Origin of the sequence: Myxococcus sp. CA040A (assembly GCF_013336725.1) — a bacterium.
Lineage (GTDB): Bacteria > Myxococcota > Myxococcia > Myxococcales > Myxococcaceae > Myxococcus > Myxococcus llanfairpwllgwyngyllgogerychwyrndrobwllllantysiliogogogochensis.
The window spans coordinates 1-57671 of sequence record NZ_JABUMR010000006.1; the positions used below are offsets into that span (position 1 = coordinate 1).

The 57671-nt window shown below is 69.9% G+C and carries 41 protein-coding genes (1 of these 41 running past the window's edge); 14 read left to right on the plus strand and 27 right to left on the minus strand.

The genetic code is table 11. From position 1 onward, the window contains the following. Nucleotides 1–177: 177 nt before the first annotated feature. From HUA75_RS26080 to HUA75_RS26090, 3 genes are all read right to left on the minus strand, one after another. Nucleotides 178–753, minus strand: coding sequence for an imm11 family protein (locus HUA75_RS26080; protein WP_141643437.1), 576 nt, complete (start codon nucleotides 751–753; stop codon nucleotides 178–180). Between the two features lie 19 nt (nucleotides 754–772). Beyond that, entirely contained in the window at nucleotides 773–2113 is a 1341-nt protein-coding gene (locus HUA75_RS26085) for an AHH domain-containing protein (RefSeq protein WP_174487914.1), read from the minus strand. A gap of 308 nt (nucleotides 2114–2421) precedes the next feature. Next, nucleotides 2422–4455 carry a neutral/alkaline ceramidase gene (locus HUA75_RS26090; protein WP_174487915.1) on the minus strand — a complete coding sequence of 678 codons (2034 nt, stop codon included), beginning with the start codon at nucleotides 4453–4455 and terminating at the stop codon, nucleotides 2422–2424. 476 nt (nucleotides 4456–4931) lie between these two features. On the opposite strand from HUA75_RS26090, the gene HUA75_RS26095 reads away from it, so the two are divergent. The 5 genes from HUA75_RS26095 to HUA75_RS26115 all read left to right on the plus strand — a co-directional run bounded on the left by HUA75_RS26095 (nucleotide 4932) and on the right by HUA75_RS26115 (nucleotide 11079). Further along, a complete protein-coding gene (locus HUA75_RS26095; RefSeq protein WP_141643440.1) occupies nucleotides 4932–5768 on the plus strand; it encodes a Hint domain-containing protein in 837 nt (278 codons plus the stop codon). An 86-nt stretch (nucleotides 5769–5854) separates the two neighbouring features. Further along, a complete protein-coding gene (locus tag HUA75_RS26100; protein ID WP_174487916.1) occupies nucleotides 5855–7600 on the plus strand; it encodes a M1 family aminopeptidase in 1746 nt (581 codons plus the stop codon). A 46-nt stretch (nucleotides 7601–7646) separates the two neighbouring features. Then, on the plus strand, nucleotides 7647–8459 hold the full coding sequence (locus tag HUA75_RS26105) for a hypothetical protein (protein ID WP_174487917.1): 813 nt from the start codon (nucleotides 7647–7649) through the stop codon (nucleotides 8457–8459). A gap of 166 nt (nucleotides 8460–8625) precedes the next feature. Beyond that, nucleotides 8626–10197, plus strand: a complete 1572-nt coding sequence (locus HUA75_RS26110) for a M4 family metallopeptidase (protein ID WP_371746194.1) — start codon at nucleotides 8626–8628, stop codon at nucleotides 10195–10197. A gap of 45 nt (nucleotides 10198–10242) precedes the next feature. Beyond that, nucleotides 10243–11079, plus strand: a complete 837-nt coding sequence (locus HUA75_RS26115; protein WP_141643443.1) for a Hint domain-containing protein — start codon at nucleotides 10243–10245, stop codon at nucleotides 11077–11079. A gap of 64 nt (nucleotides 11080–11143) precedes the next feature. Here HUA75_RS26115 and HUA75_RS26120 read toward each other — a convergent pair whose 3' ends face one another. The 3 genes from HUA75_RS26120 to HUA75_RS26130 form a co-directional block, all read right to left on the minus strand. After that, nucleotides 11144–11893: a hypothetical protein gene (locus HUA75_RS26120; protein ID WP_174487918.1), complete on the minus strand. Its 750-nt coding sequence runs from the start codon at nucleotides 11891–11893 to the stop codon at nucleotides 11144–11146. Next, a complete protein-coding gene (locus HUA75_RS26125) occupies nucleotides 11890–12321 on the minus strand; it encodes a hypothetical protein (RefSeq protein WP_141643445.1) in 432 nt (143 codons plus the stop codon). The genes HUA75_RS26120 and HUA75_RS26125 overlap by 4 nt, the downstream gene beginning before the upstream one ends. 69 nt (nucleotides 12322–12390) lie before the next feature. Beyond that, a complete protein-coding gene (locus HUA75_RS26130) occupies nucleotides 12391–13551 on the minus strand; it encodes a VCBS repeat-containing protein (protein WP_174487919.1) in 1161 nt (386 codons plus the stop codon). 586 nt (nucleotides 13552–14137) lie between these two features. On the opposite strand from HUA75_RS26130, the gene HUA75_RS26135 reads away from it, so the two are divergent. Together HUA75_RS26135 and HUA75_RS26140 are read left to right on the plus strand one after the other, a co-directional pair. Continuing rightward, nucleotides 14138–16114 (plus strand): HEAT repeat domain-containing protein, encoded by a 1977-nt coding sequence (locus HUA75_RS26135; protein WP_174487920.1) that lies wholly within the window; start codon nucleotides 14138–14140, stop codon nucleotides 16112–16114. A 131-nt stretch (nucleotides 16115–16245) separates the two neighbouring features. Further along, nucleotides 16246–17400 carry a hypothetical protein gene (locus HUA75_RS26140; RefSeq protein ID WP_174456879.1) on the plus strand — a complete coding sequence of 385 codons (1155 nt, stop codon included), beginning with the start codon at nucleotides 16246–16248 and terminating at the stop codon, nucleotides 17398–17400. A gap of 71 nt (nucleotides 17401–17471) precedes the next feature. Here the strand turns inward: HUA75_RS26140 and HUA75_RS26145 are convergent, their stop codons facing one another. The 11 genes from HUA75_RS26145 to HUA75_RS26195 all read right to left on the minus strand — a co-directional run bounded on the left by HUA75_RS26145 (nucleotide 17472) and on the right by HUA75_RS26195 (nucleotide 30768). Beyond that, a complete protein-coding gene (locus HUA75_RS26145) occupies nucleotides 17472–19508 on the minus strand; it encodes an ATP-binding protein (protein WP_217446288.1) in 2037 nt (678 codons plus the stop codon). Nucleotides 19509–19778: 270 nt separating this feature from the next. Then, entirely contained in the window at nucleotides 19779–20438 is a 660-nt protein-coding gene (locus HUA75_RS26150) for an acyltransferase (protein WP_174456881.1), read from the minus strand. A gap of 54 nt (nucleotides 20439–20492) precedes the next feature. Further along, a complete protein-coding gene (locus HUA75_RS26155; protein ID WP_141649322.1) occupies nucleotides 20493–22241 on the minus strand; it encodes a histone deacetylase in 1749 nt (582 codons plus the stop codon). Between the two features lie 227 nt (nucleotides 22242–22468). Beyond that, entirely contained in the window at nucleotides 22469–23173 is a 705-nt protein-coding gene (locus tag HUA75_RS26160; protein ID WP_254613971.1) for a phosphatase PAP2 family protein, read from the minus strand. Between the two features lie 125 nt (nucleotides 23174–23298). Further along, entirely contained in the window at nucleotides 23299–23751 is a 453-nt protein-coding gene (locus HUA75_RS26165; protein WP_174487922.1) for a biopolymer transporter ExbD, read from the minus strand. 114 nt (nucleotides 23752–23865) lie between these two features. Further along, a complete protein-coding gene (locus HUA75_RS26170; protein WP_141649318.1) occupies nucleotides 23866–24108 on the minus strand; it encodes a hypothetical protein in 243 nt (80 codons plus the stop codon). Nucleotides 24109–24170: 62 nt separating this feature from the next. Next, a complete protein-coding gene (locus HUA75_RS26175) occupies nucleotides 24171–24896 on the minus strand; it encodes a hypothetical protein (RefSeq protein WP_217439211.1) in 726 nt (241 codons plus the stop codon). Then, entirely contained in the window at nucleotides 24896–26917 is a 2022-nt protein-coding gene (locus tag HUA75_RS26180) for a serine/threonine-protein kinase (RefSeq protein WP_174487923.1), read from the minus strand. The genes HUA75_RS26175 and HUA75_RS26180 overlap by 1 nt, the downstream gene beginning before the upstream one ends. Before the next feature lie 46 nt (nucleotides 26918–26963). Then, nucleotides 26964–27971 carry a hypothetical protein gene (locus HUA75_RS46925; protein WP_254627791.1) on the minus strand — a complete coding sequence of 336 codons (1008 nt, stop codon included), beginning with the start codon at nucleotides 27969–27971 and terminating at the stop codon, nucleotides 26964–26966. A 106-nt stretch (nucleotides 27972–28077) separates the two neighbouring features. Then, nucleotides 28078–28812: a Dickkopf N-terminal cysteine-rich domain-containing protein gene (locus tag HUA75_RS26190; protein ID WP_141648497.1), complete on the minus strand. Its 735-nt coding sequence runs from the start codon at nucleotides 28810–28812 to the stop codon at nucleotides 28078–28080. A gap of 213 nt (nucleotides 28813–29025) precedes the next feature. Beyond that, on the minus strand, nucleotides 29026–30768 hold the full coding sequence (locus HUA75_RS26195; protein WP_141648498.1) for a sigma 54-interacting transcriptional regulator: 1743 nt from the start codon (nucleotides 30766–30768) through the stop codon (nucleotides 29026–29028). A gap of 135 nt (nucleotides 30769–30903) precedes the next feature. Here HUA75_RS26195 and HUA75_RS26200 point away from each other — a divergent pair, with 135 nt between their 5' ends. After that, the gene (locus HUA75_RS26200) at nucleotides 30904–32316 is read left to right on the plus strand and encodes an NAD-dependent succinate-semialdehyde dehydrogenase (protein ID WP_174487924.1); all 1413 of its coding nucleotides are present in this window, start codon (nucleotides 30904–30906) and stop codon (nucleotides 32314–32316) included. 3 nt (nucleotides 32317–32319) lie between these two features. Here the strand turns inward: HUA75_RS26200 and HUA75_RS26205 are convergent, their stop codons facing one another. Further along, nucleotides 32320–33324: a hypothetical protein gene (locus HUA75_RS26205; RefSeq protein ID WP_306440944.1), complete on the minus strand. Its 1005-nt coding sequence runs from the start codon at nucleotides 33322–33324 to the stop codon at nucleotides 32320–32322. Between the two features lie 140 nt (nucleotides 33325–33464). Here HUA75_RS26205 and HUA75_RS26210 point away from each other — a divergent pair, with 140 nt between their 5' ends. Beyond that, nucleotides 33465–36419 carry a sigma-54 dependent transcriptional regulator gene (locus HUA75_RS26210; protein WP_141648500.1) on the plus strand — a complete coding sequence of 985 codons (2955 nt, stop codon included), beginning with the start codon at nucleotides 33465–33467 and terminating at the stop codon, nucleotides 36417–36419. 526 nt (nucleotides 36420–36945) lie between these two features. Further along, complete coding sequence (locus HUA75_RS26215; protein ID WP_174465638.1) at nucleotides 36946–37920, plus strand: heme A synthase; 975 nt, start codon at nucleotides 36946–36948, stop codon at nucleotides 37918–37920. Nucleotides 37921–37924: 4 nt separating this feature from the next. On the opposite strand, the gene HUA75_RS26220 is transcribed toward HUA75_RS26215, so the two are convergent. The 6 genes from HUA75_RS26220 to HUA75_RS26245 all read right to left on the minus strand — a co-directional run bounded on the left by HUA75_RS26220 (nucleotide 37925) and on the right by HUA75_RS26245 (nucleotide 46359). Then, nucleotides 37925–39439 (minus strand): glycine betaine ABC transporter substrate-binding protein, encoded by a 1515-nt coding sequence (locus HUA75_RS26220; protein ID WP_174487925.1) that lies wholly within the window; start codon nucleotides 39437–39439, stop codon nucleotides 37925–37927. A gap of 38 nt (nucleotides 39440–39477) precedes the next feature. Then, nucleotides 39478–40230 (minus strand): ATP-binding cassette domain-containing protein, encoded by a 753-nt coding sequence (locus HUA75_RS26225; protein WP_141643106.1) that lies wholly within the window; start codon nucleotides 40228–40230, stop codon nucleotides 39478–39480. 30 nt (nucleotides 40231–40260) lie between these two features. Continuing rightward, nucleotides 40261–41241, minus strand: a complete 981-nt coding sequence (locus tag HUA75_RS26230) for a hypothetical protein (protein WP_174487926.1) — start codon at nucleotides 41239–41241, stop codon at nucleotides 40261–40263. A gap of 168 nt (nucleotides 41242–41409) precedes the next feature. Next, complete coding sequence (locus tag HUA75_RS26235) at nucleotides 41410–42084, minus strand: DUF4142 domain-containing protein (protein ID WP_246137214.1); 675 nt, start codon at nucleotides 42082–42084, stop codon at nucleotides 41410–41412. Nucleotides 42085–42305: 221 nt separating this feature from the next. Then, a complete protein-coding gene (locus tag HUA75_RS26240) occupies nucleotides 42306–42734 on the minus strand; it encodes a DcrB-related protein (protein ID WP_141643105.1) in 429 nt (142 codons plus the stop codon). Between the two features lie 10 nt (nucleotides 42735–42744). Continuing rightward, the gene (locus HUA75_RS26245) at nucleotides 42745–46359 is read right to left on the minus strand and encodes a DUF456 domain-containing protein (RefSeq protein ID WP_174487927.1); all 3615 of its coding nucleotides are present in this window, start codon (nucleotides 46357–46359) and stop codon (nucleotides 42745–42747) included. 420 nt (nucleotides 46360–46779) lie between these two features. On the opposite strand from HUA75_RS26245, the gene HUA75_RS26250 reads away from it, so the two are divergent. Next, nucleotides 46780–47670: a zinc metalloprotease gene (locus tag HUA75_RS26250; RefSeq protein WP_141643103.1), complete on the plus strand. Its 891-nt coding sequence runs from the start codon at nucleotides 46780–46782 to the stop codon at nucleotides 47668–47670. Between the two features lie 147 nt (nucleotides 47671–47817). On the opposite strand, the gene HUA75_RS26255 is transcribed toward HUA75_RS26250, so the two are convergent. Then, the gene (locus HUA75_RS26255; protein WP_174487928.1) at nucleotides 47818–49143 is read right to left on the minus strand and encodes a hypothetical protein; all 1326 of its coding nucleotides are present in this window, start codon (nucleotides 49141–49143) and stop codon (nucleotides 47818–47820) included. Nucleotides 49144–49426: 283 nt separating this feature from the next. On the opposite strand from HUA75_RS26255, the gene HUA75_RS26260 reads away from it, so the two are divergent. Genes HUA75_RS26260 through HUA75_RS26270 form a run of 3 tightly spaced genes read left to right on the plus strand, consistent with a single transcriptional unit; the run spans nucleotide 49427 to nucleotide 51759 of the window. Beyond that, nucleotides 49427–49675, plus strand: a complete 249-nt coding sequence (locus HUA75_RS26260; protein WP_217446289.1) for a hypothetical protein — start codon at nucleotides 49427–49429, stop codon at nucleotides 49673–49675. Between the two features lie 12 nt (nucleotides 49676–49687). Beyond that, a complete protein-coding gene (locus tag HUA75_RS26265) occupies nucleotides 49688–50407 on the plus strand; it encodes a response regulator transcription factor (RefSeq protein WP_141643111.1) in 720 nt (239 codons plus the stop codon). Further along, complete coding sequence (locus HUA75_RS26270; protein ID WP_141643100.1) at nucleotides 50404–51759, plus strand: HAMP domain-containing sensor histidine kinase; 1356 nt, start codon at nucleotides 50404–50406, stop codon at nucleotides 51757–51759. The genes HUA75_RS26265 and HUA75_RS26270 overlap by 4 nt, the downstream gene beginning before the upstream one ends. Here HUA75_RS26270 and HUA75_RS26275 read toward each other — a convergent pair. Continuing rightward, nucleotides 51756–53987 carry a hypothetical protein gene (locus HUA75_RS26275; RefSeq protein ID WP_174487930.1) on the minus strand — a complete coding sequence of 744 codons (2232 nt, stop codon included), beginning with the start codon at nucleotides 53985–53987 and terminating at the stop codon, nucleotides 51756–51758. The genes HUA75_RS26270 and HUA75_RS26275 overlap by 4 nt on opposite strands. 3 nt (nucleotides 53988–53990) lie before the next feature. Then, nucleotides 53991–57671, minus strand: the 3' portion of a protein-coding gene (locus HUA75_RS26280) for an alpha-2-macroglobulin (protein WP_174487931.1). It continues 1038 nt past the right edge of the window; 3681 of the gene's 4719 nt are visible here — the last part of the coding sequence; its start codon lies off the right edge, out of view; it ends in the stop codon at nucleotides 53991–53993.

Here is a 57671-nt window from a genome sequence, read left to right on the forward strand (position 1 = left end):
GCAGCGCCTGGCGCTGCTTCCTCTTCAACCACTGCCTACCTTTGCCCTCGGGCAGGGCCTTCTCGCTCTCAGGTCTTCTGCGCACACAGAGCCGAACGAGAGGTGCCCCTGCTCCCTCTTCCCGCCTTCTCCGCGCCCGCCTGCTCCCCAGCCTGATCGCGAATCACGAACTCTGGTTTAGACCTCCTCGAATTTTGCTCCTGTGACCTTCGCGTGCTCCAGGGCTACCTTGATGTCCTCCGAGACGATGAGGGCAACTGTCCACCCCCAGGTGCGGAAGACCTTCGTGTTGCCCACCTTCGTGCGGTCAATCCGCATATCAACCACGTTCCGGTATTGGCCGAGCTTGTCCGGTCGCGCGTCCTCTGGCAGCCAGAACTCCACTTCATTTGAGGCATTGTCATCGATGCACCGGACAACCTTCGTAGCAACGAGGATTTGATATTCGTCTGGGTGGCCTTTGAGCTTCAAAGGGATGAGTTGCACATCATTGGGTGCCAGCTCCGCGAAGATGGCGGCCACCCGGATGTGGACAACGGGAGTCATGCCAACGCCTGCCATGCTGAAATCGCGCTGACGCCCAGGCTCACGAACAGAGAGCGTCAGGCGACCATCACTTCGGACGGGCCGCCCAGAACTAAACTCCCTGATGTCTTCCGGCTCCCGGCCCTGTCCGTTCAACGGTTCTCCCAGGTACCAGTTGCCGGCCTGTACGTCCTCTTTGAGCCTGAAGTATCGAGAGTGATTCGACATGGTGGACGCCCTCACTGCGTCACTTGCCCTGAGTCAAAAGCCTGTGGATTTCCGTTCCTTTGGTCACGGCCTCCTTGGCGAGCCTGCGAAGCTCAACCGTGAGGGCCTCGCGGCAATCTGCCACCTTCCGACAGCTCCCCAAAGCCTCGAGTAGTCGCTCCTGGACGCGTTCATGATACCGCTGCGGATGTGGCCCCTTGTGACCGACGACTTCCACGACGTTCTCGGGGTCCTTCAGCTCCATCCCAGCCCTCGTGAAGAGGTCCCGGAATCTCGGCGTCCAGGGCCCGCCGCGCGCCGCTGAGACTTCGTTCTTGTTCGTTGCGATGTGGTGGCGCTCGCCTTGGCTGCGCATCCCCCGACTCGCCATGGCCAGGGCGTTGGGGGCGAGCGCGATGGTGAAGCCTTCCGCCGCCACCGCGACCGACTGCACACTCCCCACCGCGGCGTACTGGAAGCCTGCCTGAGACTCCACGGCGAGCGCAGCCTGAGCGGAGCCCGGCAGTCTCACGGCCTTCGCGACCAACCCCGCCGTGCTGCCAATAGCGGCCGTGGCGAGCATCACGAAGACGCGTGCCGCATTCTCTCCGAGGATTTCGCCGTACGCCTCACCCGACGCACTGAGCTGCGCGAAAGTCGTGGCCTGGTCCACCTCGCGTACCAGGGTCAACCACCCGTCCAGCAGACGCCACATCGTGTCCACGCCCAGGTAGGCGATCGCGATGGCTGTCAGGGTAGCGGCCACGCCCTTGCTCACTGGCTCGGGGAGCGACCAGAGCAGCAGGTACATCGTCGCCGCGGCGGTGATTGTGGCCATGACCGCGCCGGGGTCCGTCATGCCCTCCAATGCCTCGGCTGTCTCCTCCCACACGGAGTCCATCGCGATGGCCAAGGCCCACGTGTACTTGCCGTCGCTGGCGAGCAGGGGGCCTTCCTCCAACAGCCGCAAGCAGTCTCCGGGTTGGTCCTTCCGCGAGCACCACTGCCCATAGGCGCGCGTCAGCTCGTCATCCGCGTAGGACTCCAGCAAGTGGGGTCCGTCCGCGTCTTCTCGACGCTGGGGGGTGAGGCGCGGGGGGCGACTCTCGTATCGGTACACCCCGCTGCGGGACGGCACGCCGAAGAGTTCTCGGGCCTCCTGCATGGGGCTGCGAAACGGGCGCATGTCCCGGGCCAGTTCCGCGATGGCCTCCTCGTATTCGCCGTCTTCGAGTTCGGCGGCGTCCAATTCCGCGCCTGGCTCCTCGCGAGGAGTCACGACGTAGGAGTCCGTTCCGGTATCCAGCCGAACGATTCGACTCGTCGCGCAGCCGGTGATGGCCGCGAGCAAGAGCAGCGGCGCCGCCCAGCGAAGCAACATGGTATGTCCCCCCAGCGAGTGGCCCGACACAGAGCGGGCGCACCCCTGCAATACCAGAGGATTCTGGCAGCCCGCCAAGGCTAACCCGCACCGCCTGGGGCCGGGCCTACCTCATGCTGCTGCGGCCGCACTCGGGTCCATGAGTTGGGGCTTGCTCACCACATCCACGGCAAGACTTACGCTCACCGCTGGAAACCAGGCCCCAGGGGCCACCCAAAGCCTGTCAATGAAGGTCCTCCGAATACCAGCCAACGGGAATGGCCTCTCGCGCGCACGCGCCTCGCGTCACGAGCACGGCCCCGAGCCACTCACCGCACGGTGAAGGCGCGCGACGCGCCGTAGTAAGGGCGCACGCGCCCATCCCAGCCCGACTTCCATTCGCCCTCATGCAGGATGCGATAGGTGCCTGGCGAGGCATCGCGAGGAATGCGCCACTCCACGAGGACGTGCGAGCACCCCAGCGTGGGCAGACAGTTCTCCCGCTCCCACCGGTAACGCGTCTCCCAGTCACTGTCATCCGCCACGTCCACCCAGGCGCCAATGGAGCCCTTGCGCTGCACGCGCAGGTACGAGTCCTCCAGGCGCAGGTCGTTCTTCGGATGCGCGCCCCAGAACGTGACGCGCACCGTGTCGCCGCGCGCGTAGGCCGGACGAGCGTCGGTGAGCACCTCACCGAACTCCACCCAGAGCAGCTTGTCGTCGAACACCACGCCGGGCTGGAGGCTGGCCTGGATGTAGCGCAGGTCCGGAGGCGTGGGGCCGGGTGACACGGGCTGCCCGTCGCGCAGCGCCACGGCGAGCCCGTCGAAGCCCTGCTGGAGCGCGGCGAGCGTCCAGGGCCCAAAGTGCGTGGACGCGCCTTCATAGGACTGGTGGGCATACTCCTCGCGCGTGGCCACATAGCCCGCGTAGTCGTTGGCGAGCCCCGCGATGACGACCTCGGTGACGCCGACGGGCCCCAGCCGCTCCAGCACCGTCTGACGCAGGCGGCGCCCGGCCATCGTCGTCACCTCGAAGGGCACGGCCACCAGCGCGAGCGAGCCCACGGTGACGAGCTGGAGGGGCAGCACGTTGGGCGTCCACGGGTGCGGCAGCATGCTGCCCATCTCCAGGACGATGGGCTTCTCACCCTGGCAGGGCGTGGTGGTGAGCGCGCAGGTGAACTGGCTCCAGAGGTCATGGAGGGTGGAGCACGACGCTCCCTCCACCCCATAGCCGGGCCCATCCTCCGCGCCCGCCAGCATCGACACACCGATGGCGGCGGGACACGTGCGGCGCGGCTGTCCATCCGTGTACGCGGGCGCTACGTCCACCGCGTCCATCTTCACGAAGGTGCGTCGGGAGTCCACGCCCCCGGTGAGCGGCGTCGTGGCGAGCGTCCACAGGTGCGCGGCGAAGTCGTGCTGGCGCCGCGCGGACAACTCCGTGTCCTCGAAGTCGTTGGCGCCGCCGCCATTCGTCCCGCCGAGCACGTTGGGCGTGACGTCCCCTTCGTTGGACTGGGCGAACGCGGCGACGAAGGTGTCACCCGCGTCGTGCGCCTTCTCGAAGAGATAGGAGGCAAGGCCCTTGTTGTCGCCGCTGATGAGGTGGTTGTCGTTGCCCATGGACGTGGCATGGACGGCGAACCAGTTGATGAGCCCCACGTCGCGTCCATCCGTCCGCGTCAGGCGCACCAGCGTCATCCGCGTGTCCACGTCGTGGGCGTAGCGGGCACGCTCGGCGGAGGGGTTGAACCGGTAGGCCTCCGGCGAGCGATTGCGACTGGCGCCCAGCAGCTCTCCCGTGGCCAGGCGCAGCGTGCCCGCTCCCAGCCGGGAGTGCGCGCGGGCAATGGAGGTGACGATGCCGGAGACGATGGCGTCGAAGCTCTGCGGCACGAAGCCGAAGGTGCTCAGGTTGTAGAAGGTGTGGTGCGAGAAGCCGCCCGGCCCCGAGTGCGTGTGCGTGGCGCTGATGAGGACGTTCTCATCGGAGTAGACGTCGCCGAAGCGGGCGCGCAGCTTCTCCACCACCTGCGTCTTCACCGCCTGGAAGACCATGCCCAGGTCCGCGCTCACGAAGGCCACACGCCGCCCGTTGCACGGCGAGACGATGACGAAGGCCCGCGAGCGCAGGCGCTGGTGGATGCCCGCCGTCTGCTGCGAGAGCTGGCCATAGCCCATCATCCCCACCTCGGCGGCGGGGCCGGTGATGTCCCCCATGCCCGCACCGATGAGGAAGCGCGTGTTGCCCGCACAGGTGTCGCCGGACGCACCGCGCAGCGGAGCGACAGCCCCCTGGGCCACCGTCCCCAGGACGAAGCTCAGCGCCAGGACGAGCCGGAACAGATGTGCGCGCATGCCTTCCTCCAAGGCGCATGGGACGCGCCGCTCCAGGGTGGAGCCCCTCATAAAGACTCTGCTGGGCCCCCGCACCCGTCCCGTCATCGCTCGTCAGCCGGCCCACACTCCCACCAGGCCCCAGGCACGCACGAATCACACCAGGAGTGCGTCCTCCCTGGGACATCACAAGGCCCCACCGGACGCACTCAAAACCGCCAATGACTGACGCGGTGAGCTGTCCTCGCGGGCCGCGAATCCGGGGTAGGTCCTCCACCCAACCCATGGAGTTCGCTGTGATTTTTGAACCAGAACGGCCCTCCAGTGCCACCTTCGTCACGCTCTGGATTACCCGTGTTCACAGCAAATCAATTGCACCCAACATTTCAGTCAGGGATTCCCACTAGATGTCGATTTACACTTTACCCAGAGTGAACCCGGGTATATCCAGTTTCCTCGCAAAACAAAGCACTCCCATCAGCCTTCCGGAGCAAGCCATGAAGCGACTGTCGTATCTGGTTGTCCTTGCGTGCGCGGTGCTTTCCACGACGGCGTCGGCGCAGTTGTCCACGCGTTGCTTCACGGATGATCAACTCACCACCTACACGCTGTCGCAGGGGCGCAACAACTGGGCCTACAACTGCGGCTACATCACCGCGGCGAAGCGCGACTTCCTGAACTCCGAAGGCGAGTACCAGGTGTTCTCCGGCGGCTGTTTCTCCTTCACCGCGACGGGGCCCACCGCCACGTGCACCTTCTACATTCCCGCCGACACCGCCGCGCCCTGCATCCCCAACCTGGTCAAGCTCGGCACCTGCGTGACGGGCTGCTACACGGCGAAGGAGAAGGTCTCCTTCGGTGGTGAGTACTGGCCCATCTCGGACGCCTACGCCGCGGGCGTGCGCACGGTGACGGCGCTCACCCAGGACGCGTCGCTCGTCGCTCCGACGACGGGAGAGCAGACCATCCGCGCCTTCGTGGCCGGAGACACCGTGGAGGACGTGTTCGCGCTCGAGACGGTGGACGGCCGCCGCGTCGAAGTCACCTCCGAGCACCCCATGGTCACCGCCTCCGGTGAGATGGTGAAGGCCAAGACGCTGCAGAAGGGCGACCTGCTGCTCGGCACCACGGGCGAGAAGGTGGAGCTGCGCGACGTCACCGTGTTCCGGTACGAGGGGAAGACCTGGAACGTGCAGCCGGTCAGCCACGAGAAGATTGAGAACGTGCTCGACGTGGAGGGCCTGTTGACGGGCTCGGTGCGCTTCCAGAACGAGTGGGCGGACGACCACTACCGCCTGTCGCTGCGTGACGAGGCCAGCGTCGACGGCCTCTGAGCAGCCTGCTTGAACCGACGCGAGAGCCCGCAGGGGGCATGGGCTCTCGCGTCCCACCGCGCTCGTCACTTCACGACAAGGACGCCATGCGAAGCATCCCAGGATGGTTTGCGAAGAAGGTGGCACGCGGTCTCGCGGTGGTGGCGCTGACCTGGAGTCCCCTGGTGCTCACGGGGACCGGGTGCGGCCCGACGGAGGACGCCTCCGAGCAGGAGGCGCCGCTCGACACCCGGGCGCACTCCTTCACGCCGATGGCGCCCTCGGGCGACTTCACCGCCCAGGTGACGCGCTACGAATACGAATTCGCGACGCAGACGGGCGCGGCGAAGTCCACGCTGTTGATGGACGTCTACCCCCCGGGCGGCGACTGCTTCGTGGTGAAGGCCCCCCAGGGCCTCACCGAGGTCCACTGGAATGGGAACCCCCCGCTGCGGTCCGAGTCCGTCGAGGACGGCATCCGCGTGTGTGGGCCGGGACTCTTCGCGGGCCAGGTGAAGCTGGAGGCGCGCTTCACCGTGCCCCTCCAGACGTATGACTTCACGCAGGTCGGCTTCTCCCGCCGCACGGACAAGGCGGGCAACACGTTCTCCTACCTGCTCAACTGGGTGGAGGGCTGCGACAGGTTCGGCCCCTGTGACGACCGCACGGACCAGCTCGCGCAGTATGTCTTCACCATCAAGCACGCGCAGAACGAGCGCGTGGTGTGCCCGGGCCAGCGCACCCGTCCGGACAACACCACGACGAAGTGCACGCTGACCGGGCTCACCAAGGCGCCCACGTACTCGTCCTTCGCCGTGGCCTCCAACCCCGCCTGGGTCCCCAGCACGTTCACGGAGGTGTCCAACAAGTTCAAGCTGGTGTTCTACGAGGTGCCCGGCGGGAAGCTGGCGGCCTCGCTCAACGCCAACGACGTGAAGGCGTACCTGCACTGGATTATCGGTGAGCTGGGGCCGCTGCCCTACGGCACGGAGCTGCGCGTCGCGGGCGCGCCCACGGAGTGGCTGGGCGTGGAGCACCCCGCCAACCTCATCCTCCGCGAGGACCTGCCGGACCTGCGGCGCGACTACGCGAACATGACGATGCACACGCTGATGCACGAGGTCGTGCACCAGTGGGCGGGCAATCGCACCACGCTGTCGCGGCCCTTCGACTTCGTGTGGAAGGAAGCCATCGCCGAATACCTCACGTACCTGTACGAGCTGCGCGCGCGCCCCTCGGGCGAGGCGGAGCAGACGCGCGCGTACTGGGACCGGCTGGCGCGCACCGCGGCGTACTACCCGCAGCCGCAGGATGACCCGCCGCCCGTCTTCCTCTCGCTCGCGTCGGACGTCTACGGCACCGGGCCCATGATTCTCTTCCTCCAACTGGAGCCGCTGCTCGGCCAGGACGCCGTCCTCCGGGGCATCAAGGGCTTCCTGTCCCAGCCCGGGGACCGGAGCGTCGACGACCTGCGCGCCGCGCTGGAGCAGGCATCAGGCAAGAACCTGGGCCCGTACTTCGACGCCTGGGTCCACGGCGCGGGTGACCCGGACTGGCCCTACTTCGAGGTGAGCACCGAGGAGGACGACGGCGACGTCACCCTCACCGCCCTCCAACGCTCGGTCTCCGGAACGCACTACCCCGTCGCGGTGGACGTGCTGCTCGAAGGCGCCACGCAATCCAAGCTCGTCACGCTCGACTACGGCCTGGAGCCCGAGTCGGACACCCTCCACGTGACGGTGCCCTTCCCCGAGCCCGTGCTGCAGGTGACGGTGGACCCGGAGAACCGGGTGGTCAACCGCAGGTTCCTCGGAGTCTCCGACGAGCCGCCTCCGCCGCGCTGGCTGTTCTAACCCCTCTCATCGAATCGCGTCGTCATCGACAAGGAGCGCAGGCCCCATGAACGGACATCCCCCCGAGAGCGCCAAGCCAAAGCCTCCCAGACGCTGGCGGATGATGGGACCCGGGCTCGCGTTGCTCGTCCTCGGAGGCACGGGGCTCTACGGACTCGTCACCCTGAAGGGCGCCGACACGCCCTCCACCCCGCCGCCTCCCGCCGACACGGCGTCCCAGGCGCACAAGCCCACGAGTTCTCCACAGCCCACCGCGGCGCTCCCGCGACACCCGGGCACGCCCGCTCCCACGCCGTCCGAGGCCGCGCCAGCCACCGACGAGGCCCGGGTGGCGAAGGAGCAGCGAGAGGCCGCGCGGGTGTCCGCGAGGGAGTACCGGGCCGGACGCTTCAACGCATTCTTCCGCAAGGAGGTCTTCGTCGAGGAGCTCACGCGGGAAGGCGGCGCGCGCATCATCGGCTTGAGGAACGAGCTGGCGGACCCCACGGCGCTCCAGCAGCTGCCGGCCGGCGCCCAGTTCCTGGAGACCAAGCCCGAGCCGGTGCTGGAGCGCATGGCGATGATTGACCTGCTCTTCGAACTGGCACCCCAGGAGCCCACCGCCCGCGAGGCGATGACGTCGCTGGCGCTGTCGCCCATCGACAGCGCGCTGCCGGACTCGGTGAAGAAGGGGCTCGTCGGAGAGAAGTACGACCTGCTGTTCCGGCTCGCGCAGGTGGACCGGCAGCTGGCCGTCGACACGTACTCGAAGCTGGAGAACCCCCGGCTCAGGAACCTGCTGCGCGAGGCGCTCGTCGCCGGACTGGCGGAGTCGGGGGCCAGCCCCGACGAAGTCCAGCGGATGACAGCACACCTCTAATCCGCGGCCGTGATGGGCCCAGGAGCACCCTGTCCGCCGAGGGCGGAGGGGGCCTCGTGTGTCCCGAAGTGCCAGCGAGGAGGGCTCGCCCACCCATCCGGAGACAGGGTGGTCGCGCCCGCGCTGGAGCCGTGAAGCAACACCCACCAGAAGACAGGAGCGCGTCGTGACTCGGACTTGGAAACAGGGATTGATTGGAGCGTGCTGTGCCGTCGTGGGCGTCGCGTGCGGCGACGTCCCGGCGGACCCGGCCGAGGCGCGGGACAGCACCCGGCAAGCTCGGCAGACTCGGCAGGACGCCCTCGCCGCGCTGGGCCGCGTGGAAGTGGTCGACGTGGGGAAGGACGGCACCCCCAGCTTCATCCGGGGACGGTTGGGCACGGCGGACACCGCGCTCGCGGCGCTCAAGGCCGGTGACGCGCTCGCGCCCGCGCTGCGCGCCATCGCCCCGGTGTTCGGGCTGCGCGCGGAGGAGCTGACGGTGCGCTCCAGCCGCGTGGATGACCTGGGCTTCACGCACATCCGCTATGACCAGACGCGCCAGGGCATCCGCGTCGTGGGGGGCGAGCTGGTGCTGCACGTCAACACGGCGGGCCTGGTGTACGCGGCCAATGGCTCGGCCCGAGGCGCTGGTGAGCCCGCGACGCTCGCGCGGTTCCCCATCGACGACGTGAAGCGCGCGGCGCTGGAGGGGCTCGACACGCTCGTCGTCGAGGGCGAGCCCCGCTTCGTCTACTTCCTGGGCGCCGAGGGCTCGCTGGCCTCCGCCTGGGAGGTGACGCGCGCGGGCACTCGCGAGGATGCGCCCGCCAGGGACCGCGTCTACGTGGACGCGGCGTCGGGCCGGGTGCTCGACGTGCAGCCGCTCATCCACTCCGCCCAGAATCGTCGAATCCACTCGGCCAACAACCAGTGGACCACGCCCGGCACCCTGCGCCGCATCGAGCTCGGCGCGGCCACGGGCGACAACCACGTCGACGTGAACTACGACCACGTCGGCACGACGTACGCCTGCTACGAGACGATTTTCGGTCGCGACTCGTTCGATGACCGGGGCGCCACCATCACCAGCACCGTGCACTACGGCGCCTCGTACGTGAATGCGTACTGGGACGGCATTCAAATCGTGTTCGGCGATGGCGACGGGGTGAACTCCGGTCAGCTCGGCCTGGATTTGGACGTGGTGTCCCACGAAATCACCCACGCCGTGACGCAGTACGAGTCGGGGCTCGTGTACCGCAACGAGTCCGGCGCGCTCAACGAGAGCCTGTCGGACATCGCCGCCGCCATCTGCGAGAGCTGGGCTCGCGGCGGCGCCATCGACGCGGACGTCTGGAAGATTGGCGAGGACATCTGGACGCCGAACATCGGCGGGGATGCGCTGCGCTACATGGACAACCCCACGCGGGACGGCTCGTCCAAGGACTACTACCCCGAGCGCTACACGGGCACCGCGGACAACGGCGGTGTGCACTGGAACTCGGGCATCCAGAACCTGGTCTTCAAGCTGCTCGTGACGGGCGGCACGCACCCGCGCGGCAAGACCCCCATCAACGTGGCGGGCGTGGGCATGAACCGCGCGGCGCAGACCTTCTACTTCGCCGCGACGAACTACTACACGTCGACCACGACGATGTCCCAGGCCAAGGCCTACACCGTCCAGGCCGCCCAGGACCGCTACGACGCCTCCGTCGTGAACGCGGTGCGTGACGCCTGGGGCGCCGCGGGCGTGCCGTAGGCGACTCCAAGCGCAGTCCATTCCCAATCACCTCAAGGAGAACCCATGAAGAATGTCTTCATCGCCGTCGCAGTCTTCTCTGTCTGTCTTTCGAGCACCGCCCTGGCGCAGCTGTCCACGCGATGCTTCCAGGATGACCAGCTCACCACGATTGACCTCGCGCGGGGCCGCAACGCCTGGGCCCGCAGGTGCGGCCTCATCACCGCCACGCGCGAGGCGTACCTGAACACGGAGAACGAGTACCAGGTCTTCACCAACGGTTGCTTCGCGTACCCGGCCGTGCCCGCGGGCTCGTCCTGTACGTTCTTCGTCCCCGCCGTCGAGTCCGCGGAGTGCATCACCGGCCTGAACAAGCTGGGCACCTGCGTCGCCGGCTGCACCACGCCCAGCCAGAAGGTCGCCTTCGGTGGGCGGATGCTGCCGGTGCCGGAGGCGTACGCGTCCGGCCTCACCACCGTGACGGCCCTGAGCCCTGACTCAGAGGCGGGCTTCCTGCGTTATGGCGAGCAGACCATCCGCAGCTTCGTCGCGGGCGACACGCAGGAGGATATCTTCACCCTGGAGACCCAGGAGGGTCGCCGCCTGGAAGTGACGGCGGAGCACCCGATGGTCCTGGAGGACGGGACGATGGTGAAGGCCCGCACGCTGCAGGCCGGCGACACGCTGCTGGGCGCCGACGGCGTGAAGCTGCACCTGAGCCGCGTCACCGTCTTCAACTTCAAGGGCCAGGTCTGGAACGTCCGGCCGGAGAGCCAGGTGAAGCTCGAGAACGTGATGAACGCGGAGGGCTTCCTCACCGGCTCCGTGCGCTTCCAGAACGAGTGGGCCCAGGACGACTACCGCCTGTCCCTGCGTGACGACGTGGACGTCAGCGGCCTGTAGGCCCGCGCGTTGAGCCCTCGGGTTGGGACTCCGGCTGTGTGAATCGCCGGAGTCCCAGCCTCCCTCAGCGGGGCGCGTCGGGGGTGAGCGGCTGAAGGGGGCACTGCTCGACGGGCAGGAAGCACGGGGCCGAGAAACCGCAGTCCTGGGCGCAGAGGAAGCGGTTCTCGATGCCGCTGCAGAGGCCATCCCCACAGAAGCCGCAGTCATTCAGACAGCTGCTCCACGTCTCCGAGCCCGTGCAGAAATTGTCCCCGCAGTAGCCACAGTCCGCGGCGCAACTGAACACGTCCTCCGTCCCATTGCAGGCGCCGTCTCCACACGCCGAGCCGCAATCCCCGGGACAGTTGGCGGTGGACTCGCCCGCGCCGCACGTCCCGTTGCCGCAGGGATTGGGGCAGCCGCAGTCGACGGGGCACGAGTACGCCGACTCGCCATTGCACCAGCCGTCTCCGCAGTAGCAATCGGAGGGACACGTCCCCTCGCTCTCGCCGAAGTCACACGTTCCGTTTCCGCACACGGTGGGCGCGCCGCAGTCCCAGGAGCAGCTCCACGAGTCCTCGAGCGGGCCGCAGTACCCGTCGCCGCAGGAGTTCTCGCACTCGTAATAGGGGCACTGGGGCTGCAGCGGATCCACCACCTCGCCCGGCCGGAGGTACTGCAGCGGGCACTGGCAGTAGGGGAGTGCCTGGGAGGACTCACCGAGCGCTTCACTCGAACCCGTGGGGTCCACGGGATTGCAGGCCACCCACGTCAGGCAGGCCACGACCACCGCGAGACGCTGGACGAAGCGGCCAGGGGCCGCCGCGCTCATGTAGGGCCCGCCGAGTGACGCGGGGCGTGCTGGAGCCACATGGGCCACGCGGGCTCTGAGTCGTCCAGGTACGCCAGCACGGAGCCCCTCGGGAGCGACACGGTGCTCGCCGCCACGCACGAGCCGAGCATGACGAGCCCCGCCACACAGGGCGCGCTGGCGGAGACGGGCACGAAGAACTGACAGCTGTTCGTGGAGCACGGGTACTGGAAACAGCCGTTGGCGAAGACCTGGTACTCGCTGTCCGCGTTGAGGATGGCCTCCTTCGCGGCGGAGATGTAGCCGCACTTGCGCGCCCACGCGTTGCGCCCCGGGACTTGCTGCGGCGTGAGGTTGTCATCCCCACCGCACCGGCCACTGAGCTGCGCCCAGGAGGGGCTCGCGAAGCCGACGAAGACCAGACCAACGACGAGCCAGAGCTGCTTCATGCCAACCTCCACGAGGGGTGCATCTCAAGGTGCCGCGAAAAACCGACGTCGCTGCCGAGCCGAGCGCGGCTAGGGCTCACCACGAGTCGTGGAGCCCAGGAGGACCTCCACGGAATCCGGCGTCGTCCACGCCAGGTCGGGGAAGCCATCCGCGTCCAGGTCCTCGGCGACCAGGGACGTGGGCGTCACACTGGACGCCACGCGCATCGGAGCCCCCAGCTGGCCGTCCGCCGCTCCGAGCAGCAGGTAGACGCCTCCGGACATCCCGGCGTGGGCGATGTCGCTGCGCCCGTCCTGGTTGAAGTCCGCGACCACCACCTCTCCTGGCTCGTTGGCGAGGATGGATTGGGTGGAGGTGAAGCCGCCCTTGCCGTCGCCCAGGTGCAGGGAGAGGTAGCCACTGTCCGACAGGCCGTGGGTGATGACGAGGTCCAGCCTGCCGTCGCCATTCACCTCCACGGGAGCGAGCCGGAAGGGCTCGTCATCCGCGGACCCGCTGAGCTTGAGCGGAGGGACGGCGGTCAGCTTCTCGTCCTTCCTGGCGAGCAGGATGTCCACGGTGAAGCTGTTGGTGTTGAGCACCAGGACGTCGGGCAGCGCGTCGTCGTTCACGTCCGCGACCACCAAATCCCGAGGCAGTCCGGTGACGGAATGCGGCACGGCCTCACCGAAGGAGCCGTCTCCCCGGCCCTTGAGGGAGGTGATGTTCCAGAAGCCCGCCGAGCCCGCGTTCTTGGTTATCGCGTCGAGGTGCCCGTCCCCATCCAGGTCCGCCACCCGCACCTGCTGCGAGTGATTGCCCAGCGAGTAGGGGATTCCCGCCAGGAACGCGCCCTCCGCCGCGCCCAGGCGCACCGTGAGGGCGTTGGAGAAGTGGCCGACGATGAGCAGGTCCTGGCGGCCGTCACCATTCACGTCGCTGACGGCCACGTCCATGGGCGTGGTCCCCGCGGCGAGGCACCGGGGCGCCGCGAAGCCTCCCCTCCCCACCCCCTGGTGGATGCAGACATGCTCCTCCTGCGAGGCCACGAGGACCAGGTCCTTCACGCCGTCGCCGTCCACGTCCGCGACGTGCAGCCCTCTCGCCTTGGAGCCTCCCGCCGACAGCGTCACGCGGGCCTCCGGGAAGCCGAGCCATTGGGCTTCCGCGAGGACTCGCGGGGAGATGGTGGAGGACGTACACGCCAGCCCCGCGCAGCAGCCCAGCAGGAGGTGGTGGAAGCGGAACATGGTGCGTCCTAGGGCTGGAGGAGGGGAACCGCGAAGGGGTCCCCAAGGGCGCGGGAACATGAAGGGTCCGACGATGGACAGGCCGCGGTGAGCCCACCGGGACACCCACAGTCCACGGGGCAGGTGTTCACCGTCTCCGCGGTGCAGATTCCGTCACCGCACCAGCAGTCGCCCGGACAGGTGGCCTCCGTCTCCGCGCCCGCCTGACAGAAGCCGTCCCCGCACCCCAGATGGCAGGAGCCCATGCAGGAGTCGGACAGCGAGGAGACCTGGGCGACAGGGCACGTGCGGACGGCCTGGCCTTGCGTGCCGAGCGCGCCAGGCGGCGGGAGGTCTTCCCTAGCGCCACAGGCCGCGAGCAACGCCAGCGAGAACCCCACCAGCCAGCGCCACGGCCCCGGATGCGAAGCACGTCGAGCCTCGCACACTCCGGGTATGAGATGACGAAAGCGGAGTCGATTCAGCATGTCAGCCCCACGATAAGGGGTTTCGCTATATTCTCGGAACGCTGGCGTTCCCAGTCATTCAATGACAAGCGTGGTTTGGGACACACACCCCTGTCAAGGAAGCGTCCTCGGGAGACTCCATGCGCCGCAAGCGGCTGCACGTTGTCGGGTTGGCTGCGTTCCTGCTCCTGTTGGGGCTGGGCGCCGTGTGGTGGAAGCAAGCGGGGGAAGCATCTTCCGCCCCGGTGGGAAACGCGGCGGCGATTGTGCGGGCTTCCACGAGCCCAGCACCCGCCGAGGCCGTCCCGGACGCGCGCGACGAGGCCGGAAGACGCGCCTGGGTGCCGGGCACGCTCCACCGTCACGCGTTGAGCCTGGGGCTGACAGTGTCCTTTGGCCAACAGAAGAACCCGGCCGCGGCCACGGCGCAGGGCATGCGCTTCGCCCTCCAGGGTGAGTGGGACGTGGGCATCGTCTCCGCCGAGGGAGACACCGTCCTCGTCCGCCTCCACCTGAGACCGGCGAGCTTCGGGCTGGAGGTGGAGGGACAAGGGGCGCTGTCGCCCGAGACGCGGCAGGCGATGGTGGCGGCGCTGTCGCTGCCCTTCTTCGCGACGCTGGACAGGACGGGCGCGGTGTCGCTGACACACTTCGAGCAGGGCGTGGACGAGCTGGCGCGCGGGCTGCTGCGCTCGGTGTTGGCGTCCTCCCAGTTCGTGGTGAACGGCGTCCCCGGGACGACGTGGCGAACCGAAGAGCAGGACACCTCCGGCCAGTACGTCGCGGAGTACCAGCGCCAGGGGACGAGCCGCTTCGACAAGCGCAAGCGGGCCTATACCTTCGTGGCCACGCCACAAGGACTCCAGCCGCCAGGCACGGAGCTGCGCATGAGCGTCAGCGGCGGCTCCACGTTCGAGCTGGGCGAGGGCGCGTGGCTCCAGAGCCTCCAGACGCGCGAGCATCTCACGGTGGAGCCGGGCGAGGGACTGCCCACGGTGACGAACGCGACGGAGCTGACGTTGCGCCTGCTGGAGCGTCGACAGGAGCCGTCGCTGCACGACGCCTTCGCCGCGCGCGCGGGCTTCTTGAACACCGCCGCGCTGGCCACCTTCCAGGGGCAGGCGACGGACCCGCTCGCCCATCATCGACAGGTGCTCGGCTCGCGTCGCTTCGAGGACATCCTCGCGGACCTGCTCGCGCTGCCCACCGACGAGAAGGCCCGCGACGACGTGCGGACGCGGGCCCTGGAGCAACTGCGCGCCCTGCTGCTGCTCCACCCCGAGGAGGCCGCGCGAATCCCCGCCCTGCTGCGCTCGAAGGACCTGTCCCCGCTGGCCGCGAGCGCCATGCTGGGCGCGCTCTCCGCGGCGAGCACGCCCGAGTCCCTGCGCGCCCTGGCGTCGGCCACCGTCGACGCCGCGCTGACGACGGACGTGCGCATGGACGCGGTCTCCGCGCTGGGCATGGCGGACAACCCCATCCGCGAAGGCGTGGACACACTGCGCCAGTTGTCACGGAGCGAGGACCCGAGGCTGCGGGGCACGGCGACGCTGGCCCTGGGCAACTCCGCGCTCCAGCTGAACGACACCGACGCGCGCGGCTCGGAGGCGCTGGTGCAGGAGTTGAAGAACGACTACCGCGCCGCGACGAACGCGGAGCAGCGGGCCCTGCTGCTGCGCTCGCTGGGCAACACGCGGGCTCCGGGCGCGCTCGAGTCCATCGCGGACGCGCTGCGCTCCGACTCCGTGAAGGTCCGCGAGGCGGCCATGGTGGCGCTGCGCGGGATTCCCGGCCCGGAGGCGGACCGCCTGCTGCTGGAGCGTCTGGTGAACGACCCTGTCTCGGAGGTGCGCCGGGGCGCGGTCTTCGCCTGCGGCTTCCGTCCCCTGGAGCCCCTGCTGCTGCCCGTGCTGGGACAGGCGCTGCGCGAGGACGTGTCCGACGGCGTGCGCTCCGATATCATCCAGCTTCTGGGCCAGCACCGGGGCAACACACCTGGCGCCCTGGCCCTGCTGCGCTGGGCAAGCCAGCATGAGCGCAATACCGACATCCGTCGCATGGCCACCACGTACGTGGAAACCCCCACCACACCTGTTCCCTCTCAGTCAGCGCCCTGAAGTTGACGCGACGGACCGTGGAAAGTCAGACATACCGACCCGGCTCGCACCGTGTTTTCACGAACCAATCACATCCAACGACTTCACCCGGAGTAAATAATCGGCCTTCCACCCATCCCCCGGAGGCCCACATGAACAGGGCACTGTCGCGCTTCGTCGCGATGATGCTGGCCGTGGTTCCAGGACTCGGCGCAGCGCAGAGCTACGTCGACCCGAACCCCTACGTCGTCCAGCCCTCGAAGTACCCCTTCGCCGTCTACGCCCCGGGCTACACGCTCAACAACAAGGTGGCGTGGGAGTCGCAGGTCGCGCCATTCGTCCCGGGTGCCAGCTACACGACGACCCAGGAGTACGCCATCCTCCAGGACGAGACGAACCGGACGGGAGGCCAGCTCCAGTACGACGCGTCGGATTTCACGCACAACATCGACGTCCAGCAGGCGGTCATCCCGGAGGCGTTCCAGCACCAGGTCCCTCCGCCGACGGAAATCATGCCGTGGACCAACCCGTCTCAGACGTTCAACAAGTCCTACGTGCGCACGGAGAAGTTCGGCAACAGCCTCTTCGGCGCGGGCTACCACCTCAACGCGCTGCTCACGGCCGAGACGGCGACCATCAACGCGGACAAGAAAGTGGTCGCGGTGGCGGACGGCAGGCTCTTCGCCGCCGTGTTCTCCTCGGAGCACGACGTGGTGCGCGGGCGCGCCCAGGTGGTGGGGCAGAACGGCGGCGACAACAGCGGCACGGCGGCGCTCTACGTGCTGGGCCAGGAGGTCTGGTCCACCAGCCTCTACGCCACGTACTCCCCGCCTCCCATCAACTGGAGCCGGACGTTCTTCTCCGCCTCCAAGACGTTCATGGTGGGGCCGGTGCCCATCACCGTGAAGGCGTCACTCTCCGGCGGCGTGAAGCTGGCGGTGCAGGGGCTCATCGGCCCCACGGTGGCGCGGCTGTCGGCGATACCGGGCGGCTGGTCCAACGTCGCCGCATCCGCGTCAGTGGATGTCATCATCGTCGCCTTCGGCGTGGAGGGCAGCCTGGCGCTCATCAACGCCACCCTGCCCGCCTCGGGCGAGGTGTTCTGGCCTGTCTGCACGCTCGACTGGAAGCTGAAGACGGACCTGGACCTGAACACGCTCTCGGGGACCCTGAAGGCCTTCGCCCGCGTCCGCATCCTCTTCTTCAAGAAGACCTGGTGGGTGACGATTGCCCAGTGGGCCGGCATCACCCACAAACGGACGCTGCTGGGAGTCGAGGGCTCACAGCCCCTGGGCATCTGTAGCTGACACGCCCGAAGAAGACGCTCCACCTCGCGGGCCAGTCACGCGCGCGAGGTGGAGTCAGTCGCCGCCCGGGCTCACAGGCCGTGACGGGCGACGGTGTCCAGCGGGGACGAGGCGTGCAGGGCCACGCGGAAGGTGGTGCCCACGCCCACGGACGACTCCACGGAGATGTGGCCGCCCAGCGCGGTGACGATGGTGTCGCAGATGGACAGGCCCAGGCCCGTGCCCAGGCCCGCGGACTTGGTGGTGAAGAACGGGTCGAAGATGCGGCGCAGGTGCTCCGGAGGGATGCCGCCCCCCGTGTCGCGCACCTCCACCAGGACGCGCTCGCCGTCTTCCGGCCGCGTGGTGATGCGAATCTCGTTCGTCTCCGACTGGCCTTCTTCAATCGCGTGCGCGGCGTTGATGACCAGGTTGAGGAACACCTGGAACAGCTTGCCCTCGTTGCCACGCACCGGAGGCACCACGCCGTAGCTCTTCACCAGCCGCGCCCGGGGACGCACCTCGCTGGCCGCCATCTGCGCCACCGAGTCCAGCACCCGGTGCACGTCCACCGGCTCCTCGCGGTTGTCCTCCACGCGGGAGAAGACACGCAGCTGGCGGACAATCTGCCGCATCCGCTCGGCGCCCTCGCGCGCGTCGTCCAGCACCTGGCGGCACTCCACCAGGTCATCGGGCGTCAGCGGACGCGCCCGCGGGCCCACCGTGGCGTGCAGGAAGTCCAGGTTGGAGAGCACGTAGGCCAGCGGGTTGTTCAGCTCGTGCGCGATGCCGGCGGCGAGCAGGCCCATGGAGGCCATGCGGTCGGCGAGGATGAGCTGCGCCTGGGAGCGCTTTCGCTCCGTGAAGTCGCGCGCCATCGTCACCCACGCGGGAGCCCCGTCGAAGACGACGGCCAGCGTCACCAGGTCCGCCACCACCGTCTCGCCGTCGCGGCGCACCAGCGGCACCTCCACCGCGCGCGCCGCCCGTTTTCCCTCCAGCGCCTGGCCCAGGTAGAGCTGCGCCGCGCTCCGGTCCTCCTCGCGCACCAGCTCCAATACGTGCCGGCCCACCAGCTCCGACGCGTCCCGGTAACCCAGGTACTGCACCAGCGCCGGGTTCACCGACAGCAGCACGCCGTCCCCCACGTGCACCATGACGGGGTCCGGGAAGGCCTCGATGAGCAGGTGGACGCCGGCCTCGGTGCGCCGCAGCGTCGTCTCCGTGCGCACGCGCAGCGCCTTGTCCGTGCGCTGCTCCAGCGCGAGCGACAGCGTGCCCGCCGCGCCCGACAGGAGGTTGACCTCGATGGGCCCCCAGGGCCGCGCCTCGCGACAGTTGTCGAAGCCGATGACGCCGAAGAGCTGCCCATGCACGTGCAGCGGCAGGAGCAGCACCGAGCGCACGCCCTGCGCCTCCAGCATCGGCCTCAACACGGGCGTGAAGCTCCAGGGCAGGCCCTGCACCGGCTCGCCGCGAATCAGCGCGGAGGCCTGCTCGGGCAGCAACGCCTCCAGGAGCGGCAGGCCGTGCATGTTCGGGTCCTCCAGGTTGGGAGGAATCCCCGGCTCGCACCACTCCGCGCGCTGCGAGGCGAGCGGCGCGCCTTCCGCGCTGCGGTGCATCTCGAAGACGTAGACGCGGCTGGCGGCGGACACGCGGCCCAGCGGCTCCACCACGGAGGCGTACAGGTCCACGGGGAGCTGGTGCGGCATCATCCGCCGCTGCACCTCCACCATCGTCTCCAGGTAGCGCTCGCGCGTGGCGACGGCCTCCTCGGCCCGACGGCGGGAGTCGATATCCAGCAGCGTGCCCACCACCTCGCCAGGCAGGCCCGGCACGCTCCGGGCGGCCAGCACCACCCACCGCGCCTCATCGCCCACGGACAGGCGCAGCTCCTGGCGCGCGTCCGGGAGTCGCTGCGTGGCCACGGCCTCCAGCAGGGTCCTCGCCGCCTCGCGGTCCGGGGGGTGTACGGCCTCCAGCAGCGGGTGTCCCTGGAACACCGCGCCGAGCGTCCCGGTCAGCTTCTCCCAGCCGGGGCCCAGGTAGGCGACGCGGCCGTGGGCGTCGAGCTGGAACACCACCTCGCTGAGCAGACCCTCCAGCACCTGGAGACGCCGCGCCATCGCGGCCCCGCTGTCTGGGGATGACGAGGGTGCTCGGGAGGAATGGCCACCCGCGCTCGCCTCGGGAACCGGTACCGGGGCCTCGACACGCCCCACGTCCCGCCGCTCGTCTGCCACTTCGGCCTCCTGCGCCCTCGGCGGGGGTCCAGCGTCCAGGCAGCGCACATGGCTGCCAGAGGCCTGTCCAACACCCTGTGCCCCTCCCGGTGGCGACGTCTTCTCCAGCATAGAGCCGGCGAATGTCGGGAAGTCAATGAAGGCGGAGAAGGTTCACTCCTGGTCGCCCGGTTCCCACCCGCCCGGAGCCCCCGAGCGGTGGCGCTGGCGACGGTCCCCGAGCACACGGGCGGGCACCCCACCGACGACGGCCCAGGCAGGCACGTCGCGAGTGACGACGGCGCCCATGGCCACCACGGCGTGGTCCCCCACCGTGACGCCGTCCGTCACGCCCGCGTTGGCACCTATCCACACATCCGCGCCCAGGGTGATGCCCTGGGAGGTGACGGGCTGGTCTCGCACGGGGCGGTCCGGGGCGAGGCCGTGGTCGAAGGCATAGAGGGTGGCGCCGGTGGCGATGCGGGTGCCCTCGCCGATGCGGATGCCGCCGGCGCCGCCGTCCAGGCTCACGCGGGCGTTGAGGCTCACCCGGGGCCCGAGGACGACGGGGCCGTGGACGAACGCGTCCGCGGCGATGCTGCACCCGGGGCCGATGACGACCGCGCGGCCGGGCTCGGCGAAGATGCGCGCCTCCGGGGCGATGAAGCAGCCCTCGGCGATTTCGACGGTCTCCAGCTCACGCAGGCGCTCCTGCACCTCGCGCTGCCACGCGTCCGCCCACTCACGGTGGCGCGGCTTGAGGGAGAAATAGAGCCACGGCATCCACGAGAGCCGGAGCTTGTGCTGCTCACGGCGGAGCGCGTCCAGGTCCACGCCCCCTGCCTACCATGAGCCCCGGGGGTTCGGGGTGGGCGAGCAGGCGGGGGCTCAACCGTGCCGGGACTCCACGGTGAAGTGGCAGCGCTCGCGCTCGGCGGCGATGACGTCGGTGTCGACGGGGACGGGCTCCAGGCGCAGGACGACGTCATCCGGCTCCCAGCGGTAGGGCTCGCCGTTGAGCGACACGCGGCCCTCGGCCACGGCGCGAGTGGCTTCGAGCAGGGGCAGGTGGGCCAAGTCTCTCATCATCGCCTCGAAGCGGCCCTGACGCGCGGGATCCACGAAGCGGAAGCGGGCCCGGGCGACCACGGCGAGGTGGTACCACATGGGCCGTGAGGCCACGCCGGCGAGGCCGAGTCGTTTGGCCATCAGCACGAACATCTCGGTGGCCTCGCGCGCGAGGCCGAGGCCGGGGACGTCCTGGCCTGGGAGCTGGGGGCGACGCTCGCTGAAGCGCGCGCGGGGATGGCGCAGGCTCAGCCAGTTGACGAAGAAGAAGGGCTCGCCCGCGATGGTGCGCCGCTCCACGACGGCGTCGACGAGCAGGTGCTCCTGTCCGCCCGCGCGGCCCAGGACCTTGATGCGGTCTCCGACGCCGGTGGAGCCCACCTCGACACGCGGGCGGCTGTAGCCCAGCCGCTCCACCTGCCACAGCAGGCCGTAGCGGAAGAGGGCGTACTCCAGTGACTGCGCGGTGTAGTAGCCGAGCACGCGGGGCTGCAACGTGCCGCCCAGGCCGAGCGAGCCCTCCAGGTCCTCCAGCGTGAGCGGCTCATCGAGCGGCTCGCCTTCCTGCGAGAGCAACCGGGAGATGCGCTGATAGCGGGCGCTCAGCGGGTCATAGCGCGCCTTGATGCGGCGGCCGCCCATGCCGGACAGCACGAGCACGGTGCCAGCGAAGACCTTCCAGGACTCGGCATGGTAGCCGCCGCCGGGGAGCCACACGCTGGGCACACCGCGCAGCGTGCGCGCCAGGAGCTGGTCTCGTCGTCGCGCGCCTTGCACGGTGAGGCCCACGCGTCCGAAGCGATCACCCGCGAGCACGTCGCAGCCGGCGATGACGAAGGCGAGGTCGGGCTTGGGCATGCGCGACAGCGTGGCCTCGAGCAGCGCGAGGTAGCCGTCGTCGGTGATGCCCTCGGGCACGCGCGTCTCGTCGACGCCTTCGGGCAGCGAGCCCCAGTCGCTGCCGGACAGCGAGCCAATCCAGACCTTCGGATGTCCGGCCAGACATTCCGCCGTGCCGTCGGGAGGGTGGGCGTCGAGGTCGAGGACGACAGTCTGCCCTTCGTAGCCATCCGCGTTGAGGGAGGCGAGCGCGATGGCGATGTCGTTGACGGCGCAGAAGCCGCCGCCGCGACTGGGGGCGGCGTGGTGGAAGCCGCCGGACATGTTCACCACGGGGCCACGGCGGCCGAAGGCGAGGCGCGCGGCGCCGAGGGTGCCGCCACAGACGAGACGCACGTTGGACAGGAGGGTGTCCACGGGCACTTCGGACGGGTCCACGGCGTAGATGCGAGCCAGGGTCTCCGGGAGGCTGAGTGACTCCAGGTAGGTCGCGTCGTGGACGCGGGACATCTCCGCGTAGCTCACGGGCCTGGGCCGGTAGACGTCCGAGGGGCGGACGACGTGCTTCTCCAGCAGATACCAGGTGGTGAAGTCCACGCCGCGAGGTTCGACGCCGACGGTGGACTCGATGCCGGTGAGGGGGAGTCGGTAGTCCTCTTCGTAGAAGATGGGGACGTGCTCGCTGCGCAGCGAGGGGAACCACCGACCCAGCCAGCTCCAGACGCTCATGCCGCGAACCTCGCGGAAGAGGGGAACGGTCGCGGTGGGGAGGGACGGAAGAGACAGCGCACGGGGCCGTGACTTTCGCCCAGAGGGCGCCTCGTGGGGGCTTTTTCGTGAGGCACAGGGTGGGGCGCGTTCATGCCCGACGCTGGGACCGACGCCCTCTCGGTCTCCTGGAGGCCGAGCAGCCCCGCTGGACGAGTCGTTGGCCTACTTCTGCACGGAGACCGCTGTCATTCCACCTCGCGCCGCGTCTCTTCACGCAAGGCCGGGCTGCGGCGGCGCAGTCCGCGCGCCACGAGCGCCGTCAGCAGCGCCCACGCGAGCCCCGCCACCCAGCCGCCCAGCACGTCCGTGGGGTAGTGCACCCCCAAGTACACCCGTGTCAGTCCCACCAACAGCGGAAGCAGCAGCGCCACCATGAGGATGTATGCCTTCACGCGCCTGCTCTCCGCGAGCTGCGCCAGCAGCGCGCCCAGCGTGAGGTACACGATGGCCGACAACATCGCGTGTCCGCTCGGGAAGCTCGTGGTCATCACCTGCTTCAGGTGCGGCACCACCGAGGGTCGCGGCCGGGAGAAGAACTGCTTCAGCGCCCCGTTCAGCAGCGTCCCACCCACCGTCGCCACGAGCACCAGCAGCAACGTCCGATAGCGCCGCACCAACACCAGGAAGCCGCACACCGCCAGCGTCACCAGGAACAACACCGGCGCGCCCCCCAGTGACGTCACGTCCTCCGCCGTGAGCCGCAACCACCACGGCCCCCTCGGCACCAGCGGGTCCTCCGGACTTCGCAGCGCACGCAACACCCGCTCGTCGAAGTCCTGCGTCTCCCCCTCCGACACCTCGTCCGACAACGCGATGAACCCGAGGCAGCACACGCCCAGCAACAGCAGCATCCCGAAGAGCCGCGTCACCGCCACGTTCTGCTGGGACATCCTCGCCCACAAGCCACGCCACATATCCGTGGCACTATGCCTGGGCTCGCGCACGGAGGCCCGCGTGACTTTCGGACTGTCGTCTCGTGGGCTCCGGCCCCATCACCGGAACCCACGGACACCCATCAGGGCTCCAACGGAAACGGCATACCGGAGTTCGCCTCATCCGCGGGCTTCACCACCGCGAGCGACACCCGCTCCGCTCCGGAGCCCTTCGCCAGTTGCATCACCTTCTTCACGTCCCCGTACGTGAGCGACTGGTCCGCCTTGAGCAACAGGCGCCGCCCAGGTTCCTGCCGCAACACGGCCTTGAGCTTCGCCTGGAAGGCACGCTCGTCCGGATAGGCATCGGACTCCACGAACAGCTTCCGGTCCGGCGTCACCGAGAGGACCAACGGGTCGGGCCCGTCCTCTTTCTCGATGTGCTCCGCCTGCGGAAGCACCACGTCCTTGCCTCGCGTCATCATGGGCGTCACCACCATGAAGATGATGAGGAGGACGAGCACCACGTCGACCAGGGGCGTGACGTTGATGTCACTCTTCACTCCACCCCGGCCACCACCGATGGACATGCCCATGCGCGACTGCTCCTTGCAGGAAGGGACAGCCTCATGGGTACACGGGCACGAAGACCCGTTGGCGGGCGGACGTCCCGCGTCGGGTCATCATTCCGTCACGACGTGGGAGAACTGCTACCTGCCCAGCCGGAGCCGGTCCTGCCCCGCGCTGCCCAGGGCCGCGCCGAACACGCAGAAGAAGTGCAGCACGAGGCCCGGAAAGATGAAGAACCAGTACCCCGCGCCGACGAAGCAGAACCACAGGATGGCCCGGAACAACTGGCCCTTGTAGAGCTGGCCCAGGCCCGGGATGAAGAACGACAACACCCCGGCAATCAGGGAGTTGAAGCGGCGCTCGCGGATGATGTCGGTGGTCATGACGGCCTCCAGTCCTCCGCTCTTAAAAGCGGGCTCCCCGAAACGAAAATCCCGCCCGTCCCTCAGGGCACCGGGCGAGCAGACGGGGCCGGCGTCAACACCATCCCATCCAGGACACCATACGCATACGCCGCCGCGAAGGCATAGGCCCCCACCAGGTACGTCACGTTGAGCGTCCGCGCCGTCCCCGCGTCACTCGCGCTGTAGCGTCCGTCCGCCCCCCGCATCGAGAGCGAGGTCCCCAACGAGACTCCCGCCACCACGAGCCCCAACCCCTGCGTCACCGCCAGCGCCGCCCCCATCCCCGAGCGCCCGTGCTTGAAGTGCCCCACACCAAAGGGCGCCAGATACCAGGCGCGAGTCAGCGTCGGCGAGGCAGGCACCTCGACCCGTTGCACGGCCTCGACGATGGGTGTCGGCGGCGGGAGCAGCCGAGGACGCCGCTCCGCGCTCAGCTCCGCGATGCGCGTCTGGTGCTGAGCACGCGCGTGCTCCACGAACGCAAGGAAGTCCGGCGGATACAGCAACGGGTCCAGCACCGAGTCACCGTGCACGGCCAACCCTCGCACCACCTCATCCTCCGCGCGGGCGAGCTCTTCTTGCGCGTGGAAGGTGGCCGCGAGCAGCAGGTGCGCCTCCGCCTCCAGCACGTCCCCATCGAGCCGCAGCGGATAGAGCAGGGACTCCAGCTCGGCACGGGCCCGCGGTAGCTCGCCGGACTGGTAGGCACCGCGCGCGCCGTCGAGCGGGGACGCCGCGAGCACCATCATCACCAGGGCCGCGCTCATCACGGCGTCACGTCCAGCGCCACTTCGAGACGACGACCCGCGACCACGTCCACCTCTCGCTGCAAGGGCAGCGCACCCGCGCGGCGCGCCGTCACCGTGTGTCGCCCATGCTCGACCGGCACCGGACCCGAGAGAGGCGCGACGCCCACCTCCCGGCCGTCCACGAAGAGTCGCGCACCCTCGGGAGCGAGGATGAACACCTCCGCCTTGCGCAATGACAACACCACGTCACGCGTCACCGTCTCCCCGGGAGCGAGCGTCACCTCCACGTCGACCTCGTCACACAGGGAGTTGACGAAGCGCAACTGGTAGGTCCCCGCTGGCAGCGAGAGCTCACGCACGCGAGGCGTGTAGCCCCGACTCTCGCCGTTCACGAACACCTCCGCCCACGGGCGCGCCGTCACCTTCAGCACCCCGGGACGCGCGGGGACGGAGGTTCCCACGCCAGGACCTGTTGTCGTCGGCACCGGCGACGGAGAGGCTTCAGCGCCAAGGGGTCCCTCGTCCGGGCTTTCCGTCGGCACGGGAGACTGGGAGGCATCAACGGCCTCCCCTCTCGTCGAACGTCTCGTCGGAGCGGGCTTCGCGGAAGCCACTTCCCCCGAACGACCCCGTGCTCGCCAGGCCTCTCGTATCTGGCGCTCTGAGTTCGGAGCAGGCACCTCATCATCCGTAGGCGCACCAGGCAGCGTGGCGGCGGAAGTGGAGGAGGCATCAACGGGCCGCTGCTCTGGAGCCACCTGCCCTGACGGAGACTCCGCTCCACGCGACGGCGTCTCACCTTCGACTCCCTGGGGCGCCCCCGTCGCGATGGGGTCATCATCGGCCCGAGGCGCGGACCTCGCGCGCTCGCCAGGCACGGTGACGCCCGCCACCTCCACACCGGAGGGCTCAACCCCGCTCCGTCGAGCGAGCGTCCATCCACCCCACCCCACCGTCGCGCAGAGCACGAGCCCCACGCCCACGGCACCAGTCCTCCACCCGGAGCGCCTCGGCCGCTCGCGCAGCAACGCCACCACCTCGGCGGAAGTCGGCTCCAGCACCAGCGCGGCGTTGAGCACCTTCGCGGCCCGCGCACCCTCGCCGCGCGCCAGCAGTCCGCGCCCTTCCCCCAACAACCGCTCGAAGCGCGCCCGGCGCCACTTCATGGCACCTGCCACCGGATTCCCGAAAAACTCCCGAGCCACATCCGCGGGCGGTCCCACCCTTCGCTGGAGCAACTCCTCCAACTCCGACGCCAGCACAGCCCCGTCACGAGGCCTGTCCCGCGCGTCCTTCGCCAGACACCGCGCCACCAGTGACGCCAGCGGCTCGGGCGTTCCCGGCACGACCTCCGTCAGCGACGGAGCCTCCTTCGTCATCACCGACGCGGCCAGGTGCGCCGCGCCCTTGCCCGCGTGCGGCGTCGTGCCCGAGCACAACTCGAACAGGATGACACCCACCGCATACACATCCGAGGCGGGCGAGTACGCGCCCGTGTCGATGCGCTCGGGCGCCATGTACGGCAGCGAGCCCGTCACCGCACCGGTACTCGTGAGTCGCTCCTGGTCCTCCAGCGCGGCGAGGCCGAAGTCCGCCAGCTTCAGCGGCCCTCCTTCCGCCACCAGCACGTTGTCCGGCTTCACGTCGCGGTGGACGATGCCGTGCGCGTGCGCCGCCGCCAGCGCCCGGGCGAGTTCCCAGCCCAGCACCATCACCGCCTCGGGCGGCACCGGCGAAAGCCTCCCCGCCAGCGCGCGCAGGTCCTCGCCCCGCACCCACTCGCAGACGAGGAACGGACCATGGGCGCCATCCTCGCCGTAGTCGTGGACCTCCAGGACGTTGGGATGGTGGAGGGAAGCCGCAAGCTCCGCTTCCCTGCGGAAGCGCTCCGCACGACCCGTGCCGCCTCCAGGATGCATCCGCTTCAATGCCACCGGGCGCGACAGCCGCAGGTCCGTGGCCAGGAAGACCGTGGCCATTCCCCCACGCCCCAACTCCCGATCGAGTCGGTAGCGGCCCGCAAGCACCTCACCCGTCATCACCCGGGCATTCTCGGGGAGCGGGCCCCCGCGAGCAACTCGGGGATTACAGCGACAGCCGACAGGCCTTCGTGTCCCCCGCCTGCTCGCAAGCCCCCACCGCGCCCCCAGGACAATCCCGGTCCAGCCGGCAGGGCTGCCGACACCGCAAGGCCGCCCCCGACGACAGGCACACGCTACACGGCGAGCAGTCCATCGAGTTCTCGCAGACCTCCCCCACCGACGCCGGCGCGCCCGAGCACGCCTGCACGCACAGCCCGTCCGGAGCGCACTGGTAGCCCGGCTCGCAGAGGCCGCCACCTGCATTCGGGTTGCACTTCTCCTCGCACCGCAGTCGCTCCCTGGGACACCCCGCGAAGGTGGGACATTCGAGCGAGTCCACGCACGCCTCCCCCAGTCGAGGCCCCACGACACACTCCTCGTTCGAGCACCGTCGCCCAGCCCGACACGTGAAGTCCGACGCACACGTCAGGGTGCACTTCGAGTCCTCGCAGGCCGCGGCCGAATCCGCGCACTCACACGCCCGCGAGCACTCACCGCCCACCGCCACCGTGCTCGAACACCCCGCGTCCGGCGTCCCACACCCCGTGCCCATGCAGCCCCCATCCGGCGTCGCGCACCCCGTGCCCGTGCAGCCTCCGTCCCCGGACGTCGTCACCGGCACACAAGCAGTCAGCGGCTCGGCCGCCTGGGGCACCGCGCCACAGCCGTACCCCGGACGAGCACAGTCCTCGCCACAGGCCCGCAGGCACTGCCCCAGCTCCGTCGCGCACACGGTGCCTCGCGGACAGTCCCGCGCCTCGGAGCACTCCCGCAGGCAATACCCGCCCGGAAAGCCCAGGCCGCAGGTCAGCCCCGCGCCACACTCCGAATCCGCGCCACAGGCCTCCCCCACCCGCTCCGAGTCCACGGGTTCACAGCCACCCCGCACACAGACCTGTCCCTGGGAACAACCCTGGGACTCGTCGCAGCGGATGCGGATGTCGAGCGGACAGCCCGGCGCGACGAGCAACACGAGCGCGGGCAGCAATAAGAGCAGGAGGAGGCGGCGCATCACCAAGGCCCGGTCGACTCTACGCGGAGGGAGGCTCGAAGCGCAGCCCCCCACACCGAAGGGCCCCGTGCCCCCCGACGCGGGAACACAGGGCCACTTCCGCTCACTACATGCAGGTGCCGAGGACGCCCGGCGCGGAGAAGCACTGGCCGCTCTTGCAGTGCGCGTTCTCCGAGCACGGGAAGCCGAAGGCACCCGGGCTGCAGAAACCGAGGACCGCGCCCGTGAAGGGCTTCACGCAGCTCCACGACGAGGGGCAGTTCGAGTTGTCACGGCAAATCCCCTGCATGCAGAAGCGGCCCTTGTTGGCCAGGTAGCCGTCGTTGCACACCGCGCCGCCCAGGCCCGTGGGGCACGCACCGTCCTCGGCGCACGGCGCGAAGCTGGCGCAGTACGGCTGCCGCGAGCCGTCGTCATCCGGGTCCAGACAGACGGAGTAGTTGTCGCAGCCGTCCTTGAAGTCGCTCGTCTCCGGGTTGCACGAAGGGGGGTTGGCCGGAGGCGCCAGACTGCACAGGCCCTCGATGCAGACCTGGTTGCTCAGGCACTGGCTGTTGGAGGTGCACGTCGGCACGTTCTTGCTCTTGCAGTAGGAGGCCAGGGTGCCCGTGTCCTCGGCGTCGCAGTACTGGTCCGCCGCGCAGTTGGCGTTCGACTGACAGCCAAGCGCACACAGGCCGTTGAAGCAGAACTGCCCGGAGGGACAGGCCTTGCTCGCGCTGCACAGCGCGCCACTCTGCTCGCTGGGGTTCTCGTCGGGCCCCCCACCGTCATCGTCCTTCGTGCTGCCACAGCCCACGACCGCCATCGCCAGGAACAGCCCCATCACGAAATGCTTCATGTTCGTCTCCCCGAGGTTCGGTTGCACCGTGGCGGCCCTCCGCCAGCGTGCGATGACGACCCCCATCGCAACGGGCGTGCCGCGGCCTCGCGAGACACCGAATCGCCCCGATTCCACGGGGTTGCATGACGGCCCTGGCCCGCCGAGGGCCCGGCGCCGGGGGAAACGTGCCAGGACTGGCACGCGGACCGGGCCTCCCGAGGAGGCGGCCTGTCAGTCCCCCTCGCCCAGGTAGCGGAACAGCGAGCGCAGGCCGATGCCCAGCGCCGCCGCCGCGTCCTTCTTGCTGCCGCCACAGCGGGCAATCGCCTCGCGCACGTAGCGCTGGACGAACGCCTCCCGCGCGTCCTCCAGGGGAACCATCGACGTGGCGTCACCGCCCAGCTCCAGGTCCTCGGGCCTCAGCAGCTCGTCCGTCGCCAGCACCGCCGCGCGACGCACCCGGGACGCCAGCTCCCGCACATTGCCGGGAAAGGGATGGCCACGCAGCGCCTCCGTGGCCTTCTGCGTGAAGCCTCGCGCCTTGCGCGACTCCTGCGTCAGCACGTGGTGGGCGATGAGCAACACGTCGTCACCGCGCTCTCGCAGCGGCGGCACATCCACTCGCACTTCCTCCAGCCGGAAGCGCAGGTCCGCGCGGAAGCCGCCGCGTCGCACCGCCTCCTCCAGCGCCACGTGCGTCGCCGACACCACGCGCACGTCCACCTTGCGCGGCTGGTGCTCACCCAACCTCGTCACCTCGCGCTCCTGCACCACGCGCAAGAGGCGCGTCTGGAGCGACAGCGGCATGTCCCCAATCTCATCCAGGAAGAGGGTGCCTCCGTCGGCCGCCTCCACCAGTCCCGCCCGCTCCGAGCCCGCGCCGGTGAAGGCGCCACGCGCATGGCCGAACAGCTCGCGCTCGATGAGGCTCTCCGGCAGCGCCGCGCAGTTGATGGCCACCAGTCGGCCGCGCCGCCCGCTGCGCCGATGGAGCGCCCGCGCCACCAGCTCCTTGCCCGTCCCCGTCTCGCCTTCGATGAGGACGTTGAGCGGGGTGGGCCCCAGTCGCTCCACCTGACGGTACAGCGCGCGCATCGCCGGGGACTCGCCGATGAGCCCTTCGAACGTCGCGGCTTCGATGCGACGGGTGAGGCCGTCCACCTGCGCGCGCAGCTCCGTCAGTTCGCGCCGGGTCGACAGCAGCAGCGCCGTCAGCGCGCAGAGCGCCATGGCCTCCTCCAGCTCCACCGACGAGAAGGCCGGCGCACCGAGTCGGCGCCCCAGGTACACCACCGACAGCGGCACCGACTCCACGCGCAGCGGCACCACCAGCGCGGAGCCCAACCGCAGGGCCTCCAGGCTCGGCGCCCTCGCCAGCGCCGCGTCCGCTTCCACGTCCGCCACCCGCACCGGCGCGCCCGACGTCAGCACCCGGTCCACCAGGCTGTCCACCACCGCCGCATCGGGGCTGGTGCCCGTGGCGCACAGCACGCGCCGGGGCCCCTCGCGAGAGTCCGCGGTGACGAGGAAGCCCACGTCCGCGCCCACCACGTCGGCGAGCCCCCGCATCGCCACCTCCAGCAGCTCCAGCGGAGGGCGCTGCACCAGCAGCCGCGAGGACAGCTCCGCCAGCACCGCCACCAGCCGGCCGTCCCGCCGAGGTGCCACCTCCGCCGCGTCGCGCGCGACGGGCTCCACCGCGTCGACGAGTTCCAGCTCCACCGTGCCCACGCGGAAGCGGTCCCCGGGCTCCAGCGGCGCCAGGTCCACGCGCTTGCCTCGGACCTTGATGTCGCAGCCCTTGCCCGCCGGGGACACGCTCCAGCCTCGCGCGTCGCGGAACAGCAGCGCGTGGCTCGGCTTCACACCGGGCGCGCTGAGCACGGCGTCGCAGGTGGCATCAGAGCCCACGGAGACGACGGGCTTGTCCAGCGGGAGACGGCGGCCGTCGGGGAGGACCAGGAGCTGGGGCATGGCGGGAGCGGACCGACTTGTGTCGCATATCAGGAATGAGGGAGGCGGGCGCGTGCGGGGCCTGACGCTCCCTCCAGCGAGGCATTGTCCGGACGCATCCGGCTGCTATCACAGGGCCCCCGGAAGGAGCTTCCCATGGCCATCGCCACCATCGACCCGACGACGGGCAAGACGCTGCGCACGTTCAACGCCCTCACCCCGGCCGAGCTGGAGTTGAAGCTCCAGCTGTCGGCGGACACGTTCCGCGACTACCGCCAGACGTCCTTCGCCGAGCGCGCCCGGTGGATGCGCCGCGCCGCGGAGCTGCTGGACGCGGAGGCGGAGCGCTTTGGCCGCATCATGACGGAGGAGATGGGCAAGCCTCTGGAGGCCGCGAAGGCCGAGGCCCGCAAGTGCGCCACCGCCTGCCGCTACTACGTGGCCAAGGCGGAGGGGCTGCTCAAGGACCGGCCCATCGAAGTGGGCGGCGACACCGCCTTCGTCCGCTACCAGCCGCTGGGCCCGGTGCTGGCCATCATGCCGTGGAACTTCCCCTTCTGGCAGGTGGTGCGCTTCGCCGCCCCCGCGCTGATGGCGGGCAACGTGGGCCTGCTCAAGCACGCGCACAACGTCCCCCAATGCGCGCTCGCGCTGGAGGAGGTCTTCCTGCAAGCGGGCTTCCCGGCCGGCTCCTTCCAGACGCTGCTCATCGAGACGGCGGACGTGAATCGCGTCATCGAGGACCCGCGCGTGCGGGCCGTGACGCTCACCGGCAGCGAGGCCGCGGGCCGCTCGGTGGGGGCGTCCGCGGGCAGGTCTCTCAAGAAGGTGGTGCTGGAGCTGGGCGGCAGCGACCCGTTCGTCGTCATGCCCAGCGCGGACCTGGACAAGGCCGTGGAGACCGCGGTGTCCGCGCGCCTCATCAACAACGGCCAGTCCTGCATCGCCGCCAAGCGCTTCATCGTCGCCGAGCCCATCGCCGCCGAGTTCGAGCGCCGCTTCGTGGAGCGCATGAAGCGCGTCACCGTGGGCGACCCCACGGACCCGAAGACGGACGTGGGTCCCCTGGCGACGGAGGGCATCCTCAAGGGCCTGCACGCGCAGGTGGAGCAGAGCGTGAAGGCCGGGGCGCGCCTGCTGCTCGGCGGCAAGCCGCTGGAGCGTCCGGGGAACTTCTACCCGCCCACCGTGCTCGCGGACCCGCCCACCAACGCGCCCGCCTTCCATGACGAGCTGTTCGGCCCGGTGGCCACGCTGCTGCGCGCGCGCGACGTGAAACACGCCATCGAGCTGGCGAACGCGACGCCCTTCGGCCTGGGCGCCAGCGTGTGGACGAAGGACGCGGCGGAGCAGCGCCAGTTCATCGACGGCGTCGAGGCGGGCATGGTGTTCGTGAACGAGATGGTCGTCTCGGACGCGCGGCTGCCCTTCGGCGGCGTGAAGAACTCCGGCCACGGGCGCGAGCTGGCCGACCTGGGCATCCACGAGTTCCTCAACGCCAAGACGGTGCGCGTGGCCAGCACGTCCGCGAGCGAGTCGTCGCCCAGGGGCCGCGCCCTCAGCGAGTAACCCTCAGCGCGTGCGCACCCGGTCATCGGGCGGGCGGTGGACCTCCTCCAGCGCCTGCGTCACGGCCTCCACTTCAGAGCCCAGTTGCTCCACGCTCTGGCGCAGGCCCAACCCGGCGATGTCCTCGCCGGCCGCGTCCGCCGAGCGCACCCGCAGCACCTGCGCGTACAGCCCCTCCAGCGTGTAGTAGAGCCGCGTGTGCTCGGCCTCCAGGCGGTCCGCCGCCGTGGCCAGCTCCGCGCGCTGCTCCCGCTGGGCGTCGAGCGCCGTCAGCGCGCCTCGCAGCCGCTCGCGCACCACCGCGTCCTTCTCCGCCTCCACGCGCGCCGCCAGGGCCTGACGCTCCTCCTCCAGCCGACGCGCCTCCTCTGGCGTCGCGAGCGCTCGCAGCTCCCGCTCCCGGCGCGCCAGCGCGTGACACCCCTGGCGCAGCGCCTCCACCGTGCGCTCCGGCGCATGCACCACCTCGCGCAGCACCGCGGGCCCCTGGCCCAACTCCGCGAGCAGTCGCGAGCACAACGCGTCCACCCGGGCCGTCCTCGGGTCCTCGGGGGCTCCTGAGACCTCGGCCTGCTTCTCCGGTGCCTGCTCCGGCAGCCGGGGCCCCTGCTCTTCCGAAGGGCGCTTCAGGTACTTCGCCGCGACGAGGAAGAAGCCCAGCGCCACGAAGACGAGCCACCACAACCGCCGGGGCTGCCCCATCGCCAGGAACAGGCACGTGGTCGCCACCGCGATGAAGGCCGCGGCCTTCCCCGGGTCCCTGGAGCGCTGGGAGGAACGCCGGGTCCGCACCGCGTTGCTCGCGGCCCGCCGGGCCTCCTTCCGCCACTGCTTCTCCCACTGCCGTCGGACCTTGCGAGGAGGCAGGCGACCCGTCTTCCGCACCCACGCCTCCACGGCCGCATCCTCGCGAGCACGCCCTTCCGACAGGGCACCCTCCAACCTGCGCAGGCGCTCGTCCTGAAGCTGCGGGGAGGGAGGCGGAGGTGACTCAGGAATGCGGGGCACACGGTACGATAACGACTTCACCTCGCGACGAGGGAGGGTGAGACTTCGGGGCTAATCCGGGGAAATGCTCAATCGTTTGCATTCTCCCTGGAAAAGGCCCATGAGATTGCGTCCGCGGGGGGCACAAGGGGTTCGGTGTCGTGGAGAGCATGGAGGAAAAGGGGGAGCGCGGGGAGTTGGGCCCTGACGCCATCCGCGCCCTGCGTGGAGGGCACAGTCGTGCTGCCTTCGCCCGCATGCTCGGTGTCACCCCCCTCACCGTGTACCGCTGGGAGCTGCCGGAGTCGGCGCCCCAGGCGCGCAAGCCCCGAGGTCGGGTGGCCCAGTCGCTGCGCCAGTTGCTGGGCGCCGGTGGCCTGTCTGGTGTGTCCCGGCTCCCCTCCCTGTCCCGTCAGCCCCTGCGTCCCGAGGAGAGCGTCCGGCTCCAGCCCTGCCTGGAGCGCCTGAAGCGGGCGGAGTGGCGCGCGGCGGAGGAGGAGCTGCTGGAGCTGGGAGCCTCGGGTGTGTTGAAGACGCCGGGCGCACGGGCCCTGGCGGCGGTGGGCCTGGCCCACCTTCAACGCTGGGGACGAGAGGACTGCCGGGGCGCCTTCGCCACGCTGCTGCCGCACCTGGGCGAGGCCGAGACAGGCCTGTTGCCGGAGTGGGTGGAGCTGCAGGTCCACGCGCTCGCGGCCAACCTCTACGCGTCACCGGACGGCAAGCTGTTCGACGCCACCAGGTCCGATGCGCACGTCGCTCGCGCCGAGGCGTTGATGGCGGAGCATCCGGACGCGGACGCTCGCTGCCTGTTGCGCATGGCGCAGATGGCGGGCGCCTTCTACCTGGGTGAAGCCGAGCGGGTGGCGCGCTACTCCGGCCGCGTGGCGGAAGCGCTCGCGGGCGTGACGGACCCGGCGCTGCGCCTGCTGGCCGAGGACATCTGCGCGCACGAGGAGGCCATCCGGGGCGAGGCCACGCAGGCCACGCGGCGCTTCCGCGAGGTGGCACAGGGCGCGGCGCGGCTGGGCTATGCCTTCCTGGAGGCGCGCAACCTCGCCTTCCTCGCGCAGCGCCGCCTGGATGAGGCGTGCGAGCCGGAAGAAGCGCTCCTGCTGGTGCGCCGCACGCGCGAGGCCGCGTACGGCGGACGCATGGCGCGGGGCTTCTCCTTCATCTTCGCCGCGCGCGCGGAGGCCGAGGCGCTCCTGCGACTGGCCCGCTTCACGGAAGCCGAAGCGGTGCTGGACGAGGCCGACGCGGTGGTGGCCGAGCTGAGCTGGACGCCGCTGCACCTCGCGGTGACACGCGCACGACTGTGGCTGACGACGAGCAAGCCCGCGGAGCTGCGCCGTCTGGCGGCGAAGCTGTCCGCGTATGACGGCTCCATCCAGCGCTCCCTCACCGGCGCCTATGCCCTCTTCGTGGAGGCCATGGCGGACCTCTCCAGCGGCCCCGCCGAGCACGCCGCCGCGGGCTTCGCCGCCGCCGGTGCGCGAAGCATGGAGCTGGGTGGCTGGCCCTACCTGCGTCGCGAGTGCCTGCTGTACGAGACGGCCGCGCGCGTCTACGCGGGCCACCGCGAGGAGGGCCGCGTGGTGCTGCGCCGCACGCGCGCCTTCCTGGAGCGGATGCCGTCCGCGTGGCACTCGGCGCTGCTGCACCGTTTCGAGGCCTTGTTGCTGGTGCTGGAGGGTCGCACCCGCGAGGCCCGCGAGCTGCTGGAGGCATCGCTGGGCACGTTCCGCCTCTCCGGCGACGTGTGCATGGCGGCCTACACGCGCAACCTCCTGGCGTGGCTGGCGAAGCACGAGGGAGACCCCGCCGCCGACGAACTGCTCGCCGCCAGCGAGGCGGAGCTGCGCCGCCTGGGCGGCATGACGCCGCCGCCCAACTTCATTCCCCCCTCGGTGCGTCCCCCCAGCGCGAGCGCTCCGGGCACCGACAGCACTCCCGCGACGCGACTGGGCGCGGAGGCGCTGGTGGTGCCCTTCGAGCGGCTGTCCGTGCGCGGAATGGGTGCGCCCCTCATCCAGCGTGAGCTGCTGGGCGTGCTGGAGGGCCTGTTCCCCGGCTGCGCGCCGCGCCTGGAGGAAGTGGACTCCCAGGGCCGCATCACCCTGCTGGCGGGGCTGGGCACCGTGCCGAGCACGGACGAAGTGGAGTTCGGTGACGGCTGCGGACGCAGGCTGAGGCTGGGCGTCGCCGGGCCCCTGCCCGCGGATGGCCGCGCGCTGCTCACCGCGCTGTCACGGCTGGGCGGCTTCGCGCTGGAGGTGGCGACCCTGCGCGGCTTCGCGGCAGTCGACGTGGAGGCGCCAGGCCCCAACGAGTCTCCGGCGGAGGAGACGGCCCGGGACGCGGAGCTGCCGGGCTTCATCGCCGCCTCGCCCTCCATGAAGCGGATGCGCGTGGAGCTGGCGCGCCTGTCCGCCAGCCGCTCCACTGTCATCGTCACCGGCGAGTCCGGCGCGGGAAAGGAAGTCGTCGCGCGAGCGCTGCACGTGCTGTCCACCCGCTCGCAGCGCCCCTACGTCGCCTTCAACTGCGCCGCCGTCCCCAAGGAGCTCTTCGAGGGACAGCTGTTCGGCTATCGGCGCGGCTCCTTCACCGGCGCGGCGTCGGACCACCCGGGCGTGCTGCGCGCGGCCCACGGCGGCACCCTCTTCCTGGACGAGATTGGCGAGCTGCCGCTGGACGTGCAGCCCAAGCTCCTGCGCGTGCTGGAGAACGGGGAGGTGTTCCCCCTGGGCGAGACACGGCCGGTGGAGGTGGACGTGCGCGTGGTGGCGGCCACGCACCGTGACTTGAGCCAGCTGGTGCGCGAGGGCCGCTTCCGCGAGGACCTCTACTACCGGTTGCAAGTGGTGCCGGTGCGGGTGCCGCCGCTGCGCGAGCGCCGCGAGGACGTGGTGGCGCTGGCCAGACACTTCGTCCGGCAGCTCACACCCGAGGGGCAGACACCGCCGAGGCTGGGACCGGATGCCCTGGCGGCGCTGATGGCCCACTCCTGGCCCGGCAACGTGCGCGAGCTGCGCAACGTCATCGAGCGCTCCATGGCCTATGGGCCGCTGCCGACGGTGCTGGGGGCAAAGCAGATGCGCATCGCGGGCTGAGGGTTGAGGAATCATCCCCAACCCGCGATGCGCCCCGCCCTGTTTCCCCACACCCCTGTGGGAACCCTACGAAGGCTCTGGAAGAGGTCACGCTCCGGGCCGAGGAGGGGGGGAACCGCGGCCCGAAGCGCAGTGCTGCTTCCAACGTAGCCTCTAAAAGAACACACCCACGGGCCAAAGAGGGGGGAAGCTTCGACCCTGGGTGCCGGGACCACTCGAGAGCGGTCACCTGTTCAAATCGTGTGTCGCCAGCCTCCGAAGAGGTCCGTCGCTCACTGACCATTCGTTAAGCACCATACGTGCCAGCCCTTAGGCCAATGGATCTGCCCAATGGAAATCATCCGATCGGGTAGGCAAAGGGAGCAGGTATATCCAATGGGGCGGGTGGGACATCCGTCCGGCCCTATCCGGATATGGCCTGACGCCCTGCGAGCGGGGGGGCGAGCAGGCCGGCTGATGGCCCGGTTGAAACTGGATGAGGGGGCTCGGGCAGCGGGTGGGGTCGAAGTGGGTTAAGGGGACCGCGATGACTCACGCCGCCTCGTCACGTCGGTTCCAGGCCTTCAGCGTCGGAGTGCTGCTCTTCACGTTGGGGGTGATTCTGTGGGGGGCCTTCGTCCGGGCGACGGGCTCCGGCGCGGGCTGTGGTGACCACTGGCCGCACTGCAACGGCGAGGTGGTGCCCCGCGAGCCCACGGTGCAGACGCTCATCGAGTACACCCACCGGGTGACGAGCGGCCTCGTCATGCTGCTCGCGGTGGCCCTGTGCGTGTGGGCCCTTCGAGCACATGCGAAGGGGCACCCGGTGCGCAAGGCGGCGAGCTGGGCGCTGTTCTTCATGCTGACGGAGGCCCTCGTGGGCGCCGGCATCGTGTTGCTCAAGTACGTGGCGGACAACGCATCCTTGGGCCGCGCGGTGTGGATGGGCGTGCACCTGGTGAACACGTTCCTGTTGGTGGGCGCGCAGACGCTGGTCATCTGGTTCGCCCGGGGGCGCGCGCCGCTGACGTTCCGGGGCCAGGGGTGGGTGGGCGTGCTGGTGGGCACGAGCGTGGCGGGCATGCTGCTGCTCGGCGTCAGCGGCGCGGTGGCGGCGCTGGGCGACACGCTGTTCCCCTCGGAGACGCTGATGGAGGGGCTGCGCCAGGACGTGTCCGACACGGCGCATGTCTTCATCCGCCGGCGAATCCTGCACCCGGTGCTCGCGGTGTCCATGGGCGCGCTGCTGGTGCTCATCGGACGGTGGATGGCGCGGCTGCGTCCGTCGGCCGAGGTGAAGCGGGCCGCGCTGGCCATCAGCATCCTCTACTCGGTGCAGCTCATGGCGGGCCTGGTCAACGTGGTGCTGCTGGCGCCGGTGTGGTTGCAGTTGGTGCACCTGCTGCTGGCGGACTTCGTGTGGATGGCCGTGGTGAGCCTTTGCGCGGCGGGGCTCGCGGCCGATGCGCCGAGGGCGGAGCCGGTGGTGGAGACGGTGTCGACGCACGCGTCGCCCGTGTAGCGGCTCAGCGCGACTCCGACTCCGCGCGCAGCCGCAGGCCCTTGGGGATGAGGACGCGGCCCACGGCCTCGAACGCGCCGCTGACGAGCAGGGCGAGCACGGCGGCGGGGATGGCGCCTTCGAGGATGAGGCGCGTGTCGTCCAGGCGGATGCCGGTGAGGATGGGCTGGCCATAGCCGCCCGCGCCCACGAGCGCGCCGAGCGTGGCGGTGCCCACGTTGATGACGGCGGCCGTCTGGATGCCCGCGAGGATGGAGGGCGAGGCCATGGGCAGGTCGATGCGCCACAGCCGCGCGAGCGGAGGCAGACCCAGCGCCTCCGCAGACTCGCGCACCTCCAGGGGAATGCCCGTGAGCCCCGAGGCCGTGTTCCGGACGATGGGCAGCAGGCTGTAGAGGAACAGCGCGGCGATGGCCGGCCGTGAGCCGATGCCCAGGAGCGGAATCATCACCACGAGCAGCGCCAGCGAGGGGATGGTCTGGATGACGCCGGCGAGCCCGAGCACGCCCTGCCCGAGCCGGGGACTGCGCGCGGCCAGCACGCCCAGCGGCACCGCGAGGGCCAGGGCCGCGAGCAGCGAGACGCCGACGAGGAACAGGTGCTCCCGGGTTCGAAGCCAGACGCGGGAGGCGAGGCCCTCGCCGCGAACGACGGTGGAGACGCCCAGTGTTCGCGAGAGGAAGTCGGAGGCCACCTGCGCCTCGGGCACGCGCTCCAGTCGCGCGCGGGCATTGAGCTTCACCATCTTCTCTTCCGACAGCGTGCCGGAGAGTCGCAGGATGGCCGCCAGGGCCTCTGGAGCGCGCGACTCGAAGTCCGCGCGGTAGAGGAGCACGGCGTCGTACGCGGGGAAGTGGTGCACGTCGTCCACGAGGACGCGCAGGCCATAGGCGGCGATTTCAGCGTCCGTGGAGTACAGGTCCGTCACCTGGACGGAGCCCGCGTCGAGGCCGCGATAGGCGAGGTCATGGTCCAGGCCGCGCACGTCGCGCTGCGGGAGGCGGTAGCTGTCTCGCAGCGCGGGCCAGCCGTCACCGCGCTCCATGAACTCGTTGCTGAAACCGAAGCGCAGCTCGGGGTGGGCGCGCAGGTCGGAGATGGTGCGGATGCCCAGGCGTTCGGCCTCGGCCTCCTTCATGCCCAGCGCATAGGTGTTGTTGAAGCCGAGCGGCGCGCTCATGCGCAGGCCCTCCTCGGCCAGCGCGACACGGAGGGCCGCGTCGTCGGGCAGCTTGCGCCCGGAGAGCAGCTCCTGTCGCAGCGTGCCGGTGTACTCGGGATACACGTCCAGCTCGCCTCGGCGCAGCGCCTCCCAGAGGACGGCGGTGCCTCCGAGTTCGCGCCGGTGCCGCACGCTCGCGCCGGTGCTCCGCGCGAGCTGCGTCACCATCTCTCCGAGGATGACGGACTCGGTGAACTTCTTGGAGCCCACGCGCACGTTGGGCTCGCCGTGGGTCGTGCTCGTGCGCTCGCAGGAGGCCAGCACCAGCGAAAACATGAGCAGCAGCACGAGCCCCATCGGTGCGCTCCACACCGTGGAGCATGTTATCCGCGTGCTCATGCCGAGGCCCCGTTCCCCGGAGCCAGCCGCTGGGCCTGGATGAACCGCGTGACGAACGGGTCCGCGGGACGGGTCTCCAGGTCCACGAGGCTCCCCTGTTGCACCACGCGCCCTTCACGCATGAGCACGATGTCGTCGCCCAGGAACCCCGCCTCCGCGAGGTCATGCGTCACCAGGACCACCGTCTTGCGCAGCCTCGCGAAGATGGCGCGCAGGTCCGCTTGCAGCTCGTGCCGCACCAGCGGGTCCAGCGCCCCCAGCGGCTCGTCGAGCAGCAACACCTCCGGGTCCAGCATGAGCGCGCGCATCAACGCCACCCGCTGACGCTGTCCCCCCGAAAGCTGCGCCGGATAACGCGCGAGCGCCTCGGCGGGAAACCGCGTCAACTCCACCAGCACGTCCCTCCGCTCGCGCGTCCGCGCGGCGGACCAGCGCAGGTGCTGGGCCATGAGCGTGACGTTCTCCTCCCCCGTCAGGTGCGGAAAGAGCCCGCCCCCTTGAAGCGCGTAGCCCACCCGATGACGCAGCGACAGCAACGCCTTCGCATCCGTGGGCAGGGGCTTGCCGGCGTAGAGCACCTGGCCCGTGTCCGCGTGCAGCAGCCCGTTGAGCAGGCGGACCAGGGTGGACTTCCCGCAGCCGCTCGGCCCCAGCAGCACCGTGGTCCGCCCCGTGGGCAGCGTGAGGTTCAGCGAGTGCAGCGCCTGCGTGGTGCCAAAGCGCTTGGAGACATCCTGCAAGGCGTACACGAGGCGGCCCCTTCGCGCGAGACGGTGGAGTCAGGGTACGGAGAAGGCACCATTGCAGACCGCGGGAAACGCGGGCTCGGCGGATGCCAGGAAGCTGCACGCGGCGAACAGCGCCCGGTCATCCCACTGCATGGCGCCCGTCCAGACGACGACCGGCCCACGGGGAGAAGGCGCCGTGAAGCGCATGCACCGCGAGGGCCGCTCCTCCAGGAGACACGCCACCTCCTCCACGGCGCTCGAGCCAGGCAGCGCCGCCCTCAGCTCCGCCACGCTCTGGTCCCTCCAGCGCGCCGTCACCTCGTCTCGCGCGGGCCGGTACACACTCCACACGAGCGACGCGTCGTCACAGCGGATGCGGCCCGCGCGACTGGTGGACAGGGAGGGCTGGCAGCCTTCGGGCACCGCGAGCGTGCGCCACGGCAGCCGGGGCGGAAGCAGCAGCGCCGCCTCATCCAGCGACTCACCCTCCGGATTGCCGTGCGCCGCGAGATACTCCAAGAGCTCCAGACACCGCGTCAGCGCCGGCTGGGCGTTGTTCTTCGCGACACACCCCAGCTCGCGCTGACGACCCAGCGACCCCGCCACCGAGACGAGGTAGCCCCCCGCGCGACACGAGGCCGGACCCTCCAGGCCCGCGTCCCCCACATCACACATGGCGAAGCGGGCCGCCGGCCACGAGCGCTCCGCGAGCGGCAGCGCCCCTTCCGCCACCACCACGCCCTCCCCCAGTCGCTCCACCAGACGCGCCCTGGCGAGCGTGAGCACTCGCGCGGCGGGCACGTCCTTGCGCTCGACGAGCCACACCGTCGCGTCACCACACTGATAGATGCGCGAGCTGGCGCTGTCGGGGACGGGCGTGCACCCCGCGAAGAGCGCGCGGGCATCCGGCAGGAAAGGGCCCGCGGGAGTGGCTCCTTCGGGCGACACGGGCGGCACATGCGGCGCGGGGGTCGTGCATGCACCCAGCACCATGAACCCCGAGACCATCATCCACTTCCAGGCATTCGCCATGCGTCGGGATAGGCACCCGCCGCCCGCTGCGTCAACCCAGGAGAGTTCCCGGCGCCCGGCGTCGCACACACGTCCGAGCACATCCGCCGCCCGGGCTGAAACACCGGCGCGGTGACACCGGTTCCCCCGAGTCACCGCGCCCATGGTTTTCGAGAGCCCGTGCGGCTGTCAGCGGCGCAGGGTCTTCTCGAGCTCCTTGGCCATCGTCTCGTTGCTCGCGATGCCCTGGCGCGTCTTGCTCAAAAGGGCGCTGAAGGCGGCGTCGGTCTTGTACTTGTCCATCCCGTCCTTGGCCAGGTCCTGCCCCTTCTTGCCGTCATCGGCGACGCGCGTGAGGAAGCCCTTGTCGAACTCCTTGCCATTCTTCTCGCGGAGCTTGTCCAGCTCCTTCTCCGCCTCGGTGATGGCCTTGTTCAGGCGCTCGTCGACGCCCTCCATCTTCTTGTCGTAGCCCTCCTGCATGCCGGGGGTGACACCGGAGCCGCCGGTGCCGGGAGACCCGGCCAGGTCGACCGTCGCCACCTCGATGGACTTGCTGTCGGCCCACGCCTTGAGGTCGGACAGGTGCTGCTTGTGGTCCGTCACCAGCTTCTGGGCGAACTGACGCACCTGCGGGTCCTGCGTCTTCTCCAGCGCCATGTTGCCCAGCGCGATTTGCTTGGCGTCGAAGAGGGCCAGCTTGCCGACGTACAGCTCCTTCTCGGCCGCCGCCTCACCAACACGCTTGTCTTCCTTGTGGGCCTTCTTGGCCTCGTCTTCCGCGAGCGCGGTGCCCGTCATCGAGCCGAACACCAGCGCCGCCGCCAGGGCCGCCACACCACCACCACGAATCCTTCGAGCCATGCCGTCCTCCTGGACAGGGAATGCCGGAAGCTGGGTCAGCCCCCCTGCCTCGGCAATCGCCGCTCGCAAGCACGCCCCTCCCCGGAGCAGCACGCCACCGTGCGCTGCCCGAAGTCGGGGCCTGGCTTCGTACCGGAGTGGACACGACGGCCTCGCCCGGGACGCGGACGCCCGACACACCTTCGTGCCGGACGCCGCGCTCCGTTGAGACGCCCTTCGACTCAGGCGCCGATGCGCACCGAGCCGAAGAACAGCTCCGCCACCGCCCGGGTGTAGGCGATGCGGTCCGCGCGCTGCGTGTACGTGAAGGTGTAGGCCTGCTTGTCCTTCACGCAATAGAACTGGAGCTGCGCGATTTTCAGCGCGCCCGCCTGGCAGGTGTACTCGCGCGTGAGGCCCTGCCGCCCGCCGAACGTCGCGGGCTTCTCACTCACGAGCGCGAAGCCCTGGGCGGACCGCTGCAGCTGCGGCAGCGCGCGTGCCGCCAGGTCCTTCGCCGTCTCCTGTCCCTGCCTGGGCTCGGCGGAGACCACGACGCTGGCCCGGAAACCTTCCTCCACCGGGCCCATGGCGACGACCTGACTGGCGTCCGCCCAACCGTCGGGCAGGGGCATCGTGAGGTCGCCGTGTCGAATGGTGTTCGTGCTCATATCGTAGGGCCTAGATCTCCACGCCGGCGATCTGGTGCTCCTTGTCACCCTCACTCATCTTGTCGAACAGCTTCCCCACGCCGTAGACGCCCACGCCGATGAGCAGACCGACGCCAGCGCCCACCGGGCCGCCGATGGCGCCCACCGCCACGCCGGCGCCAATCGCTCCCGCGATGCTGACGCCGCCCTTGGCGATCTGCCACCCATCCCCTGCCTGGATGCCGCCGACGATATCCAGTCCGCCAGAGACGACGCCGAGCCCCGTGCCGATGGCCCCGAGCTTGCCGCCCACCGCGAGCGCTTCACGGAACCCCGAGGCCGTGGTGGACGCCGCGCGCAGACCCGCCAGCCCTCCCACTTCGTTGCCCGCGCCAGCGATACCCGTCGCCAGCTCGGAGCCACCACGAATGCCGGCGACGCCCTGGACGATGCCGCCAACGCCCCCGCCGATATCCGCCACGTTCTGCGCCGCGGCCACGTAGTTGCCCTGGCTGATGTTGTTCACCAGGTCCGCGCCCGAGGACAGCGCGCCCAGCGTGTTGCCGACGATGCCCAGGCTCTCCGCGCCCACCTGGACGCCGCGCGCGAACTTCGCCAGGCGCGCCGTCTCCGAGTCATTCGTGCCCGTGTCACCGTCCGGAGTGCCAGAGGAGTCCGCGTCGCCCGTGGCGGGCGGAGTCGTCGTGTCGTCCGTGGCGGGCGGGGCCGCGGGGTCCGTCTGCCCCGAGGCGGGCGGGGCCGCCGGGTCTCCCGAGGGAGGAGTCGCCGGGTCCGTCTGCCCCGAAGCGGGCGGGTTCGCCGGGTCCGCCGGAGGGGTGGACTCCTGCATCAGGGTGTTGAGCGCGTCCTGCTCAATCAACCCGAGCACGTCCTTGTTGATGGAGAGCGCCGTCGTCACGTCGCCCGTGGACTCGGGCTTGCTGATGGGGCCTTCGCTTTCTTCCTTGGCGGTTCCGGGCTCCGGCGTCATGGCGAGGTTGTAGAGCTCCTTCGCCATCTCGCCCCGCGTGACGTCCAGCAGGGCCCGCTCCTTCGTGTCCAGCTTGCCGAGGTCCCCTTCCGGAACGGGCTTGCCGTTGACGGACAGCTCCGTCTTCTCCGGGGTGACACGCACCTGCGAGGAGCCATCCGGCCCCGTGACGTTCTTGGACGCATTGACGAGCTGGAGTACGCCCGCGTCCGACTCGCGGCGCTGGCGCTCCGACGTCACCGTCGTGGGCTGTCCCCCGGGCGGCGTGCGCGTGCTGCTGCTGCGCTCGTCCACCTGGAGCCGACCGTCCGGGCCGACCGTGTCGGTCCGTTGGTAGTCCTGCTTCGTGGTGACGCCGTCCGCGCCCTTCGTCTCGCTCTTGGCGTTGGTGAGGATGCCCTTGTCGTCATAGGCATGGCTGGACGTGGAGCTGATGTCGACGGGCTCGCCCTTCTTGTCACCCTCGGTGCCGTAGACCTTGCCCTTCACCGTCTCCTCGACGGTGTTGCCCTTGGCGGTGCGCTCGGTGACGACCGAGATGTCCGGGTGGCCCTCGATGAAGGTCTGGCTGCTGTACTTGCTGCCGTCGGTCTTCTCGAGCACCCACTGCTTGGGGTTGTCCTTGTCGCCGTCGAAGGCCTCGCCCTTCTCGCCGTCCTCCGACTTGAGCTTGCCGGACAGGCTCGACAGGTCGCCCGCGTTGCGCGGCCCCTTGTCCACGTTGAAGCCATCCTCCGCCGTGAGCGCCTTGCTCATGGTGGCCGTGGCCTGCACCTCGTTCACGCCCTCGCCCTGCGAGAACGTCTGCGTGCGCGTGTAGGAGGGCTCCAGGTCCTTGCCATCAGGCCCCTTCGTGCCCGGAGGAGGAATCGAGTAGCTCTTCGTCTCCGTCCGGTCGATGGGCTGGTCTTCGTTGAACTTGTCCTTGAAGTTGTCGTCGAGCCCGCCCTCGCCCTCCTGCTGGCTGAAGCGCGTCTCCGAACCCTCGACGCCACCACCCCCCTGCTTGTAGGTCGTGGTGAGCAGGTCGCCGTTGTCGCGGGAGACCTTGCTCTCCTCCACGGCCACGGCCGGGTCGCGGCTCTTCTTCAGGTCCTCGATGGACGGAGGGTTGCGGATGTCCTGGCCCTTGGCGGGCGTCCAGGTCGCCGTCTGGCTGGTGGTGGTGCCCTCCGGCCCGTTGCTCGTCACGACCTCGCGAGTGACCTGCTTGCTCTGGGGGTCGACGGTGCTGGTGTCCAGGGTGACGTTGTTCTTGTCGTCGCGCGTCGCGGAGATGCGCGCGGTGACTTCTCCCGCCGGGTCCTTCTGGACGAACTCGACGCGGCGGGGGTCCTTGGTGTCCACGGCCTCGAAGCCCTCGGGCGGCTTCTGGTCCTTGGAGGCCGTGAAGAGCTCGTCGACCTGGCCCCGCGTGGCCTCATCCAGTTGCTTCTGCTGCGTGGCGACGGTGTCCTTGCCCTCCTTCGCGCTCTGGACGTCCAGTTCGGCGCGGGCCTTCGTCTGGCCAGCGTTCTGCGGGGAGACCTTCTCCAGCTCCGGGGACTGGCGGGTGATGACATCCGCCAGGTCGTACTTGCCGTCCGCGCGGAGGCCGTCCACCAGGCCCTTGGCGACGTTCGTCACCGCCGGGTCCTTCGCGCCCGCCTTCAGCGCGGGGGTGAGCTTCTCCTCCACCTTGTGGCCATAGCCCGCTTCGGTCTCGGCGCGGCGGAAGCTGTCCGCCACGTCGCGGGACGCCTGAGGGCTGGTCTGCTCCGCGGCGTGGCTCAGGTCGCTCACGATCTGATTCGCCTGGTCCTGGGTCACCTCGGGACGCCCCAGGCTGGAGGTCATGAGGTTGATGGCGCCCCTGGACTCCTTCATCAGGGCCTCGCGGTAGGCGGGGTCCGGGTTCGCCTCTACCTGGCGGCGCAGCTCCTTGGCGCCATCGGCCGGGCTGCGAATGGAGGCGTCACCCACCGCCTTCGCATCCGCGCGAACCGCCTCCTCCGGAGAGACCACCGACTTCGTTCCGAACAGCCGCTCCTGGGCCTTGGGGTCCAGGCTGCCGGCGTCGAAGACGTCGCGCACCTGGTTGGCGTCCGCGTACGGGGGCGGCTCGCCCGCCGCCTTCGCCGAGGTGTTGGCGGACTTCTGCGTCTGGATGGCCTTGTTGCCCTCTTCAATCGCCTTGTTGTGCGATGTGTCGGAAAGCTGCCGGGCGGCGGTGGCGTCCTTCTGCGCCTGCAGGAACGTGTCGTTGGCCTTGGTGGCCGCGGCCTTCGTGTCCTTGGCGACCTTCGTCGCCGCGTCCAGGTCCTTGCGCGCCTGGTCGCTCAGGTTCGGGCCCTTGCCCAACGTGTCGACCTTGGCCTGGGCCTCATTGGCCTTCGTCTGGGCCGTCTCCTTCGCGGCCTTCGCGGCCTTCTCCTTGTCCGCCGCGACCTTGGCCTGGCTGGCGTCCGTCCGCGCCTTCTGCTGGGCCTCGGAGGCCTTCTTCTTTTGCGTCTCCGCGGCCTTCTTCTGGGCCTCGGCGGCGGCTTTCTTCTGGTTTTCCGCGGCCTTGCGCGCTTCCTCCGCGCGACGACGGGCCTCTTCGGCCTGACGACGTTGGGCCTCAGCGGCGGCGATCTGAGCGGCGTTGTTGCCGTTGTTACTGACGGGGGGAGACATGCGGAGACCTCTCAGAAGCGGGGCGGACCGAGGAGAGCGGCAGAGGAAATCCGGGCTGTTCCGGAATCCAGTCATGGATTCTCGCCATCTGAGAGGAAGAGTTGCTCAGGAAAGGTAGGATTTTTCCGGACCCGTCTGGTGACGCGGCACGTCACGGAGGTGGGCCCGGGAACCCACCCATCCCGACAAGGCGGCGTCTGGAGCAAGCCCAGACATACCCAAGCGACTCCGGGGATGAGCCGAGACAATGAAAGACATTTTACAATCGCGCCTCCCGAGTGGAGCATTTCTGTCTCATCCGCCCCGGAGTGCGGCGTCGGGCGCACCCCGGGGATTGTCCACGGATTGTCTCAAGGTGACGTTGACTCTCGCTGTTTCATTCAGCTATTCATTGAATCTCCATCTTCCCTGGAGATGACAATGATTGGCAGCGTCGCGAAGAGGAATGGTCGTCTGGCCGTGCTTGCGGGTGCCCTGATGAGCCTTGCCGCCTGTAAGGGCGAGGAGGCCGCGGAGGCCCCGTCGCCGGCGGACCCGGCGGTGGAGCAGTCATCGTTGCACCGCGGCTGCGCGACGGTGGAGCCCTCGGTGGAGGAGCGCGCGGCCATCGACGCCTTCCTGGCCGAGCAGAAGACGGCGATGCGCGCGGTGGGCTCGGTGACGGTGCCCACGTACTTCCACGTCATCAACAAGGGCTCGGGCATCGCCAACGGCGACATCCCGGACTCGCAGATCACCGCGCAGATGAACGTGCTGAACGCGGCCTATGCCAACACGCCGTTCCGCTTCGTGCTCCAGGGCACGGACCGCACGACGAACTCGAAGTGGTTCGCGCTCAAGGACAGCAGCGCGAACGAGCGGGCGATGAAGAAGGCCCTGCGCAAGGGTGGCAAGGAGAGCCTCAACATCTACTCCGCCAACCTGAGCGGCGGCCTGCTGGGCTGGGCGACGTTCCCCTCCAGCTACACCTCGCAGCCGCTGCAGGACGGCGTGGTCATCCTCTACAGCAGCGTGCCGGGTGGCTCCGCGGCGCCCTACAACGAGGGCGACACGGGCACGCACGAGGTCGGCCACTGGCTGGGCCTGTACCACACGTTCCAGGGCGGCTGCACCGGCGCGGGTGACTCGGTCAGCGACACGCCGGCGGAGGCTTCTCCCGCCTACGGTTGCCCCACGGGCCGCAACACCTGCTCGACGGCCGGCAACGACCCCATCACCAACTTCATGGACTACACCGACGACAACTGCATGAACACGTTCAGCGCGGGCCAGTCGGAGCGCGCGGACCAGCTGACGGCGACCTACCGCTAGGAAGTCTCTCGACAGCACGAACTGTCGGCTCGGCGCCGGGGTCTCCCACGAGGAGGCTCCGGCGTCGCTGTTTTCAGCGATGCCCGTGCGCCCCAGGCCGTCATGGACGCCGACCAGGTGCTCGGCGTCCCACGGCGTCACGGTGACTCAGGGACTGCGCGGACAGACGGGCGTCTCGGAGGGGCAGCGTCCGTCGCGGTCCTTCGGCATCGTCTCCGTACACTCGGCGATGCGCGCGAAGGTGGTGCTCGTCGCGAGGCTGAGGTCCGAGCCATTCCACCCGCGCAGGATGCCGTGCCCCGCGCTGTCCTCGATGCGCGAGTTCGCGATGAACGGCGACGTCGGCTCGTCGAACACGAGGATGGCCGAGCTGACATCGAACCCGGGCGGCAGGTAGTTGCACCCAAAGCTGGAGCACTGGCACGGCCCACCCGCGTACCTCACCACCGCCGACTCCAGCCGGTTGGCCGCGTTCATCCCGTCGAAGCGGATGCCCGTCCAGTCACCCGGCCTGTGATTCCTCACGTTCGACGTGAAGATGACGGGACTGGAAGGCGTCCCCGCCACGATGAGCGCGCTCGCCCCGTCGTAGACGCGCAGCGTCGTCTCCGGCTCGAAGCGCAGCTCCGTGCCCGCTTCGATGGTGAGCGTCGCCGAAGCCCCCGGTCCCCCCACCTGGAGCCCCTGTACTTGATAGGGCACGCCCAGGTTCTTCAGGGTGGCGCTGGAGCCCAGGTAGAACACCGAGGCCGCCGCGATGGACGGCCCTATGTGAATGGCGTCCTCGAGATTCCCCGTGTACGTGCCCGACGGCAGCGTCCCCAGCGCATTGGGATTGATGACCAGGGGCTGCCGACCAAACTCGCCGCCCGTCCCTCGAATGGTCAAATCGGAGGAGCCCTCGGCGAAGCCCGCCGTTCCATTGAGAATGATGCCAGGCCCCAGTGAGTCCTCGATGGTGACGTGATTGACGAACAGCGGCCTCGGGCCAGGGAGCTCCGCGCCGGCATTCACACGCACGATGGAGTCCATCGTCGTCGAGAGTCCACCTCCCGACAGCACCGTCCACTCCAGTCGCGCCGAACCTCCCGTCCCGATGAGCAACTGCCCCCACGGCCAGTCAGCGTGAGGCTCGAAACGCACCACCTGGTCCTGCTTCCCCTCCGCGCGAAGCACGCCCCCGCTGTCGACCTGGATGGAGGTGGCCTTCGCGAGACGCACCGTCGCGCAGGCCTCCACCGTGACCTGCCCCCGGATGGTGAGGTTGCTGGTGATGACATGGGGGCTGCCCGCGGCCCAGGTCTCCGAGGTGGAGACGATGCCCTGATGCTCGATGACCGCGCCGGTGACGGCGGGGCACTTGGACTCCGTGTCGGGTCCCTCATGCGGCGTTTGTGAGTCCTCGGAGCAACCGGAGAACAGTGAGGCACTCAAGAGCAACGAAAGCGCGAACCGGCGCGATGCGACGTGCATGTCATCTTCCCCAAAGCAAATGGACCAACCCCTCTGGCCAGGACCATCGCTGATTCTCGGAGAGGTGCCAATGAACTCGCCCGAATCAGCGGCCCGTTACAATCGTTTACATTCCGCACATCCTCCCGCGACATGGAGGCGTTGAACTGCGCAGCATCCAATGGACCCCGAGGTCCTGGCCCTGGGAGGTTCGATGTCTCCGCACCCCACTCGCCGTTTCCGCGCAGTCGCCCCACTCCTCATCCAAGCCCTGGTGCTGCTCGCCTTCGCGTCAAGGGCCGCGATGACGCCGAGCCTCGATGCCATGTCCGCCAGCCGACCGCGAGACCTGATGGAGTTGGGACAACTCCTGGTGGACGGCGGCGTGTGGCAGGCGCGCCGGCTGATGCCACAGGAGTGGGTGAAGCAGCTCATGGCACCGGATGACGGCATCACTTCCGTGATGGGTGTGCCCCTGCGCGACTGGAAGAGCCTGCTCGCGGTGCCCAAGCTCGTGGGGAGCTGCGAGTCCTACACGGCCACGCCGCACTAGACTGGGGACATGATGGGACCCGCCACACCGTCACCCGGCATCGAGGTGCTCCTCATCGAGGACGACGCGCACCTGGCCCGCCTCACGGCCGAGTACCTGGAACGACAAGGCGTGCGCACCTGTCTCGCTCGGGACGGGGAGCAGGGCCTGGTCGAGGCCTCGCGTCGCGCTTTCGATGCCATCCTCATCGACATCATGCTGCCCCGGAAGGATGGGCTCACCGTCTGCCGCGAGCTGCGGGAGCGCTCGGCGGTGCCCATCCTCATGCTCACCGCGCGCGGCGAGGAGGCGGACCGGGTGATGGGATTGGAGCTGGGCGCGGACGACTACCTGCCCAAGCCCTACTCCTCTCGGGAGCTGCTGGCGCGAATCCAGGCGCTGGTGCGGCGCAGCCGTGGCCTGCTGGGTCCCTCGCGCGAGGTGGTGCGCGTGGGCGCGCTCACGCTGAACCGGAGTGACTTCCGGGCATCGTTGAATGGACAGGTGTTGCCGCTGACACGGCACGAGTTCGCCTTGCTCCTCGGACTCGCGGAGCGGGCGGGACGGGTGCTGTCGCGCGAGCAGTTGCTGGAGCTGGCGAAGGGCAGCGACCCGGACGGCCCGGTGGACCGCGCCATCGACGTGCATGTGTCCCGGCTGCGCCAGAAGCTGGGGGACGACGCGCGCAACCCCCGGATGCTCAAGACGGTGCGAGGCGTGGGGTATGTGCTGGAGCGAGGTGAGGAGTCATGAAGCTCAGCGAGCGGCTCCGTCCCCGAAGGATGTTCTGGCGCATCTATCTGTATGGTCTGTTGATGCTGGGAGGCGCCGTCCTGTCGTTCTCCCTCATCATCAAGCTCGTGCAAATCCAAGCGGACCAACCGAACCTCGACCACTTCACGGAGCTGGTGGAGATGGCCAATTCGGACTCCCCCGAACTCGCGCGAATGATGGAGGCCCTCGCCGAGAAGAAGAACGTCCAGACCACCCTGTATGACCTTCAGGGCAACGTGAAGCTCTCCTCGGCGGACCCTCCGCTGAAGCCACTTGACGACGACGAGTGGCGACAAGTTCGCAAGGCCAACAACTGGCTCGCGAGGGAACAGAACTATTGGGCCGCCCCCACGTGGCGCGGAGATGTCGTGGTGGGCGTGCTCATCTACCGGACCGTCACCCATCGCTGGGTCTACACGGCGCTGGGCGGCAGCCTGGCCGCGGTGCTCGTCTTCCTGGCGGGCATCTCCGTGCCCCTGGCGCGTGCGATTGTCTCTCCGCTGGAGCAACTGACGACCGTGGTGGGAGAGTTTGGCCGGGGGAACCTGTCCGCGCGCGCTCGACTGAAGGGGCGCAACGAGGTCGCGGTCCTCGGGCGCACCTTCGACGAAATGGCCGCGCGAACGGAGTCCCTCATCCGGGGCCAGAAGGAGCTGCTGGCCAACGTGTCCCACGAGCTGCGCACGCCCCTGGCGCGCCTGGGCGTGACGCTGGACCTCGTCGAGGACGGACAACCGGAGGAGCTGGCGGCGCGACTGCCGGAGCTGCGGCGGGACATCGGCGAGCTTCAGCAACTGGTGGATGGCGTGTTGCAGATGGCGCGGCTCGACCTGGAGGCGAACCAGGCGGGACAGCCGGGGCCTCGCCTCCAGCGGGCGACGTTGCGGCTGACGGAGTTCCTGAAGGACGCCGCCGAGCGCTTCCAGAAGAGCGCCCCCGAGTGTCGCCTCCAACTGGACGTGGCCGAGAACCTGCCCACGCTGGAGGCCGACCCGGTGCTGGTGCGGCGCGCGCTGCACAACCTGCTCGACAATGCGCGCAAGTACTCGGAGCCCGGCAGTCCGGTGACGCTGCGGGCACAGGTGGACGCGCAGGCGGTGCACCTGGACGTGGAGGACCGGGGCATCGGCATCAGCGACGAGGACCTGCCCAAGCTCACCACGCCCTTCTTCCGCACCGACCGCAGCCGCGCGCGGGAAACGGGAGGCACGGGCCTGGGGCTGACGCTGGTGCGCCGCATCGTCGAGGCCCACGGAGGAACCCTGTCCCTCCAGGGCGTCACCGAGGGAGGAACCCGCGCCCGGCTCGTGCTTCCCCTCACGACGACCTAGTCCACGTCCCGGGGCTCGGGGCGAGAGCGTCCGTAGGCCCCTTCGAGAATCGCGTCGCTGCGGAGTCTGCTCGCCTTCGCCGCCTCGACGTCCAGGCCTTCACCGTGTCCTCGCCCGCGTCCCTCGAACACGAGCGTGTCCCCATTGAACGACGCCGTGCGCGGACAGGACGGCAGCTTCAAGCCCGAGCGCAACAGCTCACACGCCAGTGAGCGCCCGCTCTCGAACGTCGACGCGCCCTCCTTCTCCGTGAGCAGGTATTGAACGCGGCCCGCCTCGAAACGCAGCGACACCAGGCCCTTGCCCAGGAGCCGCTCCACGTCCACACGCGGACGCTCCTGCGTCCAGGGCTCCTGTCCTCCCTGCGAGAACAACAACCACTCGCTCCACTTGAGCGCCGGAAGTCTCAGCGCCTTCGCGTCGTCTCGCTGCACCCGCACCGTGCCTCGAAAGGCCTGACAGTGCGTCGTGTCGCAGACCGCCCGGCCCGGATGACGACTGTGCCGCTCGTTGTGCGCCACCACGCGCGCCAACGCCAGCCGCGCCTCGCCCTTCAGCGTCACATCCTCCGCCGCCACCACGCCCGACGTGTACTGCAACCGCGTCGTGCGGAACACGAAGTCCGAGCCCCGCCGCGCCTTCAACGCGCTCGGTGACGTGGGCACTCCCACGGGCGGCCGATACGCCGGCGGTGGCGACCATGTGAAAACTCCCGCGTAATCCCTCCCCTCCTCCGGCCCCTTCGGAAAGCGCACCCGCCACGGCGCGCCCAGGCACACCGCCGCCCCGCGCGTCGTCAGTCCCTCCAGCCGCGCCCACTCCACCGGAGCGGCCTTCGGCATCCCCGCATCCACCGTGAAGCCCACGCCCGCGCACCGCGCCTCCACCTCGCGCACCGGCACCAGCCCCAACACCTGCACCCGCGCCGCCTCCACGCCCGCCTGCTTGCGCGCCTTCGCCAGGGCCGCGGGAATCTCCTCCGCGAACTGGCGAGGCATCTTCCCTGGCCGCACCGCCACCACCACCAGGTCCCCGTCCACCGCCGCAATCCAGCCGTACTGCGGACGGCTCGCCGCGTCCCGCACCGTGCCCGTCTTCGTCGCCACGCCCACCAGCGCCTTCGACGCGGGCAGCTCCGCCAGCGTCCCTCGCGCCGCGTTGTCCGCCAGCAGCGCCACCACGTCCGGCCGCGCCTCCGCCAACAGCCGATACGCCTGCGCCATCCCCCACGCAGACAGCGCCAGCGTGGAGCGCAGGCCCACCGCATCCGCCATGTCCACCGGTGTCCCCGTGAGCCCCAGCGCCGACAGCACCGGCTCCCACGCGCCAAACCCCTTGGGCGCCGAGCCCGCTGTCTCCCAGTCCAGGAAGTACCCGTTGCATGAGCGCAGGAGCGCCGTGCGCGCGTCCACCTTCGCCGGCAACCCCGGGCCACATGCCCACTCCTGCACGTCCACGCGCGGCGCCAGCACCGGATGCTCCGCGCCCGCCGCGTACACGAAGGGCTTCAGCACCGAGCCATACGGCAGCGCGCGCCGCACCTCGCCCTCCGACAACAACACCTCTCCCGAGTGCCGACTCACCACCACCGTGGCCGGCCCCGCCGCGCGCACCTGCACATCCGCCAGCTCGTCGATGGACAGCGGCACCACCCACCGCGCCCCGTCATGACACTGGCGCAGCCGACGCGACAGCGCCTTGGGAAACCCCACCGTCTCACTCAGGAGCCGCGCCAGCGCCCGCCGCGCCTTCGACGAGTCCACCGCGGGCGCCGCCGCCAGCTCCGACGCCGCGCGTGACAGGGATTGATAGGCCCCCTCGCGCCACGCCGGCAGCTCGCCGCTCAGCGCCACCGCGAAGGCTTCGTGGAAGAGCCGGTCCTCGCTCGACTGGGGACACGCCCACCACAGGAGCTGGTGCGCCAGCTCGTGCCGCAGCGCCACGCGCAGCCGCTCATCCAGCACGCCCGGCGTGTTCTGCCGCAGCTCCACGAGGCCCGGCCGGCCCTGCGCGTTGCGCTCGGGCGACAGGGCCACGCCGCGCTGGAGGACGATGGAGACCGGGGCCCTCACCGGCGCCCCGCCCGCCTCCGCCGCATACACCGACTCCAGCGCCGCCCAGCCGGCCTCCGCCTCGCGACGAAGGTCCGACTCGGGCGTCACGTCACCTCGCGTGACGAAGGTGGGGGTGGCCGTCAGCAGCACGGCCACCACGGAGGCCCACCCCATCGACTACAGGTCTCCCGTGCCCTTCTTCGACGGCACCACCTTCAGCGAGTCCGCGGCCGTGCGGCCGTGGATGCTCGCGGCGTACATGTCCTCGATGCTCGCGGGAGGCGCGGAGAACGTGCCGGGGAACTGCGCGCGCAGCACGTAGCCCACCGTGCGCGGGCTGTCGCTCCACCACGCCGGCTCCTCGAAGAAGAACGTCGCCCGCTCCGGGCTCAGCACCCGGCGCTTGAGCGCCTCCGGAACCAACGGCAACGAGTGCGGAGGACCGCGGAACGCCTTGTCCTCCTGGAGCGCCACGAAGCCCGCGGGCACCGCGTCCTCCACCACGTAGTACGCCGAACGCACCTTGTTGCTCCCGCGCGCGTCCATCGTCAGCTCCACGTAGACCTCTTCGCCCTGGGACACCGTGTCCCCCGCGCCGAGCTTCACCTTCCCGCCCTCGCGCAGCGCGTAGTACGCACGCGAAATCGACATGCCCTCCGCCCGCGCACGCACCGCGGACAGCGGCGTGAGCGCGGTGGCCTGCAACGTCGCCACGCCGTCGAAGCCGCCCACGTCCACCGTGCGCGTCCCTGGAGCCAGCGTCGCGACGAGCCCCATGCCGCGCGGCGAGAACTTCACCCCGCCCTGGATGCCCTTCACTTCCGGAGGCGTCATGCCCTTGAACGCCTTCGCGTCACGCTCCAGCAGCCACAGCGAGTGCAGGAGCGCGGTGCTCCGGTCGAACGTCGACAGGTCCGGCTCCGACAGCATCTCCAGGATGCGCTTGCGAGCGCGGGTGACATCCAGCGTGCCGAACGACGCCGCGTGCGCGGCAATCGCCGTCATGCCCACGCGCCGCAGCGGGAAGCGGAAGAACGCCTCCGACATCTCCAGCTCCTGGCCCGGCTTGTACGCGGCCAGCGAGGTGAAGCCCTCCGAGCTGCGCTTCACCAGCGCGTTGATGCGAGCCTGGAGCGCCGGCTCCTTGATGACGCCCGCCTTCTCCGCCGCGAGCACCGCCAGCGCCAGCGGGTACAGCTCACCGGACTCGGAAGCCTCCACCAGCGCACGCACACGCGCCGCCTGCTTCGGCCCCTCCAGCCGCGCCAGCACGTAGGCCCGCGTGGCCTCGTACTCGGGCGGCAGGCCCTCCTGCGCCTCCAGCCAGCGCGCGCTCTCCACGAGGCGCGGGTCCGCGCGGTCCACCAGGCCCGCCTCGGCCGCATACGCCAGGCCGTCCAGCGCGATGAGCGTCAGCGGCAGGCTCGGCGTGTTGTAGCCACCGAACCACGTGAAGCCACCGCCCTTCACCGACAGGTTGAGGATGCGCGCGGTGCCCTGCACCGAACGGCTGCGCGCCTCCGCGAGCAGCGCCTGCGTGTCCGTGTCCAGCTTCGCCAGCGCACCCGCCTGCTGGAGCACCTGGTACACCGCCACGTTGGGCACCGTCGTCGACACGAGCTGCTCCAGACACCCGTACGGGTACGTCAGGAGCTCGCGCACGTTGGACAGCGCCGCGTCGACGATGGACGGCTGGAGCACCAGCTCCACGCGCGTCAGCGTCGCCTCCTTCGCCGCCGGCACCTCCAGCGCGCCGCCGCCCCAGGCGCTCACCTTGACGACGTCTTCCACCGCCGCCGGCTCCACCTGGAACAGCTTGCGGTCCTTCAGCGGGTCCTTGCCTCCGGACACGTCCACCGCGAGCTGCGCGTCACCCGTCGAGGAAGCGCGCAGCGTCAGCGGCACCACCTGCTCGCCGCCCTTCGCCAGCTCCACCTTGTGCTGCGACTGGTCCGCCTTCAGCGCACCCAGCGACGCGAGCTTCACCTCCAGCAACTGGCTGGCCGGCGACTTCTCACCCGCCGACAGCCGGATGGAGGCCAGCGCCTCGTCACCCTCGCGCAGGAACTGCGGCAGCGACGCGTAGAGGTTGAGACCGCCGCGCGTGGCGAACTCGGACGTCCCCTCGCCGAACCGACCGGACGTGTCCGCCGCCACCGCCGTCACCACCCACAACGTCTGGTTGGACGGCAGCGTGAAGCGCACCGTGGCGCGGCCATCGCGGTCCGTCACCACCGTCGGGTCCCAGTGCGCCGTGTCCTTCTCCATGTCCTTGGCCTGACGGCTGGGCGGCTTGATGGACGCGAAGGCATGGTCCGGCAGCCCCGCCATCTTCCACGCCAGCGCCTCGCCGTACCCGTACCCCTGGAACTCCGAGGAGTAGAAGTTGGACACGTTGTTGCGCGTCGGCGGGTAGAAGAAGTCGAGCACCTTGGGACGGAACTCGGACTGGATGGCGTAGACGGCCTTGTCCACCACGCCCAGCGACAGCTGCGCGACGACACCCTTGCCCTGGTGGTCCACCACCCGCACGTCGATGGTCTGCTCGGTCAGCGGCGTGGCCTCGGCACGACGCGGTTGCAGCTCCACGGTGAGCGTGCGCTCGCGCGGAATCACGCGGAACGCCACCGTGCGCTCCTCCCAGCGGCCCGTCGCCGTGGGGTACGCCACGGACGCATACACCGCGCCGCCGAACCGCTTCTCCACGCTGAAGCTGTGCACCAGCGTGCGGCCCGTCAGCTCCACCACCTGCGTGTCATGAATGCTGGCGCCCGCCAGCGTCACCCACACCGGGCCCGCGTCACGGCCGCCCGCGCCCCAGCCATCCGGCATCAGCGCCACCATCCGCGCCGAGTCCCCCGGCTCCAGCGTGCCCGACAGCGACGCCAGCGTGAGGTTGGGCACCTGGGCCACCGCCTCGTCCGCCGAGCCGATGACGAGCAGCGACTCCTCGCCCTGCCACGTCTCGCCGCGCTTGTCCTTCACCACCACGCGCGCCAGCACCGCTCCCACGTCCGACGTGGGCGCCTTCTCGCGGTGCGTCCCGTCCGCCGCCGTGGTGAACGAGCGCTTGCCCAGGCTCTTCTCCGCGCCGTCCGCCTTGCGCAGCACGAACTCCACCTCGCCCTGCGTGACGCCGTAGGCCTTGCCCGACAGCGTCGTCGCGCGCACCGACAGCAGCGCCTCGCCGCCCTTGGCCACCACCGCGTCCGAGTAGCGCGCCGTGCCCAGCACCTCCACCTTCGACAGGAAGAACGACGTCGTCGAGTTGGCGAACGTCTCCTGGTCATCCCGCGCGCGCACGGTGAGCGAGTAGCGATACGGCAGCCGCTCCTCCCCCGCCTTCAGCTCCGGCACCGCGACCTCAATCGCCGCCTCGCCGCTCGCGTCGAAGCCGGTGGCGCTGGCCCACGGGTCCTCGGTCACTCCGCGCTCCGCCACGGAGGAGTACAGCCGCTCCGGCACGCTCAGCTTGCCCTCGTTGCTGGACTGCGAGCCGTACGTCACGTCGCTGCCCTGGCCACCCTTGCCGGCGTCATCCACCCACGCGGGCGCGTCCAGCAGGCTGCGGTACAGGAACACCTCATACTTCGCGCCAGCGGGCACGCCGCCCGCGTAGCGACGCGCGCGAACCTTCACGCGCAGCGACTGGCCGGGCACCACCGTCTCCGACTCGGGCTCCGCCTCCAGGTAGAAGGTCGGCTTCACGTAGTCCTGCACGCGCGCCTCGCCCTGGTGCGGCTGACCGTCCAGCTCCGCCTCCACACGCAGCACGCCCGTGCCCAAATCGTCAGGCACCTTGAGCGTGCCGTGGAAGGCGCCGAACTCGTCCACCGACACTCGCGTGGTGAGCGCGCG

Excerpts from the sequence above, each read along its gene's own strand:
- HUA75_RS26080 (WP_141643437.1), bottom strand. The coding sequence starts at position 753 with ATGTCGAATCACTCTCGATACTTCAGGCTCAAAGAGGACGTACAGGCC.
- HUA75_RS26085 (WP_174487914.1), bottom strand. The coding sequence starts at position 2,113 with ATGTTGCTTCGCTGGGCGGCGCCGCTGCTCTTGCTCGCGGCCATCACC.
- HUA75_RS26090 (WP_174487915.1), bottom strand. The coding sequence starts at position 4,455 with ATGCGCGCACATCTGTTCCGGCTCGTCCTGGCGCTGAGCTTCGTCCTG.
- HUA75_RS26095 (WP_141643440.1), top strand. The coding sequence starts at position 4,932 with ATGAAGCGACTGTCGTATCTGGTTGTCCTTGCGTGCGCGGTGCTTTCC.
- HUA75_RS26100 (WP_174487916.1), top strand. The coding sequence starts at position 5,855 with ATGCGAAGCATCCCAGGATGGTTTGCGAAGAAGGTGGCACGCGGTCTC.
- HUA75_RS26105 (WP_174487917.1), top strand. The coding sequence starts at position 7,647 with ATGAACGGACATCCCCCCGAGAGCGCCAAGCCAAAGCCTCCCAGACGC.
- HUA75_RS26115 (WP_141643443.1), top strand. The coding sequence starts at position 10,243 with ATGAAGAATGTCTTCATCGCCGTCGCAGTCTTCTCTGTCTGTCTTTCG.
- HUA75_RS26120 (WP_174487918.1), bottom strand. The coding sequence starts at position 11,893 with ATGAGCGCGGCGGCCCCTGGCCGCTTCGTCCAGCGTCTCGCGGTGGTC.
- HUA75_RS26125 (WP_141643445.1), bottom strand. The coding sequence starts at position 12,321 with ATGAAGCAGCTCTGGCTCGTCGTTGGTCTGGTCTTCGTCGGCTTCGCG.
- HUA75_RS26130 (WP_174487919.1), bottom strand. The coding sequence starts at position 13,551 with ATGTTCCGCTTCCACCACCTCCTGCTGGGCTGCTGCGCGGGGCTGGCG.
- HUA75_RS26135 (WP_174487920.1), top strand. The coding sequence starts at position 14,138 with ATGCGCCGCAAGCGGCTGCACGTTGTCGGGTTGGCTGCGTTCCTGCTC.
- HUA75_RS26140 (WP_174456879.1), top strand. The coding sequence starts at position 16,246 with ATGAACAGGGCACTGTCGCGCTTCGTCGCGATGATGCTGGCCGTGGTT.
- HUA75_RS26145 (WP_217446288.1), bottom strand. The coding sequence starts at position 19,508 with ATGGCGCGGCGTCTCCAGGTGCTGGAGGGTCTGCTCAGCGAGGTGGTG.
- HUA75_RS26155 (WP_141649322.1), bottom strand. The coding sequence starts at position 22,241 with ATGAGCGTCTGGAGCTGGCTGGGTCGGTGGTTCCCCTCGCTGCGCAGC.
- HUA75_RS26160 (WP_254613971.1), bottom strand. The coding sequence starts at position 23,173 with ATGTCCCAGCAGAACGTGGCGGTGACGCGGCTCTTCGGGATGCTGCTG.
- HUA75_RS26165 (WP_174487922.1), bottom strand. The coding sequence starts at position 23,751 with ATGGGCATGTCCATCGGTGGTGGCCGGGGTGGAGTGAAGAGTGACATC.
- HUA75_RS26170 (WP_141649318.1), bottom strand. The coding sequence starts at position 24,108 with ATGACCACCGACATCATCCGCGAGCGCCGCTTCAACTCCCTGATTGCC.
- HUA75_RS26175 (WP_217439211.1), bottom strand. The coding sequence starts at position 24,896 with ATGAGCGCGGCCCTGGTGATGATGGTGCTCGCGGCGTCCCCGCTCGAC.
- HUA75_RS26180 (WP_174487923.1), bottom strand. The coding sequence starts at position 26,917 with ATGACGGGTGAGGTGCTTGCGGGCCGCTACCGACTCGATCGGGAGTTG.
- HUA75_RS46925 (WP_254627791.1), bottom strand. The coding sequence starts at position 27,971 with ATGCGCCGCCTCCTCCTGCTCTTATTGCTGCCCGCGCTCGTGTTGCTC.
- HUA75_RS26190 (WP_141648497.1), bottom strand. The coding sequence starts at position 28,812 with ATGAAGCATTTCGTGATGGGGCTGTTCCTGGCGATGGCGGTCGTGGGC.
- HUA75_RS26195 (WP_141648498.1), bottom strand. The coding sequence starts at position 30,768 with ATGCCCCAGCTCCTGGTCCTCCCCGACGGCCGCCGTCTCCCGCTGGAC.
- HUA75_RS26200 (WP_174487924.1), top strand. The coding sequence starts at position 30,904 with ATGGCCATCGCCACCATCGACCCGACGACGGGCAAGACGCTGCGCACG.
- HUA75_RS26215 (WP_174465638.1), top strand. The coding sequence starts at position 36,946 with ATGACTCACGCCGCCTCGTCACGTCGGTTCCAGGCCTTCAGCGTCGGA.
- HUA75_RS26220 (WP_174487925.1), bottom strand. The coding sequence starts at position 39,439 with ATGGGGCTCGTGCTGCTGCTCATGTTTTCGCTGGTGCTGGCCTCCTGC.
- HUA75_RS26230 (WP_174487926.1), bottom strand. The coding sequence starts at position 41,241 with ATGGCGAATGCCTGGAAGTGGATGATGGTCTCGGGGTTCATGGTGCTG.
- HUA75_RS26235 (WP_246137214.1), bottom strand. The coding sequence starts at position 42,084 with ATGGCTCGAAGGATTCGTGGTGGTGGTGTGGCGGCCCTGGCGGCGGCG.
- HUA75_RS26240 (WP_141643105.1), bottom strand. The coding sequence starts at position 42,734 with ATGAGCACGAACACCATTCGACACGGCGACCTCACGATGCCCCTGCCC.
- HUA75_RS26245 (WP_174487927.1), bottom strand. The coding sequence starts at position 46,359 with ATGTCTCCCCCCGTCAGTAACAACGGCAACAACGCCGCTCAGATCGCC.
- HUA75_RS26250 (WP_141643103.1), top strand. The coding sequence starts at position 46,780 with ATGATTGGCAGCGTCGCGAAGAGGAATGGTCGTCTGGCCGTGCTTGCG.
- HUA75_RS26255 (WP_174487928.1), bottom strand. The coding sequence starts at position 49,143 with ATGCACGTCGCATCGCGCCGGTTCGCGCTTTCGTTGCTCTTGAGTGCC.
- HUA75_RS26260 (WP_217446289.1), top strand. The coding sequence starts at position 49,427 with ATGACGCCGAGCCTCGATGCCATGTCCGCCAGCCGACCGCGAGACCTG.
- HUA75_RS26265 (WP_141643111.1), top strand. The coding sequence starts at position 49,688 with ATGGGACCCGCCACACCGTCACCCGGCATCGAGGTGCTCCTCATCGAG.
- HUA75_RS26270 (WP_141643100.1), top strand. The coding sequence starts at position 50,404 with ATGAAGCTCAGCGAGCGGCTCCGTCCCCGAAGGATGTTCTGGCGCATC.
- HUA75_RS26275 (WP_174487930.1), bottom strand. The coding sequence starts at position 53,987 with ATGGGGTGGGCCTCCGTGGTGGCCGTGCTGCTGACGGCCACCCCCACC.